This is a genomic window from Nonomuraea sp. NPDC048826, assembly GCF_043198225.1.
Lineage (GTDB): Bacteria > Actinomycetota > Actinomycetes > Streptosporangiales > Streptosporangiaceae > Nonomuraea.
The window spans coordinates 167,708-225,378 of sequence record NZ_JBICUQ010000006.1; the positions used below are offsets into that span (position 1 = coordinate 167,708).

The 57,671-nt window shown below is 68.7% G+C and carries 45 protein-coding genes, 5 tRNA genes and 2 pseudogenes (2 of these 52 running past the window's edge); 29 read left to right on the forward strand and 23 right to left on the reverse strand.

The genetic code is table 11. The annotated features are described in order from the left end of the window. Both ACGFI7_RS22560 and ACGFI7_RS22565 read right to left on the reverse strand, forming a co-directional pair. On the reverse strand, positions 1 to 886 hold the start of the coding sequence (locus tag ACGFI7_RS22560) for an FtsX-like permease family protein (protein WP_393408587.1). The gene continues 1,451 nt to the left of window position 1, outside the view; only the first 886 of its 2,337 coding nucleotides appear in the window; it begins with the start codon at positions 884 to 886; the stop codon falls past the left edge of the window. After that, positions 886 to 1,617 (reverse strand): ABC transporter ATP-binding protein, encoded by a 732-nt coding sequence (locus ACGFI7_RS22565; RefSeq protein WP_393407520.1) that lies wholly within the window; start codon positions 1,615 to 1,617, stop codon positions 886 to 888. Before ACGFI7_RS22565 ends, ACGFI7_RS22560 begins: the two co-directional genes overlap by 1 nt. Before the next feature lie 100 nt (positions 1,618 to 1,717). On the opposite strand from ACGFI7_RS22565, the gene ACGFI7_RS22570 reads away from it, so the two are divergent. Next, entirely contained in the window at positions 1,718 to 2,326 is a 609-nt protein-coding gene (locus tag ACGFI7_RS22570; RefSeq protein WP_393407522.1) for a DNA-binding response regulator, read from the forward strand. On the opposite strand, the gene ACGFI7_RS22575 is transcribed toward ACGFI7_RS22570, so the two are convergent. After that, the gene (locus ACGFI7_RS22575; RefSeq protein ID WP_393407524.1) at positions 2,323 to 4,314 is read right to left on the reverse strand and encodes a histidine kinase; all 1,992 of its coding nucleotides are present in this window, start codon (positions 4,312 to 4,314) and stop codon (positions 2,323 to 2,325) included. The genes ACGFI7_RS22570 and ACGFI7_RS22575 overlap by 4 nt on opposite strands. A 281-nt stretch (positions 4,315 to 4,595) precedes the next feature. Here ACGFI7_RS22575 and ACGFI7_RS22580 point away from each other — a divergent pair, with 281 nt between their 5' ends. The 9 genes from ACGFI7_RS22580 to ACGFI7_RS22620 all read left to right on the forward strand — a co-directional run bounded on the left by ACGFI7_RS22580 (position 4,596) and on the right by ACGFI7_RS22620 (position 14,226). Beyond that, positions 4,596 to 5,822 carry a riboflavin synthase gene (locus tag ACGFI7_RS22580; RefSeq protein WP_393407528.1) on the forward strand — a complete coding sequence of 409 codons (1,227 nt, stop codon included), beginning with the start codon at positions 4,596 to 4,598 and terminating at the stop codon, positions 5,820 to 5,822. Positions 5,823 to 6,009: 187 nt separating this feature from the next. Continuing rightward, positions 6,010 to 7,035: a hypothetical protein gene (locus tag ACGFI7_RS22585; RefSeq protein ID WP_393407531.1), complete on the forward strand. Its 1,026-nt coding sequence runs from the start codon at positions 6,010 to 6,012 to the stop codon at positions 7,033 to 7,035. Between the two features lie 27 nt (positions 7,036 to 7,062). Beyond that, complete coding sequence (locus tag ACGFI7_RS22590; RefSeq protein ID WP_393407534.1) at positions 7,063 to 7,788, forward strand: FadR/GntR family transcriptional regulator; 726 nt, start codon at positions 7,063 to 7,065, stop codon at positions 7,786 to 7,788. A 71-nt stretch (positions 7,789 to 7,859) separates the two neighbouring features. Continuing rightward, complete coding sequence (locus tag ACGFI7_RS22595; protein ID WP_393407537.1) at positions 7,860 to 8,978, forward strand: PotD/PotF family extracellular solute-binding protein; 1,119 nt, start codon at positions 7,860 to 7,862, stop codon at positions 8,976 to 8,978. Between the two features lie 6 nt (positions 8,979 to 8,984). Further along, the gene (locus ACGFI7_RS22600) at positions 8,985 to 10,055 is read left to right on the forward strand and encodes an ABC transporter ATP-binding protein (RefSeq protein WP_393407540.1); all 1,071 of its coding nucleotides are present in this window, start codon (positions 8,985 to 8,987) and stop codon (positions 10,053 to 10,055) included. Then, a complete protein-coding gene (locus ACGFI7_RS22605) occupies positions 10,052 to 10,948 on the forward strand; it encodes an ABC transporter permease subunit (RefSeq protein ID WP_393407543.1) in 897 nt (298 codons plus the stop codon). Before ACGFI7_RS22600 ends, ACGFI7_RS22605 begins: the two co-directional genes overlap by 4 nt. Further along, positions 10,948 to 11,772, forward strand: coding sequence for an ABC transporter permease (locus tag ACGFI7_RS22610; protein WP_393407545.1), 825 nt, complete (start codon positions 10,948 to 10,950; stop codon positions 11,770 to 11,772). The genes ACGFI7_RS22605 and ACGFI7_RS22610 overlap by 1 nt, the downstream gene beginning before the upstream one ends. Positions 11,773 to 11,779: 7 nt before the next feature. Further along, the gene (locus ACGFI7_RS22615; RefSeq protein WP_393407548.1) at positions 11,780 to 13,009 is read left to right on the forward strand and encodes an amidohydrolase family protein; all 1,230 of its coding nucleotides are present in this window, start codon (positions 11,780 to 11,782) and stop codon (positions 13,007 to 13,009) included. Continuing rightward, positions 13,006 to 14,226, forward strand: coding sequence for an amidohydrolase family protein (locus tag ACGFI7_RS22620; protein ID WP_393407550.1), 1,221 nt, complete (start codon positions 13,006 to 13,008; stop codon positions 14,224 to 14,226). The genes ACGFI7_RS22615 and ACGFI7_RS22620 overlap by 4 nt, the downstream gene beginning before the upstream one ends. Before the next feature lie 337 nt (positions 14,227 to 14,563). Here the strand turns inward: ACGFI7_RS22620 and ACGFI7_RS22625 are convergent, their stop codons facing one another. From ACGFI7_RS22625 to ACGFI7_RS22650, 6 genes are all read right to left on the reverse strand, one after another. Next, positions 14,564 to 15,199, reverse strand: coding sequence for a bifunctional 4-hydroxy-2-oxoglutarate aldolase/2-dehydro-3-deoxy-phosphogluconate aldolase (locus tag ACGFI7_RS22625; protein WP_393407552.1), 636 nt, complete (start codon positions 15,197 to 15,199; stop codon positions 14,564 to 14,566). Beyond that, entirely contained in the window at positions 15,196 to 15,738 is a 543-nt protein-coding gene (locus ACGFI7_RS22630; protein ID WP_393407555.1) for a beta-galactosidase, read from the reverse strand. The genes ACGFI7_RS22625 and ACGFI7_RS22630 overlap by 4 nt, the downstream gene beginning before the upstream one ends. A gap of 26 nt (positions 15,739 to 15,764) precedes the next feature. Continuing rightward, positions 15,765 to 16,061, reverse strand: coding sequence for a hypothetical protein (locus ACGFI7_RS22635; RefSeq protein WP_393407557.1), 297 nt, complete (start codon positions 16,059 to 16,061; stop codon positions 15,765 to 15,767). Between the two features lie 377 nt (positions 16,062 to 16,438). Continuing rightward, the gene (locus tag ACGFI7_RS22640) at positions 16,439 to 16,864 is read right to left on the reverse strand and encodes a S26 family signal peptidase (protein WP_393407560.1); all 426 of its coding nucleotides are present in this window, start codon (positions 16,862 to 16,864) and stop codon (positions 16,439 to 16,441) included. 8 nt (positions 16,865 to 16,872) lie between these two features. Further along, positions 16,873 to 18,693, reverse strand: coding sequence for an ABC transporter ATP-binding protein (locus ACGFI7_RS22645; protein WP_393407563.1), 1,821 nt, complete (start codon positions 18,691 to 18,693; stop codon positions 16,873 to 16,875). After that, positions 18,690 to 19,223: a TlpA family protein disulfide reductase gene (locus tag ACGFI7_RS22650; protein WP_393407565.1), complete on the reverse strand. Its 534-nt coding sequence runs from the start codon at positions 19,221 to 19,223 to the stop codon at positions 18,690 to 18,692. The genes ACGFI7_RS22645 and ACGFI7_RS22650 overlap by 4 nt, the downstream gene beginning before the upstream one ends. 467 nt (positions 19,224 to 19,690) lie before the next feature. Here ACGFI7_RS22650 and ACGFI7_RS22655 point away from each other — a divergent pair, with 467 nt between their 5' ends. The 4 genes from ACGFI7_RS22655 to ACGFI7_RS22670 all read left to right on the forward strand — a co-directional run bounded on the left by ACGFI7_RS22655 (position 19,691) and on the right by ACGFI7_RS22670 (position 26,000). Beyond that, positions 19,691 to 22,729, forward strand: coding sequence for a tetratricopeptide repeat protein (locus ACGFI7_RS22655; RefSeq protein ID WP_393407567.1), 3,039 nt, complete (start codon positions 19,691 to 19,693; stop codon positions 22,727 to 22,729). A gap of 78 nt (positions 22,730 to 22,807) precedes the next feature. Further along, positions 22,808 to 23,446: a nucleotidyltransferase domain-containing protein gene (locus ACGFI7_RS22660; RefSeq protein WP_393407569.1), complete on the forward strand. Its 639-nt coding sequence runs from the start codon at positions 22,808 to 22,810 to the stop codon at positions 23,444 to 23,446. A 734-nt stretch (positions 23,447 to 24,180) separates the two neighbouring features. Next, complete coding sequence (locus ACGFI7_RS22665; protein ID WP_393407571.1) at positions 24,181 to 25,593, forward strand: hypothetical protein; 1,413 nt, start codon at positions 24,181 to 24,183, stop codon at positions 25,591 to 25,593. A gap of 8 nt (positions 25,594 to 25,601) precedes the next feature. Continuing rightward, positions 25,602 to 26,000, forward strand: a complete 399-nt coding sequence (locus ACGFI7_RS22670) for a hypothetical protein (protein ID WP_184879913.1) — start codon at positions 25,602 to 25,604, stop codon at positions 25,998 to 26,000. 179 nt (positions 26,001 to 26,179) lie between these two features. On the opposite strand, the gene ACGFI7_RS22675 is transcribed toward ACGFI7_RS22670, so the two are convergent. The 3 genes from ACGFI7_RS22675 to ACGFI7_RS22685 all read right to left on the reverse strand — a co-directional run bounded on the left by ACGFI7_RS22675 (position 26,180) and on the right by ACGFI7_RS22685 (position 32,293). Then, positions 26,180 to 27,538 carry a hypothetical protein gene (locus ACGFI7_RS22675; protein WP_393407575.1) on the reverse strand — a complete coding sequence of 453 codons (1,359 nt, stop codon included), beginning with the start codon at positions 27,536 to 27,538 and terminating at the stop codon, positions 26,180 to 26,182. A gap of 97 nt (positions 27,539 to 27,635) precedes the next feature. Next, complete coding sequence (locus ACGFI7_RS22680; protein ID WP_393407578.1) at positions 27,636 to 30,758, reverse strand: class I SAM-dependent DNA methyltransferase; 3,123 nt, start codon at positions 30,756 to 30,758, stop codon at positions 27,636 to 27,638. A 332-nt stretch (positions 30,759 to 31,090) separates the two neighbouring features. Continuing rightward, the gene (locus ACGFI7_RS22685; protein ID WP_393407581.1) at positions 31,091 to 32,293 is read right to left on the reverse strand and encodes a hypothetical protein; all 1,203 of its coding nucleotides are present in this window, start codon (positions 32,291 to 32,293) and stop codon (positions 31,091 to 31,093) included. A gap of 301 nt (positions 32,294 to 32,594) precedes the next feature. Here ACGFI7_RS22685 and ACGFI7_RS22690 point away from each other — a divergent pair, with 301 nt between their 5' ends. Beyond that, positions 32,595 to 36,767 (forward strand): hypothetical protein, encoded by a 4,173-nt coding sequence (locus tag ACGFI7_RS22690; protein WP_393407583.1) that lies wholly within the window; start codon positions 32,595 to 32,597, stop codon positions 36,765 to 36,767. Between the two features lie 126 nt (positions 36,768 to 36,893). Beyond that, on the forward strand, positions 36,894 to 38,189 hold the full coding sequence (xerC, locus tag ACGFI7_RS22695) for a tyrosine recombinase XerC (protein WP_393407585.1): 1,296 nt from the start codon (positions 36,894 to 36,896) through the stop codon (positions 38,187 to 38,189). 81 nt (positions 38,190 to 38,270) lie between these two features. Here xerC and ACGFI7_RS22700 read toward each other — a convergent pair. Together ACGFI7_RS22700 and ACGFI7_RS22705 are read right to left on the reverse strand one after the other, a co-directional pair. Continuing rightward, positions 38,271 to 38,346: transfer RNA gene (locus ACGFI7_RS22700), tRNA-Lys, on the reverse strand. Positions 38,347 to 38,393: 47 nt separating this feature from the next. Beyond that, a complete protein-coding gene (locus tag ACGFI7_RS22705; protein ID WP_393407588.1) occupies positions 38,394 to 39,548 on the reverse strand; it encodes an acyl-CoA dehydrogenase family protein in 1,155 nt (384 codons plus the stop codon). A gap of 91 nt (positions 39,549 to 39,639) precedes the next feature. On the opposite strand from ACGFI7_RS22705, the gene ACGFI7_RS22710 reads away from it, so the two are divergent. Then, the gene (locus tag ACGFI7_RS22710; protein WP_393407591.1) at positions 39,640 to 39,936 is read left to right on the forward strand and encodes a PspC domain-containing protein; all 297 of its coding nucleotides are present in this window, start codon (positions 39,640 to 39,642) and stop codon (positions 39,934 to 39,936) included. Here the strand turns inward: ACGFI7_RS22710 and ACGFI7_RS22715 are convergent, their stop codons facing one another. Both ACGFI7_RS22715 and ACGFI7_RS22720 read right to left on the reverse strand, forming a co-directional pair. Continuing rightward, on the reverse strand, positions 39,937 to 41,211 hold the full coding sequence (locus ACGFI7_RS22715) for an MFS transporter (protein ID WP_393407593.1): 1,275 nt from the start codon (positions 41,209 to 41,211) through the stop codon (positions 39,937 to 39,939). A gap of 109 nt (positions 41,212 to 41,320) precedes the next feature. Next, positions 41,321 to 41,671 (reverse strand): metallopeptidase family protein, encoded by a 351-nt coding sequence (locus tag ACGFI7_RS22720; protein ID WP_393407596.1) that lies wholly within the window; start codon positions 41,669 to 41,671, stop codon positions 41,321 to 41,323. A 33-nt stretch (positions 41,672 to 41,704) separates the two neighbouring features. Here ACGFI7_RS22720 and ACGFI7_RS22725 point away from each other — a divergent pair, with 33 nt between their 5' ends. From ACGFI7_RS22725 to ACGFI7_RS22745, 5 genes are all read left to right on the forward strand, one after another. Further along, positions 41,705 to 43,264, forward strand: a complete 1,560-nt coding sequence (locus ACGFI7_RS22725) for a metallophosphoesterase (protein ID WP_393407598.1) — start codon at positions 41,705 to 41,707, stop codon at positions 43,262 to 43,264. Continuing rightward, positions 43,265 to 43,337, forward strand: a tRNA-Glu gene (locus tag ACGFI7_RS22730). An 88-nt stretch (positions 43,338 to 43,425) separates the two neighbouring features. Beyond that, a tRNA-Asp gene (locus ACGFI7_RS22735) sits at positions 43,426 to 43,500 on the forward strand. A 5-nt stretch (positions 43,501 to 43,505) separates the two neighbouring features. Beyond that, a tRNA-Phe gene (locus ACGFI7_RS22740) sits at positions 43,506 to 43,579 on the forward strand. Positions 43,580 to 43,733: 154 nt separating this feature from the next. Then, the gene (locus ACGFI7_RS22745) at positions 43,734 to 44,096 is read left to right on the forward strand and encodes a hypothetical protein (RefSeq protein WP_393407601.1); all 363 of its coding nucleotides are present in this window, start codon (positions 43,734 to 43,736) and stop codon (positions 44,094 to 44,096) included. A gap of 81 nt (positions 44,097 to 44,177) precedes the next feature. Here ACGFI7_RS22745 and ACGFI7_RS22750 read toward each other — a convergent pair whose 3' ends face one another. The 4 genes and pseudogenes from ACGFI7_RS22750 to ACGFI7_RS22765 all read right to left on the reverse strand — a co-directional run bounded on the left by ACGFI7_RS22750 (position 44,178) and on the right by ACGFI7_RS22765 (position 48,357). Next, entirely contained in the window at positions 44,178 to 44,906 is a 729-nt protein-coding gene (locus tag ACGFI7_RS22750; protein WP_393408589.1) for a tyrosine-type recombinase/integrase, read from the reverse strand. 168 nt (positions 44,907 to 45,074) lie between these two features. Further along, a pseudogene (locus ACGFI7_RS22755) lies at positions 45,075 to 45,281 on the reverse strand (site-specific integrase); the annotation flags it as partial. Positions 45,282 to 45,321: 40 nt separating this feature from the next. Continuing rightward, positions 45,322 to 46,317, reverse strand: a pseudogene (locus ACGFI7_RS22760) (IS481 family transposase); the annotation flags it as partial. 198 nt (positions 46,318 to 46,515) lie between these two features. Next, positions 46,516 to 48,357 (reverse strand): IS481 family transposase, encoded by a 1,842-nt coding sequence (locus ACGFI7_RS22765; protein WP_393408591.1) that lies wholly within the window; start codon positions 48,355 to 48,357, stop codon positions 46,516 to 46,518. Between the two features lie 553 nt (positions 48,358 to 48,910). Here ACGFI7_RS22765 and ACGFI7_RS22770 point away from each other — a divergent pair. Continuing rightward, complete coding sequence (locus tag ACGFI7_RS22770) at positions 48,911 to 50,272, forward strand: IS1380 family transposase (RefSeq protein ID WP_393407603.1); 1,362 nt, start codon at positions 48,911 to 48,913, stop codon at positions 50,270 to 50,272. A 302-nt stretch (positions 50,273 to 50,574) separates the two neighbouring features. After that, a tRNA-Phe gene (locus tag ACGFI7_RS22775) sits at positions 50,575 to 50,641 on the forward strand. 141 nt (positions 50,642 to 50,782) lie between these two features. On the opposite strand, the gene ACGFI7_RS22780 is transcribed toward ACGFI7_RS22775, so the two are convergent. Beyond that, positions 50,783 to 51,226 (reverse strand): MerR family transcriptional regulator, encoded by a 444-nt coding sequence (locus tag ACGFI7_RS22780; RefSeq protein ID WP_393407606.1) that lies wholly within the window; start codon positions 51,224 to 51,226, stop codon positions 50,783 to 50,785. Positions 51,227 to 51,273: 47 nt separating this feature from the next. Between ACGFI7_RS22780 and ACGFI7_RS22785 the strand changes: the two genes are divergently transcribed. Together ACGFI7_RS22785 and ACGFI7_RS22790 are read left to right on the forward strand one after the other, a co-directional pair. After that, the gene (locus ACGFI7_RS22785) at positions 51,274 to 52,104 is read left to right on the forward strand and encodes an MBL fold metallo-hydrolase (protein WP_393407608.1); all 831 of its coding nucleotides are present in this window, start codon (positions 51,274 to 51,276) and stop codon (positions 52,102 to 52,104) included. A gap of 509 nt (positions 52,105 to 52,613) precedes the next feature. Then, the gene (locus tag ACGFI7_RS22790) at positions 52,614 to 52,919 is read left to right on the forward strand and encodes a hypothetical protein (RefSeq protein WP_393407611.1); all 306 of its coding nucleotides are present in this window, start codon (positions 52,614 to 52,616) and stop codon (positions 52,917 to 52,919) included. 169 nt (positions 52,920 to 53,088) lie between these two features. Here ACGFI7_RS22790 and ACGFI7_RS22795 read toward each other — a convergent pair whose 3' ends face one another. Beyond that, positions 53,089 to 53,517 carry a calmodulin-binding protein gene (locus tag ACGFI7_RS22795; protein ID WP_393407614.1) on the reverse strand — a complete coding sequence of 143 codons (429 nt, stop codon included), beginning with the start codon at positions 53,515 to 53,517 and terminating at the stop codon, positions 53,089 to 53,091. Between the two features lie 219 nt (positions 53,518 to 53,736). Between ACGFI7_RS22795 and ACGFI7_RS22800 the strand changes: the two genes are divergently transcribed. Beyond that, on the forward strand, positions 53,737 to 53,988 hold the full coding sequence (locus ACGFI7_RS22800) for a type II toxin-antitoxin system Phd/YefM family antitoxin (RefSeq protein ID WP_393408594.1): 252 nt from the start codon (positions 53,737 to 53,739) through the stop codon (positions 53,986 to 53,988). After that, entirely contained in the window at positions 53,973 to 54,380 is a 408-nt protein-coding gene (locus tag ACGFI7_RS22805; protein ID WP_393407617.1) for a PIN domain-containing protein, read from the forward strand. Before ACGFI7_RS22800 ends, ACGFI7_RS22805 begins: the two co-directional genes overlap by 16 nt. A 181-nt stretch (positions 54,381 to 54,561) precedes the next feature. Here the strand turns inward: ACGFI7_RS22805 and ACGFI7_RS22810 are convergent, their stop codons facing one another. Continuing rightward, positions 54,562 to 55,335, reverse strand: a complete 774-nt coding sequence (locus tag ACGFI7_RS22810; protein ID WP_393407620.1) for a DUF6000 family protein — start codon at positions 55,333 to 55,335, stop codon at positions 54,562 to 54,564. A gap of 187 nt (positions 55,336 to 55,522) precedes the next feature. On the opposite strand from ACGFI7_RS22810, the gene ACGFI7_RS22815 reads away from it, so the two are divergent. After that, a protein-coding gene (locus tag ACGFI7_RS22815; protein ID WP_393407623.1) for a BTAD domain-containing putative transcriptional regulator crosses the window boundary here: on the forward strand, positions 55,523 to 57,671 show its 5' portion. The gene runs 857 nt beyond the window's last position; the window shows 2,149 of its 3,006 coding nt (coding positions 1-2,149); its start codon is at positions 55,523 to 55,525; its stop codon lies beyond the right edge, outside the window.

A 57,671-nucleotide genomic window follows, 5' to 3' on the forward strand; every position in this document is an offset into this window, starting at 1 on the left:
GGATCCCGCCACCGGCGCCGAGCACTCCGGCGACCACGCTGACCAGCAGCGCCTCACCGCCGATGAGCTTCCTGACCTGTCTGGGCGTGGCGGCGACGGCGCGCAGCATGGCCAGCTCGCGCCGACGCTGCTGGATCGACAGCGCGAACGTGCCGACCACCACCAGGATCGCGACGAGCAGCGAGGTGCCGCCGAGTGCGCCCCCGAGACTGATCAGCTTGACTCTGGCGTTCTCCGCGCCGGGGAACTCCACCGTGCCGCGCCCGTCGCCGGTGTAGGCGAGCGCGCCCTCGACCTCGACGTCCACCCCGGGGAAGACGCCGATCGCGGTGACCAGGCCGTCGCGCCCGGCCAGCCGGCGGGCCTCCGCGGTGCTGAAGAAGATCGTGTCCTGGCTGGGCAACGCCTGCGCGGTGACGCCGACGACCCGGTAGCCGGGGATCTTCGCCGTACGGTTCCTGGCGTCCACCACCACCTCGTCGGCGGCCCGCGGCGGCCGGCCGCTCGCCAGCGTGAACGGAGTGAGCGCGGCCGACTCCCAGCCGTGCGCGGTGCGGCCGGCGAACGGGAACGTCACCTCCGTGACGACCTTCGTGACGCCGGGCGCCCGCCCGACCTCGCCGGCGATCTTCTCGGGGATCCACCGGCGCTCGGCGAGCGGCTTGGCCTTGATCTTGCCGTTCGCCTTGGTGTGCCTGACGAACGGGTCGCCGGCGAGCACGAGCGGCGTGCCCGCGTAGCGCTCCGGCCGCACCGTGCCCCGCAGGCCGGTCTCCAGCAGCATGCCGCAGGCGGTCACCAGCGCCGCCGCGCACAGCAGCGCCACGAACGCGCCCGCGAACCCCGCCCTGCGGTGCCCGATCGTCCGCCACGCGAGTGAGATCATCACGTCCACGCCCCCAGCCTGGTCATCCGCTCGGCGACCTTCTCGGCGGACGGCGCGCTCATCGAGTCCACGATCCGGCCGTCCGCCAGGAACAGCACGGTGTCGGCGTACGAGGCGGCCACCGGGTCATGGGTGACCATCACCACGGTCTGGCCGAGCCCGGTGACGACCTCGCGCAGCAGGACCAGCACGTCACGCGCGGTCATGGTGTCGAGCGCGCCCGTCGGCTCGTCGCCGAACACCACCTCGGGCCTGGTGACCAGCGCCCTGGCGATCGCCACGCGCTGCTGCTGGCCGCCGGAGAGCTGGGCGGGCCGGTGTCCGGTGCGCCCGTCCAGCCCCACCCGGCGCACGATCTCCGACAGCCAAGCCCGGTCCGCCGCGACGCCGGCGAGGCGGAGCGGCAGGGTGATGTTCTCGGTCACGGTGAGGGAGGGGACCAGGTTGAACGCCTGGAAGACGAAGCCGACCCGTCGCCTGCGCAGTTCGGTCAGCGCGGTCTCGCCCATGCCGGCCAGTTCTGTGCCGCCGAGCCGTACCGATCCCGAGGTCGGCAGGTCGAGACCGGCGGCGCAGTGCAGGAACGTGCTCTTGCCCGAGCCGGACGGGCCCATGACCGCGGTGAAGGTCCCCGCCGGGATGCCCACCGACACCTCGCGCAGGGCGGCGACCGCGCCCTGCCCCTTGCCGAATACCTTGCTCACGGCGTTCAGCCGCACCACTTCTGTCATGCGTGCAAGCCTGCTGATCTGCGGTTTCCGGGACCAGAGAGGCGATCACCAGCCGGGCATGACCTCATCATGAATCGGACATCCTGGTAGACATACCTTCGTGATCCGCATACTCCTGGCCGAGGACCAGCACGTCATCCGGGAAGCCCTCGTGACTCTGCTGAGACTGGAGGCCGACATCGACGTCGTCGCGGCCGTCGAGTCCGGCGAGGCGGCCGTCGCCGCCGCCGTCGAGCACCGGCCCGACGTGGCCGTCCTGGACATCGACATGCCGGGAGGGCTGGACGGCCTCGACGCGGCCGGCGAACTGCGCACCCGGGTGCCGGGATGCCGCACGCTCATGCTCACCGCGCACGGCAAGCCGGGCCACCTGCGCCGGGCGCTCGCCTCGCAGGTCGACGGGTTCGTGCTGAAGACCGCGCCGCCCGAGGAGCTGACCGACGCGATCAGGAAGGTGACGCGGGGAGAGCGCGTCCTGGATCCGTCGCTGGCCGTCACCGCGTGGAACCTGGCCGACAACCCGCTCACCCCGCGCGAGGCCGACGTGTTGCGGCTCGCCGCCGGGGGCGCCGAGGCCCCGGAGATCGCCGCCGAGCTCTTCCTGACCGCGGGGACGGTGCGCAACTACCTCACCGCGATCGTCGCCAAGCTCAACGCCCGCAACCGCACCGACGCGGTCCGCATCGCCGCCGAGGCGGGCTGGATCTAGCGAGCGGGCGCGAGGGCCGCGCCCGGGACCGTCGCGACCAGCTCGAACCAGCCGTCCTCGGCGGAGACGGCCAGCCGCCCGTCCAGTTCGGCGAGGCGGGTGGTGAGGTTGCCGATCCCGGCCGAGCCGCGGCGCCCTCCCGGCGCGTGTGCCCCGTCGTTGCGCACGCTCAGCCGTACGACGCCGTTGCGGCAGTCGGTGACGATCGAGCAGCGGCCGGCGACGCTGTGCCGCAGGACGTTGGTGACGGCCTCGCGCAGCACGGCGCCGAGCGTGTGCTCCACCTCCGGGTCGAGACCGGGATGGCCGAGGTCGAGCGTGACAGCGATGCCCGCGGCGGCCAGCACGGAGCGTGCGGACTCCGCCTCGGCGGTGAGCGAGAGCCGCCCGCCCCCGCCCGAGACCGTCCCGAGGTCCGCCGCCGCCCGCTCGGTCATCGTGACCACGTCGGCGAGTTCCGCAGCGGCGCAGTCGGGGTCGAGGCGGCGGGCGAGCTCGCACTTCAGCAGGATCGCGGCCAGCGTATGCCCCAGCAGGTCGTGCAGGTCGCGCGCGGCGCGCAGCCGTTCCTCGACCACGGCCGCGCGGGCCAGGCCGTCCCTCGACTCCCGCAGCTCCCTGGTCAGCCGGGCCAGCGTGAGCAGCCCGTACATGACCAGGCCCGTCACGACGGTGCTGATGGCGTAGTTCACGGTCAGCGGGACCGGCAGACCGAGCAGAACGCCGGCGGTCGTGACGATCGCGACGATCGCGGCGGTCAGGGGCAGCGCCACCGCCCACCGGAAGGCCAGCAGCACCGGCCCGGCCAGGAATCCGGCCACCCCCAGCCAGGCCTGCCCGAACAGCGGGATCGGCGCGAACGTCAGCACCGCCATGATCGACAGGGCCACCGGGTGGCGTCCTTCGACGGAGCGGAGCTGCATGACGATGATGGCCAGCAGCAGCGGCGCGGGCGAGAACGAACCCGCGAGCAACAGCGCCTTGGCCGAGAAGCCCACCATGACGGCCACCAGCAGCGCCGTCGCCAGCGGCGCGTCGGCGACGGGTGGGGCGGCCTCCCCGGTGACGGGCGGGGCGGGCGCCCGGGTGGCGGGCAGCGTGGCCTCCACGACCAGCTTGGCGTCGGGCGTGAGGCCGACCGTGAGCGTGCCTCCGGCTGACTCCACCTGGGCCGGCAGCTCGCCGAGCCACTCGGCCCCCGCGGTGCGCGCGCCGTCGTCGGTGACCCGCAACCGTACCGAGACGGTGTCCGCGACGGTCTCGATCAGGCAGGTCGTGGCCGATCGCCGCCGCACCACGTCGGTCACCGCCTCCCTTAGCACCGCCGCCAGCAGCGCGCCGGCGGGACCAAGCGGCTCGGCGTGCCCCATGCGCACCTCGGGGGTGACGCCGGCGGCGGTCAGCATGGATGTGGCCGTGGTGACCTCCGGGGTCAGCGACATGGCGCGGTAGCCGGCCGCCGCGACCCGCGCGTCGGCCAGCGCGCGGCGGGCCGTCTCCACGTCCGGGGTGCCGGCCGCGGCGCCGGCGGCGATCGTGGCCAGCGCCTCCCCCAGCCCGCGGTTGAGCTCGGCGGCGATGCGCAGCCGCTCCTCCGCGACCGCGCTCATGGCCAGCGAAAGACGGACGGCGTACACCTCGTCGATGCGGTCGACCATGATGGTGAGGCCGCGGACGAGCAGGGAGATCAGCACCATGCTGATCACCGGGTCGGCGGGGCCGATCAGGGCCGCGCCGGCCGCCACCGCCGGGGCGAGCGGCCACAACCTGGTCAAGAGCAGCGACCCGCCGACGAACCCGAGCACCCCGACCGACGTGTCGAAGATCAGAACCGACCCGCACGTCACCACGGCCTGGAGCGCGAGCAGCCACCACGAGCGGTTCCTGACGAAGGCGACCTGCAGGCCGAACGTGAGCACCGCCAGCGGCGACCCGGCCACCGCGTAGACGCTCGCGAAGCCCGCGAACACCAGGGCGACAATGATCATTGCCCGCTTCTGCACCCAGGCAGCCTACGAGACCCGCTTCCCCCGGCCCGAGCCCGCCCGCCGTCGGACGCTGTTCCCTTCGGCGGGCTCCCCGGTTATCGTCGGAGGCGGTGCGATTCCAGGTGCGGGGGTGACAGCCCTCCGGTTCCTCCTCAGGGACGAACGATCCGGTGCGACCCCGGAGCCACGCGGTGACACCCCGCCCCCTCTCGGACCCATGACGGTCCCTGACGCCACCGGCCGCGACGGACGCGGCCGACGCCGGCACGGAGGGAATGGGCATGTTCACCGGAAGAATCCACGAGATCGGCGTGATCGAGCACGTCGGCGCGACGGGCCTGGGGATCCGGGCGGCCAAGTGCGCGGGGCGGCTGGCCCCCGGCGGCTCGCTCGACGTGGCCGGGGTCTGCGTGACCGCGGAACGCGTGCAAGACGACCTGATCAGCGTGTCGATCAGCGCCGAGACCAGGCGGCGGACGACGTTCGACCAGTTCCCGGCGCCCGGACGGCGGGTGAACCTGGAGACGCCCCTGGTGGTCGGCGACCCTCTCGACGGCCATCTGGTGCAGGGTCACGTCGACGGCGTCGGGAAGGTCGTCCGCGTCGACGACGAGCTCGGCCGGGGGCGGCGGCTGTGGATCCGCCCGCCGGACCGGTTCCTGGACAGGATCGCGGCCAAGGGGTCGGTCGCGGTCGAGGGCGTGAGCCTGACGGTGGCCGAGATCGTCAAGGACCGGTTCTCGGTGGCGCTGATCCCGGCCACACTGGCCGGGACGACCCTGGCCGAGCTGGCCGAGGGCGACCGCGTCAACCTTGAGTCGGACGTGGTGAGCCGGCTGGCCGCGGCCGGGCCCGCGTCCGCCGGCGCGCACGTCGCCCGCGCGGTCGCGGCGCTGGGCTGGGCCGGGCACCTCTCGGGCCGGACCGGCGTCGAGAAGGCGGTGCAGCAGCTCGCCGCCGGGGGCGCGGTCATGGTCTGGGACCCGGACCGCGAGGTCGAGGGCGACGTCATCTTCGCCGGGGCGAACCTGCGCCCGGCCGCCTTCACCTTCCTGCTGACCGAGGTGTACGGCTACCCGTGCGTGCCGTGCGCGCCGGAGGTCCTGGACCAGCTGGAGATCCCGGCCCTGGCCGGCGGTGGCGACCGTCAGGGCACGGCTTTCCACACGCCGGTGGACCTGGCCGCCGGCACGGGCACCGGGGTCAGCGCGGCCGAACGCGCCGCGACCGTACGGCGGCTCGCCCACTCTGAGGCGCGGCCCGCCGACTTCACCGCGCCCGGCCATGTCGTCCCGATCGCCGCCCGGCCCGGCCTGCTGGGCGAACGCGCCGGGCACACCGAGTCGACGGTCGCCCTGTGCCTGGCCGCCGGTCTGCCGCCGGTGGGCGTGTGCTGCGAGGTGATGAGGCGCGACGGCGTCATGGCGGGCGCGGCCGACCTGGAGGCGTCCGCCCTGCGCTGGGGGCTGCCGCTGGTCGACATCGACGCCCTCCGCACCTGGCTGTGAGACGTGGTCTGACCACCGCTGACTCCCTGGTGGACGCCGTGCCGCCAGGGAGTCAGTAACGCAATCGTTACAACGATTAATAAAGGGACAAAGTTTATCTCGTTTATGGTTCTCCTACGCCAACCGGGACGACTCGGGACAAGCGACGCATCCTGTCCTGCCGTCCGGATGTACGAAGGAGCAATCCGTGCAGTTCAAGACCCACGCAGCACTGATCGAGGACACACTGCGGCGTTGCAATGTCAGGCCGGACGAGAAGGTGGTCTTCCTGACCTCCAACCTGCACGACCCCGCGTCCGTCCTCGCCTACGAGGAAGCCTGCCGCCGCGTGTCCGACCACGTCGTCTCGGTCCGCTACTTCCCCCGGGAGATCAGCGACGCCCACCACATGAACGACATGCTGCGGGCCACCCTGAGCGGCGCGGACTTCGTCCTCGACTACCGGGGTGGAACGTTCCCGACCCCCTTCGCCCAGCTCACCGCGCACTCCGGCGGCCTGGAGGAGGTGCTCAGGAGCGGCACCCGGTGGCTCGACATCTGCCTGAACGAGGCCAACCAGTTCCGCCTCTACCCGAGCGAGGAGCTCGTCGCCGAGACCATCGCCGGCGCCGCCATCCTGGCCGAGGCCGACGAGATCCGGCTGACCAGCGAGCACGGGACCGACCTGACCCTGCGGAAGGACGGCCGCAAGGGACACCGCCAGACCGGATTCGCCGAGTCGCCGGGCATCTGGGACAATTTCGGCTTCGCCATGGTCGCCTGCGCTCCTCTTGAGGACTCCGCCAACGGCACGGTGGTCCTGCAGGCCGGTGACGGGCTGCTGCAGATGGGCCGCGCCATCCGCGAGCAGGTCGTGCTCAAGCTGGAGGGAGGCAGGATCGTCGCGATCGAGGGCGGAGAGAGCGCCATGGCGATCCAGCAGTGGATGGACGCGTGGCAGGACCCCGAGTCCTTCGGCGTCTCCCACATCGGCTGGGGCCTGCACCCCGACGCCGTCTGGACCGGACACCCGCGCTTCACCCCGGCCGACGGCGAGTCCCTGCGGGGCAGCATCCTGCTCGCCTTCGGGTCGAGCACGACCGACACCCCGGTCTTCAACTCCGGCATCGGCGGCAAGCGTCACGCCAGGTCGCACCTGGACGTGCCGATGCTGAACCACAGCTTCCACCTCGACGGCAAGACGATCGTCGACAACGGCACCCTCGCGTACTGATCACTCCCCGGCGACGCTGGAGCAAGCATGACCCCCCCGATGCACCTGAGCGCCGTGGCGGCGCTGGACACGGCCGGCCGAGCGGTCCTCGAACTCGCCGACGCGATCCGACGCGCCGACATGCAGCCCGGTGACCAGTTCGCCGCGCTGCCGGAGCTGGCGGCGTCGCTCGGCATCGCCCGCGGCAACGTGCGCCGCGCTCTCGCGGTGCTCGCCGACGCCGGCGTCGTGGAGATCAGGGTGGGTCGTGGAGGCGGTACGTGGATGCGGGACAGGAAAGGGATCGTCGCGGCGCTGTCAGCCGTGCTGGAAGCCCCGGTCCCGGGCGAGACCCTCACCGATCTCCTGGAGTTCAGGGAGGTCCTGCAGACGACCGCCGCGCTGCGCATCGCCCGCAAGGCCGACCCTGACGTCATCCGCCGGCTCCGCGAAGGGGCGGACCTGATCGCGTCGGCCTTGGAGAACGGTGACCGGGCGACGGCCCGGCACGAAGCCACCGAGCTCCACTGCGCGATCGCACTCAACTGCGGCAACCGCGGACTGGGCGACGCCCTGCTGCGAGTGATCGACCAGATGTCGGTGATCGGCTACCGAGCCGGCGGCGACACCCAGCAGGACGCCCTGCTCGTCCTCTGCGACGAGCTCGTCAGGGCCATCGAGGCCCAGGACGAAGAGGCGATCCGCGCAACGGTGGCCCAGCAGATGCGTATCTCGTTCGAGATCGGCATCCGCTTCTCCACCGACTCCCCATAGAGGCGACTCTCCGGCGGAGCTGTCCCCTGAGCCCTCCTTGGAGCGTTCCAACCTCCCGAAAGGCGTTGACCATGACCCTCATCGATCCCCCCAGCCCCAGACCCTTCTCCCGGCGTGGTTTCCTCGGGCTCACCGGCGGCCTCGCGGGCCTGGCGGCCCTGGCCGCGTGCGGAAGCTCGGAGACCGGAGGCGGCGGCGCGTCGTCCACGGTCCTGACCGTCCAGTACTTCGAGGGCGCCGGACAGGACCCCGTCCCCAAGCGCATCCTCCAGGAGATGCCGGCCGCGGACCAGAACCTGAAGATCGAGGAGATCATCGGCGGCTCCCGCTGGCCCGAGATCCTGGCCGCCTACAAGGCCAGCAAGAAGGCCCTCGCGAACGTCGGCCTGTTCACCGGTGAGCGCATCGCGCAGGGCAACGCCCTCTCGATGTTCCGGGCCGTCACGCAGCAGGAGGTCCCGCGCCTGTCCGCCGCCGTGCCCGCGTACGACATGTTCCAGGGCACCGGCGTGCCGTTCAACACCACGCTCATCGGCCTCATCTACCGCGACGACCTGGTCGAGAAGCCGCCCACCTCGTGGATGGACCTGCTGGACCCGAAGTACAAGGGCAAGGTCGGCCTCTTCGACGCCCCGCAGGGCATCACCATGAGCGGCCTCTGGGCGATCAACCAGGCCCTGGGCGGCGACCCCGTGACTCTGGACAAGGGCTTCGAGGCGTTCGCCAAGGCGGCACGCGACGGCCAGTTCGGCACCGTCTACAACTCCAACCAGACGCAGTTCGACGCCTTCTCCCGGGGAGACGTCGTCATCGGCGCCAGCATGCTCTCCACCCAGGTCAACTGGACCGCGCAGGGCGCGAAGATCGGCTACGCGGTGCCGCGCGAAGGGCAGCTGGCCAACCCGCTCTACCTCGGCATCGTCGAGAGCAGCAGCGAGGCCCAGGTCGCCGCCGCGCTGAAGTTCGTCAACGCGATGCTGGAACCGGCCAACGTCGCCGAGTACAACGAGCTGACCGCCAGCGGCTCGGTCTACAGCGACCAGCCGGCGGGCGACAAGTTCAAGGACCACCCGGCGTTCGCCCAGGAGGCGCTGACCCAGGCGCTCCAGGTCGACTGGAAGGTCCAGGGCGAGGCGCTGGCCGCCCAGTCGGAGCGGTGGAACCGCGACGTCAAGGGCAGTCTGGGCTAGCGCGCCATGACACTCAGCAGCTCACGTCACCCTGACGCGCGGTCCGGCCCGTCCGGCGTCGTGGAACTCCTCGGCGTCTCGAAGACGTACGGCAGCACGACGGCCGTGGAGTCGGTCGACCTGACCTTCGAGTCCGGAGAGTTCATCGCGATCCTCGGCCCCAGCGGATGCGGCAAGTCCACGCTGCTGGGCATCCTGGGCGGCTTCATCGCGCCGTCGGCGGGAGACGTCCGCATCGGCGGGCGGTCGTTGCTCGGGGTCGCTCCCGAGCGACGGCCGACCGCCATGGTCTTCCAGTCCCTGGCCCTGTTCCCCCACCTCAGCGTGGCCGGGAACATCGCCTACGGGCTGAAGGCCAGAGGCGTGCCCAGGAACCAGGTCAAGCAGGAGATCCAGCGCCTCCTGGAGCTGGTGCGGATGCCGGGGTACGGCGCCCGCCGGGTCGCCGAGCTCAGCGGCGGGCAGCGCCAGCGGGTGGCGATCGCCCGCGCGCTGGCGGTCGAGCCGCAGGTGCTGCTGCTCGACGAGCCGCTGAGTGCCCTGGACGCGCAGATGCGCAAGGCCATGCAGCTGGAGCTGCGGGCCATCCAGTCCAGCCTCGGGATGACCTTCGTCTACGTCACCCACGACCAGCACGAAGCCATGTCGATGGCCGACCGCATCGTGGTGATGGGACACGGCAAGGTCGTCCAGCAGGGCACGCCGCACGAGATGTACCTGAAGCCGAGGAGCGTCTACGTGGCCGAGTTCCTCGGCGACGCCAACACCCTCAGCCGGGACGAGATCGCCCGCAGCGAGCTCGGCTCCCTCAGAGACATCGTCGGCTCCTTCCCTGACGTGAACACGTTCGCGTTGCGGCCGGAGCACCTCGACCTGAAGCCGGCCGGGCCGGACACCGGGGCGGTCGTCAGGCACGCGACCTTCTTCGGGGCTCATGTCCGGTACGAGCTCGACGCCGGGATCGGTGAGCCTCTGGTCGTGATCAGGCCGGGCGGCGAGACCGCCTTCGCCCCCGGTGAGCGGGTCGAGGTGAGCGTGAGTCCCGCGCACGTGATTCCCCTCAGTGAGGAACCATGACGCCGGGCCGAGGCGTGCGGCGTCCCCCGGCCCGGCGCAGGGTCCGGATCGTCACCTGGCTGCTGCTCTCCCCCGCGCTGCTGCTGATCGGCTTCCTGCTGGTTACGATCGCCGTGTTCGCCTGGCGCTCCGCCTTCCCCGAGCCGGGTGGTCAGCTGGGCGCCCTCGGGGTCATCGAGAACGGCGCGGTCGACGGGTTCTTCTGGACGGCGATGCTCCGTACGGTGCTCATGGCTTTCTCGTCGGCCGTCGTGAGCTGCCTGATCTCGCTCGCCGTCGCGGCCGCGCTGGTCGCGGTCGACCGGCCGCTGATCACCACCGTGACCAGCATCGCCCTCTTCTCGCCGCTCGTGGTGAGCCTGCCGGTACGCGGCTACGGGTGGTTCCTCATCCTGGACCAGAAGCCGGTCCAGGATTCCCTGAACGGGATCGCCTGGCTCTTCGACACCTTCGGATACACCTACGCCATGGTCGCCACCGTCATCGTGATGGCGCACGCCATGATGCCGCTGACGTCCTTCCCGGTGATCGCGCGGCTGCGTGAGATCCACCACCTGCGGCTGGAGCCGGCCGCCCGGGACATGGGCGCCGGCGCGGTCCGCGCGTTCCGCACGGTCACCCTGCCCCTGGCCCTGCCCACGCTGGCCCGGGTGCTCGCACTCGGCACGGCCATGGCCATGGGGGCGTACGGCATCCCCGCCATCATCGGCAGGGGACGGGTCCAGGTGGTCGCGGAGCTCATCTACCAGAACCTGCTGGCCGCCGACTGGTCCTCGGCGCTCGTCCGCCTGCTGGCCCTGCTCGCCGTGACCGGCGTCATCGTCGCCCCGCTGTACTGGGGCGCCGACCGTCTCGGCCGGCGGATGGCCGTGAACCACGGAGGAGCGGGCTGATGAGACGTGTCCCCTGGCTCGGCCTGATCGTCGTGGCGATGACCGTGCTCTTCCTGGCCGCCCCGGTCGTCTTCGTCGTGATCAACAGCTTCAACGCCTCGCAGGTCTCGCAGTTCCCGCCGCAGTCGTGGTCGCTGCGCTGGTACGAGGAGGCGCTGACCGACGAGACGCTCATCGACGCGCTCGTGCTCAGCCTCCGCATCGCCGTCGTCGCCGCGAGCCTGTCGACGGTGGGGGGCCTGTGCGCCGCCTACGCCCTGACGCGCCGGTCCTTCCCCGGCCGGCAGCTCGTGCACTCCCTGATCAACCTGCCGGTCAGCCTCCCGCGCATCGCCGTCGGCCTGGCGGGCCTCATCTCCTACCTCACCCTCGCCGGGTCGTTCGCCTCGATGGGCGTCGTCGACGGGCAGGGCTGGCTGATCCTCATGCACGCCGCCATCACGCTGCCGATCGTGGTGGGCCTCGGGGTGTCGGCGCTGGAGGCCCAGAACCAGCAGCTGGAGTCGGCCTCGCGGGACCTCGGCGTCGGCCCGGTGCGGACCTTCCTCAAGGTGGTGCTCCCGCTCATCCTGCCGACGGTGCTGGTGACGTTCGCGTTCACGTTCATGATCTCGTTCGACGAGCTCGAGTCGTCGCTGTTCATGGCCTCCGAATCCGGCAACACGCTGCCCGTGATCATGTTCATCATCCTGGAGACCCGCCTCGACCCGGCCCTGGCCGCGCTGTCGTCGGCCATGCTGGCCGCCATCGTGGTGGCCGTGGTCATCGGCTGGTCGTTCCTGAGGTTCCTCTCCCGGACCCGCCTTCCCGAACAGGAGAGCTGATCCTGCCATGCCACGTCTGACCCCTCCCGCTCCACGGAGCGAGCTGCTCCTCCGGCCGAAGGAGGTGTTCGGCCCCGACGGCGTGCTCTCCGGCGTGGTGGTGCTCGTCCTCCCGGACGGGACCATCGGGCATGTGGGGCCCGAGGCCGGGCTGCCTCCCGCCGGCGACGACCGCGTCACCGTGGACGCCCCCGGCTCGGTGCTCCTGCCGGGCCTGATCGACCTGCACTACCTGCTGCTGCACGCCCACAGCCTCCACCATCGGGTCTCACCCACCGCCGGTGTCCTGGAAGCCGCCGACACGCTCGAACGACTCGTACGCGCCGGAGTCACCGGCCTGCGCGACACGTCCAGCGACGGCACGGTGATGCTGGACCTGCGTCAGCTGGTGCGCGACGGCAGCCTCGCCGGGCCGGACCTCTTCGTCTCCGGCAGCCCCATCGGGGCCGGCGGGCGCGGCGGCGCCGTCTACGGGTCGACGGAGGTCGACGGACCGTACGAGGCGCGCAAGTGCGCCCGGCGGGCCATCCGCACCCGCATCGACTTCCTGTCCGTCGCCGTCACCAACGGCGTCGCCGGCGGCGGCATCGCCGGGCCGGGCTGGCTCGAACTGCGCGACGACGAGATCGAGGCGGCCGTGGCCGAGGCCAGAGCCGCCGGGCGGCCCGTCTCGGCCAACGCCATCGGCGTCGACGGGATCTCCGCCGCCATCCGGGCCGGGGTCGACACCATCGAGCACGCGACCATGCTCACCCCCGAGCAGGCCGATCTGATGGCCGAGCGCGGCATCGCCATGGTCCCGACGCTGACCATCATGCACACCTTCGCCGAACGCCCGGACGAGGTCGGCCTGCCGCCGCACCTGCTGGACCGGGTGCGCCGGCTGCTGGACGCCGGATACGCCGCCGTGGAGCACGCGCTGCGCGCGGGGGTGACGATCGGCGCCGGGACCGACAGCCACGGCCACGAGACCGTGGTCGACGAGATCGGTCACCTGGCCGACGCCGGGCTGAGCGTCAGTCAAGCGGTGGGGGCCGCGACCGCCGTCGCCGGAGGCCTGCTGGGGCCCGACGCCCGCCGCGGCCGGCTGGAGCCGGGTCAGGTGGCCGACCTGCTGCTCGTCCGCGGTCCGGTGGACGCTCTCCCCCGGACGCTGCGTACCCCCGAACTCGTCATCCGCAACGGCCGGCCCGTCCGGGCCGGCGACGCCGTCCTGAAAGAAAGCCTGATCCCATGAGCATCCTCATCCACTGCGGGCAACTGATCGACGGGCTGGGAGGCACGCACGCCGACACGGCGGTCGTCGTCGAGGACGGCCGCATCGTGTCCACCCAGGCGTGGCGCGCCGACCTGGCCTCGGCCGGCAGCCATGACCGGGTACTCGACTACTCGGCGGCGACCGTGATGCCCGGCCTGATCGAGGCGCACGGGCACATGGGCCTGATCGGGGACGCCCTCCAGCTGTCGGCGGCGGAGATCGCCGCGCACATCTTCGGCAACGTCACGACCGCCCTGGACGAGGGGTTCACCACCGTCCGCGACGCCGGCGGCATCGACGGCGGCGTGGCCGCCTGCGTGACCACCGGCCTGATCAAGGGCCCCCGAATCCTGCCCTCCGGCCCCTTCATGTCGCAGACCGGCGGGCACGGGGACACCTGGAACAAGTGGCACGGGGGCGGGAACCCGAGCGTCCCGGGTCTCGTCCGGACCGCCATCGTGGCCGACGGCCCGGACGCCGTCCGCAAGGCGGCGCGTGACGTGTTCCGCCGCGGCGCCACGCAGATCAAGGTCTGCGTGAGCGGCGGCGTGTCGAGCGGCGGGAACCTGGACGTCTGCGAGTTCACCGTGGCGGAGTTGGCGGCGCTGGTGGAGGAGGCGCAGACCAAGAAGACGTACGTGCACGCGCACGCCCACACCGCGGCGAGCATCCGGCACGGGCTGGCCGCCGGGATCCGCCACTTCGAGCACGGCAGCATGCTGGACGAGGAGACCGCCGCGCTGATGCGGGAGCAGGGCGCCTTCCTCGTGCCGACCCTGCTCGTGCTCAAGCGGCTGATCGCCGTGGAGACCTCGCCCGCGCGGCGATCGATGCTGGAGGACCTCGCCGCCTCGGTGAACGTGTCGGTCCGGCGCGCGGTGTCCGCCGACGTCCCCGTCGGCAGCGGCTCCGACCTGCTGGGCACCGACCAGCGCGGCCGGGCCGAGGAGATCGTGCTCAAGGCCGACCTGATCGGCCCGATGGCCGCGATCGTCTCCGCGACCTCGACCAACGCCAGGATCATCGGTCTGGAGGGGCACGTCGGTTCCGTGGTCCCCGGCGCGCGGGCGGACCTCCTGGTGATCGACGGCGACCCCGTCGAGGACCCCGCGGTGCTCATGGACCGGAGCAGGATCCTGGCGGTCCTGCGCGACGGCGCCGTCGTGGCCGGCCTCCAGCACGAAACGGCCGCCTGACCACGGCCTGACCCCGTGCCGGCCGTCACCACTCGGCGAAGGAGCCGTCGGCGTGCCGGCACAGCGGGCCGCGCCATCCGCTCCGCCTCGGCCTCGTCGATCTCGATGCCGAGCCCGGGGCGGGTGGTGCGGCTGGAGTACCCGCCGGAGAAGGTCAGCTGCGAGCGCTCGTCGAACGCTCCGTCGCGGACGTCGAGCTGGCCAAGAAAGTGCACGGCGAGCAGGCCCGGCACTGAACTCCGGCAGGATCGTACGAGCGAGGCCGCCGCACCGGGTGACGGGCGTGCCGATGCCGGACACCCGCGTCACCGCCATGACCTCGCCCAGGCCGACCAGCTCAGCCGTCGACGTCCCCCAGGCTCTCGACCAGCCGCCGGGCGCGGGCGGCCAGCCCCGCCAGGTCGCCGCCCGCGCACGCGTCGCCCACCAGCGGCGAGCCCATGCCCACGGCCCGCGCTCCGGCCCGCAGATAGCCGGGCACGTCCTCGACGCGGACGCCTCCGGTCGGCACCAGCGGGATGTGCGGCAAGGGGGCGCGCACGTCCTTGACGTAGCCGGGGCCGCCGGCCGCGTTCGCGGGAAAGAGCTTGACCATGGCGGCCCCCTGCCGCCACGCCTGCACGATCTCCGTCGGGGTGAACGCCCCCGGCAGGACGGGGACGCCGAGCCGCCGCCCTTCCTCGATCACCTCGGGCAGCACCGCGGGAGTGATCAGGTAACCGGCCCCGGCGTCCACGGCGCGGCGCGCCGAGTCCGCGTCGAGCACGGTGCCCGCGCCCACCGCCACTCCCCGAAGCGCGCCGACCGCCCGCCGGATGGCCTCGGCCGCGCCGGGGGTCGTCAACGTGACCTCCATCGCGCGGACGCCGCTGTCGGCCAGGGTCTCCAGCACGGCGTCGAGGTGGCGTGAGCCGGCGGCCCTGATGATGGCGATGACAGGCAGCGCGTCCAGCGCCTCGTCCAGTGTCGTCATCTTCCCTCCTCCAGGATCACCGTACGGGGCACCGGGACGAGGGTGACCGAGCAGCACCTCCTCGTCACCCGTGAAAGCCTCCCGGGGGGACGGTGACCCGGTAGACGGCGGCCTGGTCGAAGTCCGCGTCGGTGAGCGCGGAGGCCCGGCCGGACGCGGGATCGATCACCGGCGGCCGGGCCGGCCCCGATCTGCTCGAACAGCGGCCGGACCAGCGCGAGGTAGCGAGGGTCGTCGGCCCTCGGCACGCAGTCCGCCTCCAGCACCCAGTCGGGGAAGCCGCCGTTGCGCGACTCCCCGTACCCCCACGGCCCGATCCGCATCACCACATCGAGCCCCAGCTCGGCACAGGTGGCCACGAAACGCCGCAGGTCGCGGTCGCCGCTCCAGTCGAAGACGCCGCGCCGCTCCTCGTGCAGGTTCCAGAAGACGTACGTGGCGACGACGGTCACCCCTCCCGCCCGCACCTTCAGCAGCTCTTCCCGCCACTCGTCCGCCAGGTACCGCCCGTAGTGGAACTCCCCATGATCGGGAACCATGGTCGGCCGCGTTGGTTCGGGCCCTGCTACAACCAGGCGGACAACTCCAGCCCCGAAACCGCCCGGACCCCGACGACCGCCGAAGCCAGGCCGAACAGGATGGCGGCCTTCCTCCCGCACAGCAGGGCGAGCACGAACCCGACCGGCGCGGCGCCCAGCCACAGCGACGACACCAGCAGCATCGGCATGCCGGCCACCTCATGCAGATGGAGCAAGCCGGTGTCCGCGTACAAGAAGCCGAACAGATCCACCGCGACGGCGAGCCACATGATCGCCAGCACGGACAGAGCGCTCGATACGGGCCATCCACCTCGGGGGGTCACGGTGGGCATTATCCAGCAGTGCCCACCGGAGAAGGACGACGCCTTCTCCTGAACGATCTTCAGGCGGCTACGTCAGGAGCGTGTAGTCGGTGAGGGCCAGAGGGGATCCTCTCCCGCGCTCATCGTGTCGGGCGAGGAGGTGTGGAGCTCCAGGATCAGGTCGTCGGCGCACCAGGACGAAGCCCTGCCGTGCGCGTGCTTGCCGCACCCGCTCCAGCCGGTCGATCCCGATGTCCGGCCAGGGCAGGCCGACGGATCTGAACGCGCCGTCGAGGTCCCGGGGCAGATCCTGGGGCGAATCCATGCACCATCCACATCCGTCGAGAAGTCGCAACAGTCGGGACAGCTGACGGAGAGCGTGATGAGTTCCGCGACGCTCAGCGCCGATCGCCCGCGGCCGGCGCAGGAGCGGCGGACAGCCGTCCGACCACCAGCCCCAGCACGTCGACGCCGGCCAGGTATCCGACGTGCCGGGAGTCCGTGCTCCGCTCGGCGTTGTCCCCGAGGACCAGCAGCCGGCCGTCAGGCACCACGGCACCCAGGGACGCGCGGAGCGCCGCCGGTACATCGTCTCCCGGGACGGCCGCGGCGCGTTTGATGACCCACGGGACATCCGGTACGCCCAGCGGCATCCGTACGACCACCACGTCGCGGACCCGGATGTGACGCAGCCCGCGACGCCGCACCAGGACCCGGTCACCACGGCGGTACGCGGGCAGCATGCTGTCACCGGACACGGTGACCACCACGAACAGGCGCCGCAGCGCCAGGACGAGCAGCAGGCCGCCCACGAGAACCACCATGACGGCCATCACGTGACGGCCACCTCGTCCGGCCGGCGATAGGCGTCCGCCTGGAGCCGGAACAAGCGGGCATAGGTGCCGTCCGCCGCCATCAAGTCACCGTGACCGCCCTGTTCGATGACCTGTCCCTGGTCCAGCACGACGATGGTGTCGGCGTCACGGGCCGCGCACAGCCGATGGGAGATCAGCACACTCGTCCGCCCGGATCGCAGCTGCGCGAGCCGCTGGTGGATCTGGTGCTCGGCCTCCGCGTCGAGCCCGGCGCTGGGCTCGTCCAGGATCATCAGGTCGGCGTCGGCCCGCAGGAAGGCCCGCGCCAGCGCCAGCCGCTGCCACTGACCGCCGGACAGCAGGCCCGAGGCGCCGTCCAGGTCGTCGGGCTCGTACACCCGGCTCAGCAGCGTGTCGTAACCGCCCGGCAGAGCGGCCAACGCCGCGTCGATGCCCGCCGACCCGGCGGCCGCCCGGATCGCCGCGCGGTCGTCGCGCAGGGCCAACCGGCCGAGCCCGATGTTCTCGGCCGCCGTCAGGTCATAGGTCATGAAATCCTGGAAGACGGCGCCGATGCGGGCCCGCAGCTCATCGACCGGCATGCTGCGCAGATCCACGCCGTCCCAGAAGATGGCGCCGATCGTGGGCTCGTAGAACCGGCAGAGGAGTTTGACGAGCGTGCTCTTGCCCGCTCCGTTGCGGCCCACGAGCGCGACGGCTGCTCCGTACGGAATGACCAGGTCGACCCCGCGCAGCACCCACGCCTGGTCGTCCCCGTAGCGGAACCACACGTCGCGGAGTTCGATGCCGCGCCGCAGCGGGAGCACGCCGGCCTCGGGCCGTTCCGGCTCCGGCTCGGGCTCGTCGACGAGGTCCTGGTAGTGGGAGAAGAGCAGGAGGCCCCGGTATGCGGCGGCGGACGCGTCGGCCGCGCTGCCGATGGCGGTGTGGACGCCGCCGACGGCCGCCAGGAAGACGGAGACGTCGCCGATGGAGATGCGTCCGCTGATCGCGAGATAGGCGGCGGCCACGGCCCCACCGGCGGCGACCGCCGCGCCCATCACTTCGAGGAGCAGTTCCGTACGGAGTTCCCGCCGATCCAGGCGGGCCTCGGCCGCATGGGCACGGCGCAGCTCGCCCAGCGTCCTGCCGTGCAGGTGCGACTGGAGACCGAACAGCCGCACCTCCTTCGCCGCCCGCGCGTCGGTGAGCAGCGTCTGGAAGAACCAGAGCCGGCGCATCAGCGGGGTGACGCGTTCGTCGAGCTGCGCCCGCCGACGCCCCTGCAGCAGTCGCAGGAAGATCGTCGGTACGGCCGCCGCGAGGAGCAGGGCGACGACGGGCGGCCAGACGATCAGCAGCGCGGTCACGAACCCGGCCGCCATGACCACGCCGCGCAGGGTCGCCATGATGGCCCCCGGCAGCTCTTCCGGGATCTGTTCGCCGGACTGCTCGGCCAGCTTGAGCCGGTTGAGCCGGTCCGGATCCTCGAACGGCGCGATCCCCGGGTAGGCGTTGACCCGGCGGAGCAGCCGGTCGCGGGCCAGGAGACCGACTGCGCGGCGGAGGCGGGAGGTGACCAAGCTGTTGACGCTGCCGCGCACACCGAGCAGCAGTCCGCACAGCACGATCATCGTCGTCGCCGTCACCACCCGCTCGGCCGAAGCCCCGGTGCCGAGAGCCACCTCGTCGAGGAGCAGCTTGACGCCCCAGGCGGCGATCGCGGGCAGCACCCCCTCGACCAGGGTCAGCACCAGCAGGAGGATCGAGCAGCCCGGCGCGGCGGCGACGATGAGCCGGATCGCCCCGCCGGCCCGCCTCGCCAGGCCGGGGATCACGCGGGCACCTGTCTCGGGACGGACGAGAGACGGTGCGACGCGCTGCGGATCACCCCGCCGCCGGCCACCAGCACCGCGGGGAAGCCGTGCACGCCGAAGTCGCCGGCCAGCCGTTCGCCGTCCGGCAGGTTGATCACCCGGGCCACGGGTTCCAGTTCCGCGACCAGCCGGTCTCGCTCCGGTCCGTCGCCCACGAGCACGGCGATCGGCGACGGACCCTCACGCACGGGCCGTTCGCGCAGCCCCGCGACCACGCTGCCGCAGGCCGGGCAGGACTCCATCAGGAACAGCACGACGACGTCGGGCCCGTCCAGATCGGCCCGCGTGACCCGGCCACCGGAGGTCGTGGTCGCGTCGAACGCGGGCACCGCCCTGCCCGGCTCGGGCAGATCAGGCCCGAGCGGCATCCCGCTGGTGTCCAGCATCTCCCTGAGCTGCCGCAACCGGCGCCCCAGCAGGAGAACGAGGCCCAGAGCCACCGCGGCCGCAACCGCCGTGACCGTCACGGCCACCCACAGATATCCGATCATGCCTTTTCCTTCCGTACGGCTCAGCGCCGGACCAAGGCGGCGACGTCCTCGCGCCGGCGCCGCCGAGGTCACGCGACGCCCTCTCTCAGCAGCAGCTGCAGAGCTTCTGCCACGAACCGCACGACCTGACGCCGAGGTCGATGCAGCAACGCCTCCTGTAGCTGCCGCCCGAGGTGCATCGGTACTCCCAGAGGCAGTAGACAGCGCCGGCCGTGACCTGCGGGAACGCCCCGGGAAGGACACGTGCGACGAGGCCACCGAGTCGATCGACGAGAGCAGTCATGGGGGTCCTTTCTGTTCGGATCGCCTGACTGGACGCACACCTGCGAGACAGGTCGACCATGTCCGCCACGGTGACACCCGCCTCTTGATTCCTTCTCACCCCGGCCTGTTTTCCTTCTTGCAATCACCGGGTGCTTTGGTTTGATCTGAATGGCGGGGAAGCCCGGTGTCCGAAGGGGATCAGCGTGGAGATCCTGCTCCTTGGACAAGTGCAGATCAGGATGGACGGCCGGCCGATCGGCCTCGGGGTTCGGAAACAGCAGTTCGTGCTGGCGATGCTCGCGCTGGAGGCCAACAGACCGATCTCCACCGATCGGCTCATCGAGCTGGCCTGGCCGCGCGACCCGCCGCGCACCGCCCGAGGCATGATCCACACCTGCGTCTGCAGGCTGCGCCGGGTGCTGGCCGCCGTCCACGCCCACGACCACGGCGTCAGCCTGGACACCGAGGACGCGGGATATGTCCTTCGGTGCGACCCTGCACGGATCGATGTCCACCGCTTCCGCACCCTGCTCGCCGGCGCGTACCGATGCCTCGACGACGAGCACCGGCTGACGCTGCTCGACCAGGCGTTGAGCCTGTGGAGAGGGCCGCCGCTGGCCGGCGCCGCGACCGAGGCGGTCCGTTCGCCGATAGGCAGGAGCCTGGAAGAACTGCGGCTGACCGCGATCGAGGACCGCATCGAGACGAGGCTGCGGCTGGGCACACTCGGCGGGCTGCTCGCCGAACTGATGACCCTCACCGGCGAACATCCGCACCGGCCACGCCTGACCTCGGCGCTGATGCGCGAGCTCCACCGCGCCGGGCGCACGCCCGAGGCGTTGGAGACCTATCGGAAAGCCCGCGCGTGGATGCGTGAGGAACTCGGGCTGGACCCTCCCGAGCAGTTGCGGCGACTCCACCAGGACCTGCTCCGTGACGGCCCCGCCCCGATGACCTCCGCCGAACGGAACACGCCGCCCGTACCGGCGGTGCCGTCTGTCCAGCCTGTGCCGTCTGTCCCGCCTGTCCCTCGGGAACTGCCCGGCGACCTGCCGACCTTCACCGGCCGGCTGGCCGAGCTGGAGCAGCTGATCTCACCGGAGAACGCGCCGATCGTCGCGATCGACGGGATGGCCGGGATCGGCAAGACCACGCTGGCCGTCCACGCCGGTCATCGGCTGGCCGGCCGGTTCCCCGACGGTCAGGTCTTCATCGACCTGCACGGTTTCACCCGCGGCGTCCGGCAGGTCGAACCCGATCACGCGCTCGACCGCATGCTGCGCGCGCTCGGCCTGCCAGGCGCGCAGATCCCGCGTGACCTGGACGCCAGAGCCGCGTGCTTCCGCACCCGGCTCGCGGACAAGCGCATGCTCCTCGTCCTGGACAACGCACTCGACGAGGACCAGGTCCAGCCGCTGTTGCCCGGCGCCCCCGGCTGCCTGGTGCTCATCACCAGCCGGCGAACGCTGAGCGGCATCGACGGCGGCCGGCAGTTGTCGCTGGACATCCTGCCCACCTCCGACGCCTCGGCCCTGTTCACCCGCATAGCCGGCAGGGACGGCCCGCCCGAGGTGGTCGAGGAGATCGTCGAGCTGTGCGGGCGCATGCCGCTCGCGATCCGCATCGCGGCCGCCCGCCTGCGCGCGAGGCCGAGCTGGACCGCCCGCTACCTCGCCACGCGACTGCACGACGGGCGCCGCCGCCTGGCCGAGCTCAACACCGGCAGCCGCAGCTTCTCCAGCGCCGTCGACCTGTCCTACGACCATCTCCGGCCCGACCAGCAGCGCCTCTACCGGCTCCTCGGCCTGCACCCCGGCCCGGACTTCGGCACCCAGGCCGCCGCCGCCCTCATCCAGGCGTCCGAACCCGAGGTCGAGCGGCTGCTCGACGACCTGACCGGATGCCACCTGCTGCACGAGCCGAGCCCGGGCCGGTTCCGGTTCCACGACCTGATCCGTGCGCACGCCGCCGACACGGCACAACGCGTCGAGACCCAGGAGAGCCGGCGGATCGCGCTGAAATCGCTGTACGACCACTACACCGAAGCCGCGGCGGCCGTCGCTTCCGCCTCGTCGCCCCCGGAGCCGCGACAGGCCGCCGCATGGCTGGCCGACGAGATCGCCAACCTCCTGGCCGTGGCCCACGACGCCGCCGAGAACGCCTCGCCGGAGCACACGATGCGGCTTTCGGCGATCCTGTACGACTATCTCCACACCCACGCGCGCTACGCCGAAGCGCACGCCCTGCACACCCAAGCCCTGCACGCCGCCCGCTCGCTGGGCCACCGCGCCCACGAGGCCATCGCCCTGCACCACCTAGCCGACACCGACTACGGCCGGACCGACTACGAGCCCGCCCTCGCCCACTTCACCGAGGCCCTCCACATCGCCAGGGACATCGGTCACCATGCGATCCAGGCCAAGGCCCTGATCGGCATCGGCCACATCCGCCGACGCCAGTGCCGGCACCGAGCCGCCGCCGACAGCTACGGCGAGGCCCTGCGGATCGCCCGGCGCATCGGCGACCGCCCCGGGGAATTCACCGCCGTACGCGGCCTGGGCAACATCCACTACATGGAAGGCGAGTACGAGCCGGCAGCCGAACGGTTCAGGCAGGTCCTGCGACTCGCCCGCCAGGCCGGCAACCGCACCGGCGAACTCGCCGCCCTGAACAGCCTCGCCCACGCCTACCGCCGCCAGCGCCGCTACGAGTTCGCCACCGACCACTTCCACCAGGCCATCGACCTCGCCCGCGCCATCGGCGAACCCGCCGGCGAACTCAACGCCCTGCACGGCCTCGGCCACACCGACCTGGCCCAGGGCCTCCACCGCCAGGCGATCGACCATCTCCAGCACGCCCTGCGCGTCGCGAAGCTCATCGGCGACCGCAACGGCGAACTCGAAGCCCTCCACGGCCTCGCCGACACGGTCAGAGCCACCGGCCACCTGCACCTGGCACTCTCACGCCACCTGGCCGCCCTCGACCTGGCCACCACCCTCGGCCAACCCGGCGACCAGGCCCGCGCCCACGACGGCCTCGCCCACGTGTACCGCGGCCTCCTCTCGTACGAGAAGGCTCGCGAGCATTGGCGCCAGGCGCTGGCGATCCTCCACGACCTCGACGTCACCCAGATCGACGACATCAGCGCGAACCAGATCACCTGCCGGCTGGCCGAACTGGACAGCTTGCCGAGCGGAGCTGAGACAAGCCGTCCTCCTCGCGACGTCGAAGATCAACGCTGACGCGCGACCCAACGGGTGGGCGCCCGGTCCGGGAAAGCCGACCAGGCTCCGCATGCCGCAAGCTCGTAGGCTTCACCGATGACCGATCCCATCCCGCCCGGTGGCGTTGTGCTCGATGCGGACGCGCTGGAAGCCCGCTGGGCGGACGCCTGGCGTCCGGTACAAGTCGCGGAGCGGTTGCACGGGACCAACACGCCCTGGTGCGTCGCGGCAGGGTGGGCGCTAGATCTCTTCCGTGGAGGACAGTCCCGGCCACACCACGACCTGGAGATCGCGATCCCCGCATCAGCCTTCTCGGACATTCGTCACCGCTTCCCCGAGTTGGCCTTCGACGCGGTGGGTTCGGGTTGGGTCTGGCCGGACGCGGACGCCGAGGCGCTGGCGGTCACACACCAGACCTGGGTGCGGGATCCGGCGAGCGGCCAGTTCCTGTTCGACGTCTTCCGGGAGCCGCACGAGGACGGGACGTGGATCTATCGGCGGGACGAGCGTCTTCGCCTGCCGTACGACGCGATCATGGAACGAACGGCGGACGGGATCCCCTACCTGATACCGGAGCTGGCACTGCTGTTCAAAGCCAAGGCGCCACGGCCCCAGGATCAGGCGGATTTCGACGGGGTGCTGCCGCTCCTGGGGCCGACGCGGCGGGATGCCCTCCGTGGGTGGTTGGAGCTCTTCCACCCCGGGCATCCGTGGTCGGCGACGTTGGCGGGGTGAGACCTTCGGATGATCTCCAGCACGCCGAAGAGCCGGACTCCCCGCGGGACTCCGGCCCTCTTGGCTGTGGAAAGTGGCTGTACGACCTGGTAGGGCGCCCGGGGCTCGAACCCGGAACCTACGGATTAAAAGTCGGCAGATATTATGCCAGCCCATGCCGAAATGCGTCTCAATGTATCACGCTGTCCCGCAAATGCCGTCACTAAAAATGTCCAAGAATGTCATCCCGTGGCATGCCGTATCAGATACCGAAGAGCATCCGGCGAGCAACCGTGGGGCGGGTAGCATTCCTAGACCGTGCTATTTTACGTTCGATTTGCGCTGACGCCTTGGAGGGCAGAAAGGTGGGCGAGCCGGTGGTGTACGAGCGGTGTGGTTGCATCTGGCTCGCTGGCTCATGAGCGGGAGGGAAGGTTCCCAATCCTCGCGAGCTGGTGCGAAGCGGGTCAGGGCGGGCGCGGTCTAAAGCATGGCGATCACCCCACTGGCCACTGAGCAGGGGCCCTTGACGGGCAGCGTCGAAACGAGTGGTGTCCATACGGGTCGGGACGCCGTGCACGACGTTGTCATCCAGCAGGACTGCCTGCTGATTGATACTCCAGTTGTAGATCAGCGTTGGAGGTCCCGCTGCGCCGCCGCGTGCAGCGGCGGAAGACCGGGGGTTGGCTCACCGGAAAATGTCGGGGCTCTCCGTTAGCGTAGCCTCGCAGCGAAGTGGTGAAAGGTTGAGAGACATGGCAGCGGTCGGCGACAAGGTTGATCCCGCCGTTGGTATCTTCAACCCGCGCCTTAGCGACGTCTTCGGCCTAGTGATCCGGCAAGACGAGGTGGACTTCGTCGTCCCCCATCTACGCGAAGACCTCCCGCTCTACCTCGACCCATTCCTGCTCTGGAAGTCTGACGACCCGGAGTACCGACGGCTTCACACCCACCTGCTCGGCTTCGTAGACGAAGTCCGCAAGCACGCCGTCGACGGACAGGCCGTCCGAGCAAGCATGCTTCTCTCAGAGGTCAGCGAGCCGGCCGAACTCGGATTGGGCTATGCCGCCGGTTCTAAGCGAGGCTCAGCACTCGGTTCCGGCACCATCGACGGCATTATCCGCACGTTCCGACAGGTCCCGCAGCTCCAAGCCGCTGGCCTGGACCACCTGGAGGTCCTCTCGCTGCTCGTGCCCGGCATCGCTGAGGATCGCATTAGCGATTTGACTGCCTCAGTCATCAAACGCTGGCTCAGCGAGTTCACTGAGCGCCGCTGCGATGATTGGGGCATCCCGACGACCCGCCGCCGTCTCTTGGGTTGGGACGCCGCAGCGCTCGACTGGCGGCCGTTCGATGCTCACCTTCCACGCAACCCTGCAGACGGCTCACCTGTCCTACTTGCGCCCCTGAATCTCCTGCGCAGGCTACCTTGGATCAACTACGGCGACTACTACCACACCGCCTACGCGCCACTTGTACTGCCGCCAGGCCGCGCGAGCAGAGTCGTCGCCAAACAGGACGTACTCACCTACAATCGCGCGCACTTCGACACTATCCGCAACTACGTCGCAGAGCGCGAGGCCGCAGCCGACATTTGCACCCCAGACCCTCTCTTCACGCCGCTCAGACTTGCGACTGTCAAGAAGAAGGTCTCCGAGATTAAAGCGTTGCCGACCGGCCGCGACGAAGGAGCGGACAAGAAATTCGAGGAGCTCGTGTTCGACGTCCTGTCCTCCGTGCTCTATCCCGAGCTTGATCTTGCCGGCCAGCAGGAACGAACGATCAGCGGTGCCCACATCCGAGACGTCATCTTCCACAACGACGGCAAGACGCCGTTCTTGACCGACCTTCGGGACCAGTACGGCGCGCGCCAGCTCGTCTTCGAGCTCAAGAACGTTGCCGCGCTCGACACGGAGCACGTCAATCAGCTCTACCGCTACCTCGACGAGGAGGATATGGGCCGCTTCGGTGTGATCGTTGCGCGCAATCCACCCAAGGCCAGCGTCCTGCGCAACATCGTCGACTTGCACTCGTCCAAGCGCCGCGCGGTCCTGTGCCTGGACGACTCGGATCTCGACCTCATGGTCGCCCTACTCGACTCCGGGCGGCGCGCCATCGAGGTATTGCGCAAGAAGCACGTCGAGTTCACCCGCCGTCTCCCGAAGTAGGAGAACACATGCCCCGCCGCGTCAAACAGAAAGATAGTACCTCGCCGTCACCGACGGACGAGCAGGCAGCAACCTATGACCGGCTCGTCCCAATGCTAGAGGCCGCTCACCGCGAGATGACCGAACTGTCCAAGAAAAAGCAGGACGGTATCGTCAACACCCTCAAGATCAAGATGCTCAACCGTCTCCTCAGCGAGCTAAGCAAGGTCATCGAAAATGACCCCAGCTATACCTTTGTCGATATGCTTGATGAGGAAACTCTTCCGCAAAATAGCGACGTGGTTCTCGTCCTCAGTCAATGGCAGGCAGCCCTCAGGCAGTACAAGGGCCGCCACCACGGTTACGACTCGTCAGAGCATGCCGAGCGGTGGTTCACTGTGGAGAACCCCGAAAGCAGCTACCGCTGATACTGCGCCTGACGGAAATGTCAACCGGCCAGCTCACGGCCTTATAAGTGCTTCGAGTGTGCACCTTGCGCTTGCTGATAATCACATCCGATCGCATGGGGATCGGTGCTGAAGCCGGCCATCAACGCTGGCGGTGGAATACTGACTGTTGTCGGCACATCGACGCACTGACCCGCTGATCAAGGACTCATCGCGGCTTCTAGTTCCGTGTAGTGGTACATGCTTTGCTCTGGTTCCAGCGCGCGCACGTCTGTAAGGAAGGCTTCCCACACCTCCTGATCGACCGAGCGTAGGTGCGCGGTCACACGATAGAGCTCCACCGCCAGGTTACGCATCCCGCCCGCAGTGCGACAGTCAACATCAGCCGACCACGCGGTCAGTGCCGCTTGCAGATCCTCGACGGTCATTAGCGGACCGTAGGGGACGACAGCCGTGCGGGTGATTTCTTCCGCCCCCCGCCATCCCGGAGCTTGCGCCAACAGCTCTGGCACGTAGGAAACGAAATAGGGAGCCACGTGACGGGCCATCACCTGAGCTCGGTTCACTGCGGACAAGGCGCCAAAGGTGATCTCCAGCCGAGGCAGTACAGCACGCGCCTGAGTCACACGCACCACCGACAGCGCCTCGGCATTGTCTGGTGTCAACAGCTCCCATGGAGAGGAAGGAGCCAAGCCAGCGATCAGCTCATCGAGCCGGGCGGTGAGCGGCGCGTCCAGCAGGTCCCAGAAGGCGTCCAGCTCGGCCAAGCGCGCGGCGGCCCGTAGTTGCTGCTGCCCATCGACCTTGCTTAGCCGGTCCAGGGACTTCTTCAGCGAGGCCGCCACTATGGCTGAGTCGCCGGTACTGAAGGCGTGCAGGCATTCCGCCGTGCGATCGGCCAACAGGATGGGGGAGATCTCGGGCGGTCCGGGAAGCTCGGCTAGGGCGTGCTTGGCTGCTAGATCAACGATCTTGCGTCGGGCGGTGGGTCGGACGCGAGCGAAGAAGGCCCCCAGAAGATAGGCCGGGCTGGTCGAAAACTGCGGCTCGGTCACGTGGGCCATGAAGTCGTCGATAACCTTGCGGCCTTGGGTGGGAGGGTGGATGAGGAGGGAGTCCAGAGCGGTTGCCATGTGCGCGCGGGCGCTTTCCGGCAGCGGCTGATACGCCTCGCCCAGTCGACGTAGAGAGGGGTGCACGCACAGGTGTCGGTCCTGGCGTAGCCGCTCGAGCTCGCGAGCGGCGATGGTGTCGATCAGCTCCATCTTTGCCGCGATATCTAGAATGCTGCGCTCGATGGCCTGCATGTTCGTGACGCCGTCGGTCGCAAGGCCTGCCGCTTGTGCGCTCTCCAATTGGGTGCGGAAGTCGTTGGCGTCGCCGTCTCCTTCGTCGGCCAGGCGGACGATCTTCTCGGTCAGGTCAGCTACGACGGCGATCCAGGTCTGTCCGATGGCAGCGCGAAGGGCGCCGGCGTGGTAACACCGCAACGCCTCCTCCATCAATGGGCGGACATCGGTGTTCCAGATGCGGTGGACCTGTCCTTCCAGATCGAGCACAGCGTCTTCCTTCGGGTGCGTCGGGGGGAGTAGCGGCAAAGTGATCAGCGCCCGTTCGCCTCAACATGCCAGGCGGCCGTGGCGTTCGTCGCTCCGTTTACGATAGGTCGTGCAATACTTCGTGGTCCTTATCGCTGCGCAGCGTCAGTTGCGCCACCCGGCCGCCGGACACCTTTGCCTTATTGATCAAGAAGAGCTCCCTCTGGTTGCACACATCGCAGATGCTGACAGAAGCGACTGGTGTCAGGTCGATAGAGGTGGCCAGTAGCGGACCACGCAGGTAGATGCGATGGGGGGCGAGTTGCTGGTGGTATTCCTCGTCGAGAGGTTCCCATTCGGGGTGGCTTCCGCGCAGGCGGCGCCCTTGGAGTATGTACCCTGGCCCGATATAGCCGCAGTGTTCAATCAGGTCCCAGTGAAAGCGAGCCAGCCACGGCAGAGATTCCAAGGCGGCGACGACGACTGGCTCGAGGGATCTAACCTCGGCATCCCGTTCATGCGCAGGGCGGACACCGAACGCATGCCCGGAGGCATTCCGTTGATTCTTGATCTTCTGCAGTATGGACAGTGCTCCATGAGGACCGCGCATACTCTCGAATACAGGGAGCTCGGGAACGTCACCACTGCGGAGGAAGTTCGATAGGAGCGTCGTCCATGTCCCGAAGGTTGCTCCAGCACCTCGAGTGAACGGATTCGCCAGGATCGGGCTGAATTCCTCACCGCGTTGGATCATGATTGCCAGCGCTATAACGCCCAGAGAGCGAGCGAGGCTTTCACCGAGCTTGAGAAGCGCTTCTTTGCGGACGTCGACCTGGTGCGCAGTTCGGTATTGCCGGGAGAGTCCAGCAACATGAAACGGGTAGCTGAGCTCCGCCCGCCACACTGGGTCACTCAAGGGCTGCACGAGCTCACCGAGCAGATGGGCTTCGGCGGCTTTCGACTGCATGACCCGTTGGAGCCCAGCGAGGTCCTCGGTAGGTCTCTTGAAAATGTTGGGGAACTCAGGGAAGAGGGAGCTAATCAGCCGTATCAGTTCCGCGCGGCTGGAATCTGACTCTTCGATCAGGCTGGCGAAGCCGGGGCTTTTGATGGCTTCGACAGGTACTGGGGTGTCCATCGACAGCGACGGGGGGCCGGTCCTGTCACGGCCCATTGCGTTAAGCCATTCGCACAGCGTGCGGCCTCCGACATAGGGCCGAAGGACATTGAGCGTAGTCAACGCCTCACCGAAACCTGATGGGAGGAGCCGCCATCGGCCGGGGTATCCCACGATGTCGCCGTCCGCGCACAGGCTCAGGGGTCGGTCGGCTTCCGCCGCGTCCGGAAGATCAGCGGCTTTCTCGGCTGACAGCCCACTGGCCGTCAGCAACGGCCGGCCATGTCTGCTGTCCAGGGGCAACGTTCTCTTTGTAACCAATCGCGCCACGCGGGACAGCGGACCAAGCTCGCCGTGCCACCGAGTTTGCATAAGCAGGTGGCGCGGAAGCTCATAGCCGATCTTCACTGTCGCGGCATCGATCCATGCCAACGGCGAACCGTAGAGGACTTCACGGCGAAGGAAGGCAGCGACGTCCTCGCCCAGCGGGACACGGTCGTAGGACCGTAGATCAGGGTCGGCGATAACGCTGCCGGAGATGTCCCGCTGAACCTCGCCACCAGGGTCGCCTTCCGACGCGGCTTTCACTACAGCCGACCACACCCGCTCCGGCGGCTGTTCGCAGCCGGCAGCGAGGAGCCCGGCTGCCACATAGTCCTGGAATGCGGCTTTGGTCGTCCATGCCCGGCCTACGAACCCGCCAAAAGCGGACAGAAGGTCCTCACCCGCAGGGTACCGCTGCAGCACACTGCTCTCCCGGAGCTGTGCCACCGCCTGAGACGTGACCCGGAACCGGAGCCGCAACGGCCGGTCGATCTGAACCCGTTGGTAGCCAAATTCCGACGCCTTTAGCCGTCTGACCGTCAGTCCCTCGATGGGATCACGAGCATCGTCGTCGCCCAGGCAAGCGCGACGGTAACAATCGGCGATTTCAGTGACTTCGCCGTCGGTGAAGTACTGGCGCTTGTCCCCAACCGGCTTACGCAGCGTTGTACCACGGCCACGCGCGTCGAGGAAGACCACCTCTCCGCGGTCGCTCGGCGATTGGGTTGACAGCACTAGCAAGAAGAACGGCAGGGCGGTGTGGGTGAACAATCCGCCGGGCAGCGCGATGATACCTTCCAGCAGTCCGCTCTCCACGATCCACCGGCGGACCTGTGACTCGCCCGACCCTGCGGCGCCGTTAACCAGCGTTGATCCATTGACGACGATCACAGCTCGCGATCCGCCCGCCTCACGGGGCTTCATGTGGGCGACTAGATGCTGAACAAACAGCAGCGACGAATCCGACACGCGCGGCAGCCCAGCCCCGAAACGCCCCGCGAAGCCCCGCTCCGTGGCTTCTTTCTGGAGCGCGTCGGAGATGCGCTTCCACTCGACTCCGGCCGGCGGGTGTGCCGTCAGAAAGTCGAACGTCTCCGCTGAATACCGATCGTCGCTCAGGCAGTTGCCCGATGCTATCGCAGCGGGATCAAGGCCAGCCATCAGCAGTGAAGCCGAGCACATTGCACGGGCTTTCGTGTTGATCTCCTGGCCGTACAGGCGTACGGATTGGCCGGTGAGCCGGGCGCGCACCGCCGCCAGCGTTCCACCCATCCCACAAACGGGGTCGTAGATACGAATCGGTCCAGGCGGTTCGCCCGCGTCCGAGCCCAGCAGCACGAGCTCTGCGATGAGTGAGTTGATGTCTGCTGGCGTGAACCACTCTCCGGCACTATCGTGCTGGGCAGCGCGGAACCGGTCGATAAGCTCGGCGAAAGTCTCGCCCATCAGGTCGTCGGCCACCCGAGCGGGGTGCAGGTCCAGATCTCGGAATTGGCCGAGGATGGGATACAACAGTCTGACGGTGCCCAACCGCCTCAGAATCCCACCAAGATCGAAGCCATCGAAGACGCGCCCGATCTCCTCGGGGAGCTGCCGCACCCAGTCCAGGAGCGTTTCTGCAGCGGTATGCGAATCCTGCAACGCCCGATCGAAGACATCGGCCTCCATCTGGCAGTCAAGGCGTCGCAGGACCACGAGCGGTAGCAGGACGCCTCCATACTCAGATGCTCGGAACTCTGCCCTCAGCAGGGAGGCAATAGACCAGAGCGAACCGGCCAGCTGGCCTTCTCCCTCGGACACCAGTTCCGCTCTCCTTCACTCCGTGACCTGGCTTGCGGAGGTCATCCTCGCACCGCTCTTCCACCGAGATCGTATGTCCCGCCGAATCCACCTATCAGACCGAACGTCGTGCCCCGGCAACAGCTTGGCTGATTCCGACACATGCGCTGAAAGTGTGGCAATTCGGGGCGCGACCGCGAGTTCAGCCTCACCGGGCGGCGGCCTCATCAACGAAAACCGGATCGCCAGCTGATTAGCGATACCACTCGAGAACCAGCAGGTCAGGCACCGAATCCTCTATCGAGCCCCCGCAGCATGCATGTCAGCACGGGCTGGGACGCGAGCCTGACCTTCTAGGATCGGCCCTTCCTCGGGAAGGGCTTCCCGATCGGCCACGGGTTCGTAAGGCCGAACCACTCCGCCGACGTGCGCGCAGGATCGACGAAATGGAATGCGCCGTGGGCGTCGACCGTCGATCGCCGCCACATCGGCAGCGGGGGTATGGGCCACTTAGGGTCGGGGTGCTCCCAGATGGTGTGCTGCTGGGTGCCCACGAAGGCGGGGTGCAGCTGCTTGACGACGAGCACAGCCGACACGTGGCGGTGGCCCCAATGGTCACCCTTGCACCAGTAACCGTCGGAATTGCGGACGAGGGCGTCCGCGCGGGTCTCGCCGCCAGGGCCGGTGCCGATCAGCAGGGCCTCGGTGCCGTACAGGGCGTTCTTCACATCATGGTCATCGGTGGTGATGCTGCTCGACGCCACCGCGACGACGTACGGAGCACCAAGCGGCCCGTATGCGGAGCCCTTGTCGCTCAGCGCGTCCTTGATCTCCTCCTCATCCTGCGCCCAGAAGGCCTGCCCGCCACCGAAGATCCCAAGCGGTCTCACGCCCTCCTTTCCGCGCGTCTCGGGAGACTTCGGGAGCGCATGGAACTGAATCCGCCACCCGTCCGCCTCGTAGGGCATGCCCGGGAAGTCACGACGGCCGTTCCCACGGTCGCTGTAGGCGTCGGGGTTCAGCTCTTTCAACCACTTCTCCAGTGAGGAGCGCAGCGGGCGAGTCCGGAGCGGGCCGCCCCCCTGCCTCTCCACGTCGATCCACAGGATGAAGTTCGGGCTGTCGATCTTGTCGAGTGACTCGTACACCGTGTTAACCCTTGCGGCCGCGCCCACCGCAACGTTGCTGGACGACGCTGATCGAGCTTCGACGTAGACCACTCTGCCGTCCTTCTCTGCGCGGAAGTCCGGGCGGCGGCTGGTCCCGTCGACTTCCGGGTGGCAAGTCACGGTGTAGCCCATCCGGAGAAGGCACTCGTGCAGGTACAACTCGAAGAAGGCCCCCCTGGACTGCCGATCGTCCCTGGAGCGCAACCGTCCTCGGACGTCCGCTTGGGCGTCCGAGCAGAGCCGAGAGAACCAATCCTCGATCAGATCCCGGACCTGGTCCCAGAAGGGGCCTGCCACACGGTCGATGAACTCGGCGTGGCTGTCCCCATGCCCGGCCGGGGACGGGTCTGTACGCTCGACCGCAGAGAAGATGTTCACACCGATCATCACACCCGGTCCACCCGCGCCGGGGCAAGGCGGATTTCCGCCCGGTAGGACCTTGCGAACCCTATCCAAGGCCGCGCCGATCACGAGCGTGATCAGTTCGATCCGAAATACAACGCCCTGAGGGGTTTGTGCGCAGATCTTGCGTCCAAGTTCCCGGTCGCTGTTATGAGAGTGCGCTCGACGTCATACCGCAGCTGGCGTAGAGGGGTCCGGGTCGCGGCAGCATCCGGCCGCGAGTTCCGAGGCGGACCGGTAGCGTTCCTCCCGGAACCCAACCGCAGCATCCCCGAAGGGCACCCTCGTGAACATCCCAGATATCGACTTCACGCGGATTCGGTCACTCGGCCCTGGGGGGCAACGCGACGGGTACGAGCAGTTCATCTGCCAACAGGTGGCACAGGAGCCGCCCACGGCCGACGCCCAGTTCGTCTCACTGCATGGAGCCGGCGGCGACGGCGGCGTCGAGTGCTACTGGACGCTGCCCGGCGGCACCGAGCACGGGTGGCAGGCCAAGTACTGGACCAGCCACACCGACGTCGACAAGGCTCAGCTCGACAGGTCCGTCGAGGCCGCACTGGACCAGCATCCGAACCTGACCAAGTACGCGATTGCTATCCCTGCTGACCCGACCGGTCCCACCGGAGGCCGCGGTAAGTCGCTCCTGGAGAAGATCACCGACCCGGGAGGCTGGCTCGAGAACTGGAAATCCGCGGCCACCGCGCGTGGCATGACGGTGGAGTTTGAGTTCGAGTGGGCGACGAACATTGTCACCCGTCTCGAACGCCTTGACACCACCGGCATCCAGCGCCGGTACTGGTTCGACGCCGACGTCCTCGCCGCCCAGTGGTGGGAAGATCGGCTGCAGGAAGCGGTTGACGCCGCCCGACCCCGGTACATGCCCGAGTTGAACGTTGAGGTGCCCGCCGCCAGGTCCATCGCAGCGCTCTGCTCCGACGACGAGTGGTGGGCGGTCGTCAGCGGCCAGATAGATAAGGTCAACGACTCCGCTAGCCGCATGCGCAGCGCCAAGGACGAAGTACTCGCCGCAGACCTGAGCACAGCCCTCGACGCCACCACCAAGGTCACGGACGCGCTGGCCGCCTGGCACACCTCGCACACGATCACGGCACTCGACGATCTCGCTCAAGCGCTCGCCGAGGCCTCGAAAATCGTCAGCGATCAAGAAGCTGTCGAAGTAGCAGCGATGAACGCCAAGTACCCCGACGAGAACTGGGACACCCAGAGCTGGCGGCAGTTCCAGGCCGGGTACCAGGTGTCGTTCCCCGCGCGGGCCGTCGACGCCCTGCGCGAACTCGGCGAAAAGCTCACTGACGCCACCGGACTCCTCATCAGCCCGGTCGGTCGGCTCGCGGCCGGCCAGATCGCACTCATGACTGGTGCCGCCGGCATCGGGAAGACCTACCTCGCCATCGATGCGGTCGTCCGACGGCTCGGCCAGGCCCGCCCCAGCGTCATGATGCACGGTCGCTGGTTCACCGACCACGATCCGCTGACCCACCTGCGCGACGTGCTCAAGATGCCCTCCGACCTCACCAGCGAGGAAGCCATCGCACTCCTCGACCAGAGCGCCCGCGTCGCAGGCGTCCACACCCTCCTCGTCATCGATGCGCTCAACGACACCCGCCCACGGTCCACGTGGCGCGACAACCTCGAACGGCTCATCACCGCCGTCGGCCGGTACCCGAACGTCCGGCTCCTCCTCACCGCCCGCACGCACTACGTCGGCCAAGTCCTCCCACCCGGGCTCACCCTGCTGCGGTTCGAGCACACCGGGTTCGAAGGGGTTGAGTTCGAAGCGGTCAGCGAGTACGCGGCGTTCTACGGCCTCGAACCGCCGACGTCGCCGCCCATCCACGGCGAGTTCGACAACCCGCTGTACCTGCGTCTGGTCTGCGAAGCGCTCAAGAACAACGCCCGGCTGTCTCTCGATCAGGCCACCATGGGCCTCGATGAGTTGACCCGGATGGTCCTCGACAATGCGAACAATGTCGTCAGCGACCGGATCGACGCCTCACCGTCCGACCGCCTCGTTCACCAGGCCATGCACGCCCTCGCCGCCGCCATCGCCGATGGCGGCGACCCGTTGCTGACTCGTGCCCAGGCTCAAGCCCTGCTGGCACCGATCTGGTCCGACCGGAGCGCCGAGAAGTCACTCCTCGACGCGCTCATCGCCCAAGGGCTCGTCGAAGAGGACGTCATCCCCGACGGCAGCCCCTACGGCGCAGACATCATCACCATCACGTTCGAACGAATCGGACACCACCTCATCATCTCCGACGCCCTTTCTAACGTCACCGACGCCGCCGGCATCACGGCTGAGCTCGGCGGTCGTCTCGGAAGGGGCATCGGCCTCGACAGCACGATCGACCTCGGCCTTCTCGAGGCCACGTCTGTCGTGGTCGCGGAACGGTTCGGGTTCGAACTCACCGAGTTCCGCACTGAAATCGGTGACGACGATGCCATCGCTGCAGCCGTCGTGGCCGGAATCGGATGGCGCAGCAACAGCTCAATCACCGACGCCACCCGTGACGTCGTCGTTGACGCGCTTCGCCGGGCCGATGTGTGCTCCGACGCGTTGACGATGCTGTTCCGTCTCGCCGCCCGGCCCGATCACCCTCTGAACGCCGACTGGCTTCATGAGTTCCTCGCCAGCCTGAACATGGGTGCCCGCGATTCGTTTCTGCCCGGCTGGTTCCACATCACCCACGACACCAGCGGAGCAGTCGACCGGCTCACCCGATGGGCCAGGGACAAGCCGCTGCACCAGGTCGGTGAACAAACCGCCCGCCTGTGGGTGACCGCGCTCCTATGGGCTACCAGCGCCAGCGACCGGCGCGTCCGCGAACCGGCAACCATCGCCGCCGTCCGCCTCCTGACCCGCCACTCGGGCCAGGCGGCCGGGCTGCTGGACCGGTTCACCGTGGTCGACGACGAGTGGGTCGTCGAACGAGCCTGCGAGGCCGCGTACGCGGCCCTCCTTGCCAACGGCACTCAAGACGACTGGGCTGCCGCGGCGGAGGTGGTGTGGAAGAACATCTTCTCCGTGCCGTCGGCCGTCACCCCGAACGCCGCCGTGCGTGATGCCGCCCGCAGCATCCTCGAAGCCGCCAACAATCGCGGAACTCTCCCCGCTGGCGTCACCGTTGACCAGTTCCGGCCGCCCTACACCAGCGACTGGCCCCTCACCTGGCCTACCGACACAGACATCGCCGCGTACGACACCAGCAGCTACCCGAAGCTGGTCCACTCGGCTACCGGCGACGACTTCTTCATCTACCAGCTCAGCCCCGAACTACGAGACCGCCCCGGCATCGACCTCCCCTCCGCCGGGCGGTGGGTCGTCACCGAAGTCATCCGCCTTGGGTACCAGCCCGAACTCCACGCGTCCTTCGACGGGTACGTCGTCGGCAAGTTCGGCATTTTCCGGTCCAAGCCAGCATGGATCGAGCGCATCGGCAAGAAGTACCAGTGGATAGCCCTCAACCGCCTCATCGGCATTGTCTCCGACCACGCCCCCAAGACCCCCGACAGTTGGGACCCGCCGGCGCCCGCCGTCCCTGGCCCGCATACCGACATCTCTCGGCAGGTCGACCCGACCATCGTCGAGTTCGCACCCACCGACCAAACCCCCCGTCCATGGGTACCCGCCTACGACTGGGCGCGCACCGTCGCGAAGACCGACGCTGAGTGGATAGCCGACGGCACTGACCTTCCAGACATTGCAGTCCACGAAGCCGTCTTCGAAGGCCGCCCCCATATCGTCCTGTCTGGCACCTACGACTGGAACAACGGTTCCGACATCACAAAGCGCGCCCGGGGCATTTGGACCCACATCTATACCCATCTGGTCGCGACCCAAGACCTTGCTTCCGCCATCAGTGAACTCGAAGGACGCGATCTCCTCGGCAAGCGCATCGCCAGCAACCCCGAGATGCACTACGGGTACGTCGGTGAATTCCCCTACGGCCACCACCACGGACTGGGCATCCACGTGATGCGTCATGAACGGACCGAGCCACTCATCGTCCCCACCCAGCCCGCCGTCTGGCGTCTCCTCGGCGAGTACGAGTACGCCCCCGGGGACCAGAACACCATCTCCCTCTACATGCCCGCCCCCGAGTTCTTCGGACTCGCTCCCGGCGAGCTCCACTGGAACGGATGCAACGGCTGGACCGACCACACGGGCCGGCTCGTCGTGACCCTTCGGCACACGGGCAACGTTGGCCAGAACGAACTCCTCGTCGACGCAGAGTGGCTCGAACGGTGGCTCACCGCCGAGCAGAAGTCACTCTTCTGGGTCGAGAACACCGGCAAGGATGTATACAGAGGCTTCGGTGGTGGAGGCGGCCACCCGGGAAGGCTGGCCCGCTCCCAGGTGAGGTCCTGGACACCGGGCGGAAGCATGCAGATCGCCGCACCAGGCTGGTACCGCGTCGCTGCCAGCACTCCCTGAAATGCGACCGGCGCGAACTCCCCGGAGACCGGTGGTCCCGTCTTTGCTCTCGCCCTGTTGTCCGCCGATGGTGTCAGGTGTTGCCTGGCCCTTGACGGCAACCCCGATCAAGGAGGGGCAGGACACATGAGGCACCTTCAAAATCGCATCCTGGTGTACAAGCGGTGCGGATGTGTCGATGCGACCACCGACAGGCAACTCGGCCGGCGCTGCGTGCGCTTGGACGAGGACGAGCACGGCAGTTGGTACTTCGCGGTGCAGGTGCGCGGCCCGGCCGGACGTCGCGAGCGGTTCCGGCGTGGTGGGTTCGCCACCGCTGAGCAGGCCCACCACGCGGGTGGTGAGGCGATCGTCGCCGATCAGGACAGTGGGCCGGGTACGGGATACACGGTGGCGAGATGGCTGCGCTGCTGGCTGCAGACGCAGCAGGGGCTGCGGCCCAGTACCCGCGAAGGCTACGCCGATCACGTACGGCTGCATCTGATCCCGTACCTGGGCCGGATCGAGCTGGCCCAGCTGACCACCCGGGACATCAGCCGCATGTTCGCCGCTCTCGCCGAGCGGCGCACCCGCTACGGCAAGCCGATCGCACCCTCCACCCTGCACCGCATCCGCGCCACGCTGCGCGCGGCACTGAACGCCGCCGTGCGTGAGGGCCTGATCGCCGCCAACCCAGCACGCATGATCCGGCTGCCCACATCCTCTCGACCGTATCCGCAGGTGTGGACCGACCGACGAGTGGCGGCCTGGCGGCGAGAGGGCGAACACCCGACGGTGGCGGTGTGGACTGCCGACCACCTGGCCGAGTTCCTCGCCTTCACCCGACACGATCGGCTGTACCTGCTGTGGCAGTTGATCGCGCTGCGCGGGCTACGCCGCGGAGAGGCAGCCGGACTACGCTGGATCGACCTGGACCTGGACCGGCGAGAACTGGCCATCAGCCGCCAACTGGTGCATACCGACGACGGAATGATCGCCTGCCCGCCGAAAAGCGCCGCCAGCCGGCGGATCATCGCCCTGGACCCGGAAACCGTCCGCCTGCTGCGCCGCCACGAGCAGACCGAACGGCGACGGCTGGGCGACGCCTGGCGGGAAACCGGCCCGATCTTCACGCAGGTGGACGGATCTCCACTGCGGCCGGACTATCTCACCGTCCGGTTCCGCAACCTCGTCCACGCCAGCGGCCTGCCCCCGATCCGGCTGCACGACCTGCGCCACGGCACCGCCAGCCTCGCCTTGGCCTGCGGCTCTGACCTGCGGGTCGTGCAGGGCACGCTCGGACACGGCAGCATCGTGGTGACCTCCGACATCTACACCTCGGTCTTGCCCGAGGTGTACCACCGCTCGGCCCAGGCGATCGCGCGGCTGGTCCTGGGCAAGACGCGCAGAACCGCCCGCAACCTCCGGAAGGCGGCAGCCTGACGAAGTGACCCAGGTGTGACCCACACGTGTCTCACGATCAGCAAGAAACCTTTCCATAAGGAAAGAAACCGCAGGTGGAGGTGGTAGGGCGCCCGGGGCTCGAACCCGGAACCTACGGATTAAAAGTCCGCAGCTCTGCCAATTGAGCTAACGCCCCCAGCACCAGCCAAGCGTACCGAGATTACCGCCACCCACGCGACGCCCTTACCGGTATGCCGCCAGCCCCGTCAGCGCCTCGCCCAGCACCAGGGTGTGGATCTCCTGCGTTCCCTCGTACGTGAGCACGCTCTCCAGGTTGTTCATGTGCCTGATCACAGGGTACTCCAGCGTGATCCCGTTGCCGCCGAGGATGGAGCGGGCCTGGCGGGCGATGTCCAGGGCGGCGCGGACGTTGGCCATCTTGCCGAAGCTGATCTGGCGGGGTTCGAGGGTGCCGGCGTCCTTCAGGGCACCGAGGTGCAGCGCCGTCAGCCCGGCCTGGGCCAGCCCGACGTACATCCACGCCAGCTTCTCCTGGGTCAGCTGGAAGGCGCCGATCGGCTTGCCGAACTGGACGCGGGTCTGGGCGTACTCGACGGCCGCCTCGACGCAGGCGCGGGCGGCGCCGACGACGCCCCACAGGATCCCGAAGCGCGCCTCGGACAGGCACGACAGCGGGCCCTTGAGCCCGCGCACCCCGGGCAGGACGGCGGACTCGGGCAGGCGTACGTCGTCGAAATAGAGCGAAGAGGTCACCGATGCCCTAAGGGACAGCTTCTTGTGGATCTCAGGGGCGGAGAAGCCGGGGGTGTCGGTGGGGACGACGAAGCCGCGGACGCCGTCATCGGTCTGCGCCCACACCACCGCGACGTCGGCGACGGATCCGTTCGTGATCCACATCTTGGACCCGTTGAGCACCCAGTCGGAGCCGTCGCGCTTGGCGTACGTGCGCATGCTGGAGGGGTCGGAGCCGTGGTCGGGTTCGGTCAGGCCGAAGCACCCGATGGCCTCGCCTGCGGACATCCGGGGCAGCCACTCTGATTTCTGCTCCTCCGACCCGTACCGCCAGATCGGGAACATGGCCAGCGAGCCCTGCACCGACACGAACGACCGCAGCCCCGAGTCGCCGGCCTCCAGCTCGCGGCAGGCCACGCCGTACGAGGTCGCGTCCGTCCCGGCGCAGCCGTAGCCCTCCAGGTGCATGCCGAGCAGACCGAGCGAGCCGAGCTCGGGGGCGAGCTCGCGCGCCGGGTAGGTGCCCTCCTCGAACCAGTCGCCGACGTGCGGCAGGACGCGGTCGGTGACGAAGGAGCGCACGGTGTCGCGGATCAGCCGCTGGTCACCGTTGAGCCGGTCGTCCAAGCGCAGCAGATCCTCCATGACGTGCTCCTCTCCTTGTTAGGGGGCTACCAGGGTTCTACCAGGGGCAATCCTGATGTGCGAACGCGGGCCCGAGGGGCAGTCTTGAGTCATGAGCGAATATCACAGCAGCAAGCAGTTGCGCAGGACCCACAAGGGCCGGATGCTCGGCGGCGTCTGCTCCGGCGTCGGCGAGTTCGTCGGCATCGACCCCAACATCATCCGCATCGGCCTGGCGATCGTCACGCTCTTCGGCGGCCTCGGCATCGGCGTCTACGCCATCGGCTGGCTCCTCATCCCCGAAGAGGGCAAGGAGAGCTCGATCGTGCAGGACCTGATGGCCAAGCAGCAGCAGAAGTCCGCCGGCAGCAACCCCTGGGCCGAGGACGACCACAAGCCGCAGCAGTGATCAGGCGGTGGCCTGCGCGCGCACTCTGGCGCCGCGCGCGTCGGCCCACATCATGGCCAGCACGGCGGCGACGGTGAGCCCGCTGATGCCCGACAGGGCGACCACGGGCTCGGGGCCGAGGCGTTCGGCGGCGTAACCGCCGATCAGGATGGCGATCCCCTGCACCGCCATCAGGCCCGACTGCACCAGGCCGAACGCCTGCCCGCGCTGGCCGACGGGCACCCGCTGGACGAATGCCGCGTTCGCGGCGAGCTGGTAGGCACCCCCCACCCCGGACAGGATCCACGCCGCCAGCACCACCTCCAGCGGTGGTCTCATCGCGGTCACGACCAGCGGCGCGCAACTCAGCATGGCCAGCCACCCCATCAGCCGCAGCCGCCCCGGCGGCGAGACGAACCGGCTGAACAGGAACGCGCCGATCACGGTGCCGGTCGGCATGGCCGCCATCAGCAAGCCCGTGATCACCGGGACGGGCAGGTCACCGGTGTAGAGGACGACCGCGTACGGCACCGCTATGCCCTCGGGCAACACGTAGAAGCCGCAGAGCCAGGCGAACAGCACGAGCGTGCGCAGCCCGCGGTCACCGAAGACGAGCCGGGCTCCGGCTCTGGTCATCGCCCACATCGACGGCTCGGCGCCGGGGTCGCGGGGCGCGGCCCGCCGCCGCACGCCGGTGATCAGGATCAGCGCGGACGCCAGGAAGGTGGCCGCGTTCAGGGCGAGCGCGCGGTACGGGCCCATGGCGGCGATCACGGCTCCCCCGGCGGCGAACCCGATCATCTGGACGGCCTGGTTGGTGATGTTCTGCAACGCGGAGCCGACCACGTACCGGTCGCCTTCGAGCACCTCCGGCAGCAGGGCGGCGCGAGCGGCCGAGAACGGCGCGCTGAGCAGCACGACCAGGAACACCAGCGCGCACAGCACCCAGAACGGGATGAACGGCAGCGCCATCACGCACACCAGCCCGGCGCGCAGCAGGTCGCAGGCGAGCATCACGCCCCGGCGCGCGAACCGGTCGGCCAGCCCGGCCAGCAGCGGCCCACCGAGGATCGACGGCAGGTAGGTGAGCGCGTAGACGGCGGCGGTGGCCAGCGGCGACTTGGTGCGATCGTAGACGAGCACGGCCAGCGCCACCTGGGCCAGCTGATCGCCGAGCAGGGACAGACCCTGCGCGTACCACAGCGCCCTGAACTCCTTGACGCCGATGACCTCGCCGTACGTAGCCTGGCGCTCGGTGGATCGCCTGTGCCGCCCCGGCAGCCGTCGCGCCCGCATGGCCCCCACTGCACTCCGGATTGCCTGACTCACAGTGCTGAATATGTCACCTAAGGTGCCCGATCAATCGGCAACGTGCAACCCAAAGCAGTGGCGCCTGTGCAAAGAGTTACCAGCCCAGCTCGTGCAGGCGAGCGTCATCGATGCCGAAGTGGTGACCGACTTCGTGAACGACCGTGATCCGAACTTCCTCGATCACTTCATCCTCGGTGCGGCAGATCTGACAGATCGGATTGCGGTAGATCTCGATCCGGTCGGGCAGAACTCCTGAGTACCAGTCGCCGCGCTCGGTGAGGGGAATGCCGGTGTACAGGCCGAGCAGGTGGGGTTCGGGCGGATCGTCCACCACGGTGACGACGACGTTGCTCATCACCTTGGTCAGCTCGGGCGGGATCGTGTCCAGCGCCTCGGACACGAGCTCGTCGAACCTCTCAGGCGAAACCTCGATCACAATTGTCATTCTGCCTCTCGCCTCGGGTATCCAAGAAAGCGTATGAACTTCTTGGACGCGTTGAAAAAGGTCATCCGGTCCAGGGTGACCAAGGCAGCGGCGGTGCTCCTGGTGGCGGCCGCCGGCGCCTGGCTGGGCATCTTCCTGAGCGGCACCGTACGGGCCCAGATCGGCCCGGTCGAAACCGGCATGAGCGTCCGGCCGTCGTGGACCGGCGAGACGATCGTGGACGCCAGCCCGCTGGGCACGCTCACGTTCCGCAGCCATGACGCGCCCCTCACGCTCCGCATCACCCTGGAGAACATCGACCAGGAGCGCGCCCGTCTCCTCCTGGAAGACCCCAAACTGACCGACCGGCTGCCGGCCATGATCGAGCGCGACCTGATGGACGGCGTGCGCGAGCTCGCGATCCGCTCGCTGCTCTGCGCGGGCGCCGGAGCGTTGCTCGCCGTCCTGCTGGTCTTCAGGCGCCCGCTGGTGGCCCTGACGGGCCTGCTGGCGGCCGCGGTCGCCCTGGCCGGCACAGGAGTGTTCGCGGTCCGTACGTTCCAGCCGAGCTCGCTCGTCGAGCCCCGCTACTCCGGCCTGATCGCCGCGGCCCCCTCTCTGGTGGGCAGCGCGGAGGCCATCGTGTCCAGGTTCGAGTCGTACCGCGCGCAGCTCACCAAGCTTGTGACGAATGTCTCGAAGTTGTACGACGCGGTCTCGACACTCCCGGTCTACGACGCCGACGACCGGTCCATCCGGGTCCTGCACGTCTCCGACATCCACATCAACCCGATCGCCTGGACCGTGATCCGCTCGCTCAAGGACCAGTTCTCCGTCGACCTGATCATCGACACCGGCGACATCTCCGACCACGGGACGAAAGCGGAGAACAAGTTCGTCGAGGAGATCCGCACCCTGGGCGTCCCGTACGTGTTCGTACGGGGCAACCACGACTCCAAGACCACCCAGCGCGCGGTCGCGGCCCAGAAGAACGCCATCGTCCTCGACGACAAGATGCGCAACGTCGCCGGCCTGGACATCTACGGCCTCGGCGACCCCCGCTTCACGCCCGACAAGACCACCGCCGTCCACCCGGACGTCGCCTCCATGGAGCAGTACGGCCGCGACCACACGGCCAAGGTCGAGGAGGCCGACCTGGTGGCCGTGCACGACGACATCGTCGCCCGCGGCTTCTCCGGCTCCACCCCCCTCGTGCTCACCGGCCACGCCCACGTCCGCTCCACCACCATGCTGCCCACCGGCACCCGCGTCATGGTCCAGGGCTCCACCGGCGGAGCCGGCCTGCGCGCCCTCGAACACGAGGAGCCCACCCCCGTCCAGGCATCCGTCCTGTACTTCGACAAAGAGACCAAACGCCTGCAGGCCTGGGACGACATCACCCTCGGCGGCCTCGGCGAGCAATCGGTGTACGTCCAACGTCACGTGGAACCCGACCCGGCACGTACAATTTCCCCAGAGCCAACGAGCGCCCCGTCGCCATCGGGATCGATCAGCGGCACGACCACGCCGACCAACGGAAAGCCGCTTTGGCATGAGGGGCAATCGTCCCCTATGCTTCAGAGGTCTCCGGCGGAAGGCGACAGGGAATCCTGAGCCCCCATCGTCTAGCGGCCTAGGACACCGCCCTTTCAAGGCGGCGGCACGGGTTCGAATCCCGTTGGGGGCACAGCGAGCGCCTGGCGCACCGCGAAACGGATGGTCTGAGACCACCGAGGAGCTGGTAAGCTAAGCGAGCGCAAAGCAGCAAGAAGCAAGGTCCTGTAGAGCAGTTTGGAGTGCTCGCCACCCTGTCAAGGTGGAGGTCGCGGGTTCAAGTCCCGTCAGGACCGCTCTAGGTCAGGTAGCTCAGTTGGTACGAGCGTCCGCCTGAAAAGCGGAAGGTCGGCGGTTCGACCCCGCCCCTGACCACTTCATCTGACCAGCAAGAATGCCCCGTTCCGATCTCGGACGGGGCGTTTTTTATTAGGCCTGACGACAGCGCTGACGACAACAGCGACGGCCCTCAGCATTCACAGCGGCCGCTGGGCAGACAACGAGAGCCATTCGTATCCAGAATGAGTGGATGACGGTGAATCTGGCGAGGATGAGTGAACGTGAGTACTTCGCTCTCGTGGCCAAGCGGCTGGGGATGTACGTGAGGGGCTCTACGCTCGCCGGTGTTGAAGGGTTCCTGGACGGCTACGACCAGCATGCGAAGCGCCATGGCGGGCCAGGCCTGCAAGGGTGGCGAGAATGGCTGGCGGCTCGGCTGGGCTGGGGCAACAACCTTGCCTGGGATTGGCTGGTGCGTCATATCGCTCTTCCCACCGGCTGGGACGAGCGGGAACTGACGCCAGAGGACGAGTCTCGGGTGATCGAGGTTCTCTTCGAACTGCTCGATGAGTTTCTCGCTGAGCGTGAACGGTTGAAAGCCCAGCCGCAATAGGGCATCCGCCTTCACAGAGGCTCACACCGAGAAGCACCCCACACGCAGGGTGCAGGGTGCAGGGTGCTTCTGCTGGGGTCCTCAGGACAGGGCATCACCAAGCTTGCCCAGGGCTCTGCGCTTCTCGTCGAGGGAGGCGTGGGCATAAATCGTCATAGTGACCTCGATGTCGGAGTGACCGACGATCTCGCGCACGATGTGAGGCGGCACACTCATGTCAAGGAGGAGACTCACGCAGGTGTGTCGTAGGTCGTGGAGCCGGACAGGGCCGAGCCCGACTGTCTTTCGGATCTCCCCCCAGCTACGCCGTAGGTTGTCCGGCTCCATAGGTGTGCCTCGGCGCGAGGGAAAGACGAGCCCGTGGTCCTCCCAATCCGGGTATTGATTGGACTGCTCAATGAACTGGCGCTTGCGGTGCTCCTTGAGAGCATCGAGGCAGACCGACGGAAGTGGCACAGTCCTTGCCGAGTCCTCCGTCTTGGGGCCGACGAACTGGAGACGACCGCCGACCCGTTGGAGGGTCTGGGTGACTTCCAAGGTGCCGGCCTCCAAATCGACGTCTTGCCAGCGGAGCCCGAGGAGTTCGCCACGCCGCAACCCGAGGCAGACGGCCAGGACGTAGAGCGCGCCGAGGCGGTGCCCCTTGGACGCTTTGATGATCGCTTTCGCTTGCGCCACAGTCAGACCCCGATTGACTTTGTACTTGGGCGGCGAGATCTTCACGAGCTTCGCGACGTTGCGTGCGATGGTCTCTTCCCGGACGGCGTTCTCCAGAGCATTCCGTAGGACGGCGTGAATGAACTGGATCATCCGAGGCTCGATCTTGTAGGCACAGCAGGTGCCGCCCTTCCTAGCACAGCACTCGGGCGACTTCCGGGCCTTGTCCCATCCGCGTTGGCAGCACTGACAGCCGGACCGAAGCGACGTCACGAACTGGCGGACGTCGGCCGCGTTGAGCTTGTCGAGCCGCTTCTTGCCGAGGGCCGGGATGAGGTAGCGACGGATGACGCCTTCGTAGCCCTGCACCGTCTTGGGGCGGCGCTCGACCTTGACGACGTTTTCCAGCCAGTACGTCAGGTAGTCGGCCAGCGTCCAACTCTCGGCGGCCACGGGGATGCCCTGATCGGACTGCCGCTTGAGTTCGATGAACTTCGCGTGGCACTCTTCGCGCGTCTTGCCGTACACGCTGCCTGGCCACCGGCATGTCCTCGTCGCTGCTCTTTGGCTTGGGCGCTACAGCAGCAGCGTCGGCAGCAGGAGCCGGATCCGGCGCGGCGGTCAGGATCGCCGGCAGACGCAGCGGCAGCAGCTCCCGCTCCGCAGCACCCACCGGACGGAACCGGTCAGCGGGGACCGCCATGTCCAGGCTCTGATGCGGCCGGGCGGTGTTGTCATGCTCCACCCACGCATCCAGCTCTGCCTGGAAGGCGGCCAGGTCCTCGAACGGGCCGGCGTCCTGCAGCAGCTCACGGCGCAGGCTCTGGTGGAAGCGCTCCACCTTGCCCGCCGTCGTCGGTGAACGCGGCCGGGTCAGCCGATGCACGATGGCGTTGTCCCGGCAGATCCGGTCGAACAACACCTCACCGCCATGACCGAACCGCGCGGTGAACTGCTTGCCGTTGTCCGTCAGCACCTCACCCGGCGCCCCGAACGCCCGCAACGCCTCGGTGAAGGCCAGGCAGACGGCCCGGCCGGTGGCCCGCACCACCGCCTTGGCGATCACACAGAACCGCGAGTGGTCATCCACCCCGGTGACCACCTTGACCTCGCGCCCATCGGCCAAAAGCACCCCGCCGACGATGTCCAGCTGCCATAACTCCATCGGCGCCTCCCGCTGCCAGCGCCGATACACCTTCTTGCGCCGCCCCGCACCGGACTCGATCAGGCCGTGACGCACCAGCGCCCGATACACCCCCATCCGCGACGGCGGCGGATCCACCCCCCGCCGCCCGATCTCGTGCACCAGCCGAACCGGACCCCACCGCGGATGCCGGCGCCGCAGCTCACACACCAGCACCTCCACCTCAGCCGCCATCTGCGACGGAGACGAATGCGGGCGCCGCGACCGGTCCACCAGGCCGCCGAGCCCGGACTCCCGATAACGCGACACCCAGCCCGACAACGTCTGCCGCGCCACCCCAACCTCGCGGGCGACCTCAGTCACCGAACCACCGACCAGCACCGCCAGCACAGCCCGATACCGCTGCTCCACCACGGACATATCCACCAGGGCCAATCCCGGCCTCCTGACGCACGACGCCGCAACGACGCACGCCAGACTGGCCGATAACGGCACCTGTCGCCCATGTCCTGGGACTCACCCGTCAAGCATGTCCCGGGACAGCACACACGGCTACGGGCAGCCTGTCTGGTCTCACTTGATGCTTGACGCTTTGGCATCGGGTGATGCTTGACACTCCTAGCCGATCTTTCGCTTCTTAGTATGCGCCTGGGACTTGATCCGGGTGATCTCCTGGGTGGTGGTTCGGGGCACGACGCGGATGGGTTCGCCGTTGTCGTGGACGGTGATGTGGGTGTCGTCCACGGTCACGTCCAGGATCTTGCGGGCGTGGACGCGTCCGACCTGGATCTTCTGGCCGACGACCTGGAAGTGGCCGCGGCTGCAGACCACGCGCTGGACGGTGACGGGCCCGGCCGGGGAGGTGGGCGGTGGTCCGGCGGGGCGGGCGTTGCGCAACGTGAGGCACTCGGCGAGTGGGAGCGGGCAGGGCACGGCGCGCAGCAGCAGGCGGTCCTCGTCCATGACGCGGGCGGTGATGCCGTCCAGGCGCACGGTGACGCGTCGGCCGGCCAGGTGAGCGCCGATGCACAAGGCTCGACTGGCCAGGCTGATGGTGCCGATGGAGCTGACCTGCCGGTCGACCTCGACGGCGCTGGCCTCGATCGGCGGTTCGGGAACGGAGTCGTCGGCTGCCGGGCGGGCTTGCCCGGAGGCGAGCAGCGCGGCCAGGTCTTTGACGGTCAGCCGGGAGGCCACGCTCTTGAGCCTGCCGCCGCCGGTGGTGAACACGTGCAGCCGCTGCGTGCTGATCCACACGGTGATCGGCAGGCCCGCCCGATCAGGGCCGAGCCAGAGTTGCTGGCCGCCGATCGACAGGTTCCCCGAGGCGGGCACGATCCGATCGACCTCGATGGCCTGGCGCGACAGTGGATCGACCGAGGTCCTCAGGACGGGTTCGGGCCGTTCGGCCTGATCACCGGGGGTGCCGGTCGGGATGGGGAGATTCGCGGGCGCAGGCGCGGCTCCAGGAGCGGGAGAAGGAGGAGTCACTGTGGTCAGGTTGGCGGGCAGGTGCAGCGGCAGTTCCCGCTCGGCCCGGCGCTGGCCGTCGTTCCGCTCGGCGAAGAACCGGTCAGCCGGGAAGGCCATGTTCAGCGCCTGATGCGGACGGGCGGTGTTGTAGTGCTCCACGAACGCGTTCGTCTCGGCCTGGGCGGCTTCGATCGAGGCGAACGGCAGCGCCTCATCCAGCCATTCGCGGCGCACACTCTGATGAAAACGCTCGATCTTCCCCGTCGTGGTCGGGGTCCTGGGAGCGGTGTGACGCAGCTTGATGCCGTTCTCCCGGCACACCCGCTCAAACAGCACCTCACCCGCCTTCGGCCCGCCGAACCTGCCGGTGAACTGCTTACCGTTGTCGGTCAGCACCTCCAGCGGCACCCCATAGCCGCGCATCGCCTCGGCGAACGCGGCGCACACCATCCGGCCGGTCGGCCGGGCCACCACCGAGGCGATCACACAGAACCGGGAGTGATCGTCCACCCCGGTGATCAGTTTGGCCTCGCTGCCGTCGGCCAGCAGCAGCCCGCCCATGATGTCCATCTGCCACAGCTGCATCGGCCCGGGCCGCTCCCACCGTCGGTAATCCTCGCGTTTGCGCCGACGCGCAACAGGGTCGACCAGCCCGTTACGCACCAATGCCCGATAGATGCTCGCCCTCGACGGCAACGGCTCCACCCCACGCCGGCCCAGCTCCCACAACAGGGTGCGCGGCCCCCATCGCGGATGCGCCCGCCGCAACTCACAGATCAACGCCTCGACCGCCGCCGGCGTCTGCATCGGATGCGCTTTGGGCGCATGCGATCGATCGGCCAGCCCTGCCAGGCCACCGTCTTGATACCGGCGCACCCAGGCATGCACCGACTGCCGTGACACCCCATACCGTCCGGCCACGTCGGTGACCTTCGCCCCCGACAACACCTCGATCACCGCGTGATAGCGCTGCTCCACGACGCTCAACTCCACCAATGCCACCTGAGCCTCCCCCGAAGCGCCGATAACGCCACGAGCAGGCACAGATAACGATCAAGGTGTCAAGCATCAAGCGAGGCCAGAGTGTCAACCATCAAGCGAGACAGGACACGGCTACGGGCAGCCCAGAAAGCAACTTATCTGTTCGTCATCAAGGCGCGCCGCCTTCGGCGTCCCGCATGCGTCGGGCGGTCACTGGCCGCGCTGCGGCTCTTCGGCCGGTCGCGGCCAGCGCCGCCCACGCGCTACGCAATCCACCACGGCGAGCAGACCGCAAATCAATGACCCTGTCCAGGGGCGAGCCGGATGATCGGCGTTCGGCAGCATCGGTGAAGGGCAGGGCATACGGCGGCGGCGTTCCGGCCAAGATGCGTTTTGCGGGACGCTGAGGTGGAACGTTTCTGCGATGGCGTTATTAACCTCGGGCTTTCACGGGGAATTTGAGCCAAACTGATCGTTTACATGAGAAAAGTGCCTTTGAGCTGGGAGGATAGGGCTTGTCGAAGGTCCTGTCCGCGCCAGAGCAAGAGGCACTTTTCACGTGCAGACTATCGCGTCCAACCGCAAGATCAGCCTGTCCGCTGACGCAAACGGTCTCCTGTCCCACGCAGGCGGCCTCCTCCTCACCCAGACGCTGGCCATCACCGGCCTGAACCGGGCCCTGTCACACGAACTGGAGCGGTGGCGCCCTTCACGCGCCATGCACGACCCAGGCAAAGTCATCGCTGATCTCGCCCTCACTCTCGCCCTGGGCGGAGACTGCCTGGCCGACATCGCCCTGCTGCGCTCCCAGCCCGAACTGTTCGGCCCCATCGCCTCCGACCCGACCGTCTCACGCCTGATCGACCGGCTCGCCGCCGACGAGACCCGCGCACTGAAAGCCATCCGCGCCGCCCGCGCCACCGCCCGCCAGCGCGCCTGGCACCTGGCCGCCGGTCGCGCCCCCGGAGCCGACGCCCAGCCCGTGATCGTCGACCTCGACGCCACCATCGTCATCTCCCACTCCGACAAGCAGCACGCCGCCCCGACCTGGAAGAAGAACTACGGCTTCCACCCGATGACCGCCTTCGCCGACCACCCCGGCGGTGGCGGAGAACCACTGGCCCTGATGCTGCGGCCCGGCAACGCCGGATCCAACACCGCCGCCGACCACATCCAGACGACCCGCCTGGCCCTCGCTCAGCTGCCCAAACACCGGCGGCGCAACGTCCTGATCCGCACCGACTCCGGCGGCGGCACCCACGAATTCCTCGCCTGGCTCACCCGCCCCGGACGCTGGCTGAAATTCACCATCACCGACGACATCGCTCAAGCGATCGGCAAACTCCCGGCCACCGCCTGGACCCCGGCCTACAACGCCGACCGCCAACCACGCCAGGGTGCCTGGGTCGCCGAACTCACCGGCCTGCTGGAGCTGACCGGCTGGCCCAAGGGCATGCGCGTCATCGTCCGCAAAGAACGCCCGCACCCCGGCGCCCAGCTGCGCTTCACCGATCTGGACGGACACCGCTTCACCTGCTTCGTCACCGGAACCAAGCACGGCCAGCTCGCCGACCTGGAACTACGCCACCGCCGCCGCGCCCGCGCCGAAGACCGCATCCGCGCCGCCAAGGACACCGGCCTGCGCAACCTGCCCCTGCACGACTTCACCCAGAACCAGATCTGGCTCGAGATCGTCGCCTTGGCCTGCGAACTGCTCGCCTGGACGCAGCTGCTCGCCCTGCACGGCACCGACGCCCGCCGCTACGAACCCAAACGCCTGCGGCTACGTCTGTTCGCCGTGGCCGGCCGACTGGTGCGCGGTGGCCGACGCCTGCGCCTGCGCATCGCCACGCGATGGCCCTGGGCCGGCACACTCCTGACCGCCCTGGCACGACTCCAAGCCCTGCCAGCGCCGACCTGACCAGCACGAAACCATCCCAACGAACCAGGAAGGAACCCTCGGGCCCGTGGAACCCCGCCCACCCGGCGCGACAGCCGGGCAGCCACGCTGACCACAGCGAGGAAATCGACCTCCAGCCGAAGACCTCAGCCGACCAACTCAAGGTCGAGAAAGAACGAGGCTAGGCCCCTCCCACGTCGGGACTCGGTACCGGGTGGCCATAGCTGAGGTAGTGCGAGAGCTGACGACAACGGTGACGACAACGTCGACCACGACGAGCACACGACGGCAGCTTCGCACCACCGCTGACCTTGGGCGGCACCACGGATACCAGGGCGTTCGGTCCGCCTGAAAAGCGGAAGGTCGGCGGTTCGACCCCGCCCCTGACCACATCAAACTGACCAGCAAGAATGCCCCGGACGGATCATCGTTCGGGGCATTTTGATTTCTGGTGACAACAACGCCGGCTCTGGCTCTCCGACATGGAGGCCCGTAGTGGTGGAAAGGCGCAATGGCTTCCCGGCTCGGCGATCAGATCTGCTGAAGGTTTCCCGAGCTGCCATCGCCACGGGATGGCGTCAGAATCGCAGAGCTTTTGAATGTGCGCTTGAAGTCAGGGCACTCCACGAGCGGTTCGTGCGTGCACGTCGCGGCATGGTGGAGGCCGTCGCGCATCCGCGTGAGCCGGGCGATGTCTTCCTCCAGTGCTCCCGCCTTCTCCGCCATGTGGGTACGCAGCTCGGTGTCGTCGGGGGTGGCCGCCAGGAACCTGGCGATCTCGGCGATCGTGAATCCGGCGCCGCGGGCGCAGACGATGAGTGCGAGGCGGTCGAGAACGTCGGGGCGGTAGGTGCGGCGCAGGCCGTTGCGACCCGCCGAGGCGATGAGGCCTCTGCGCTCGTAGAACCGCAGCGCCGAAGGCGCCAGCCCGGAGCGCTCGGCCACTTCGGCGATGTCCAGCAGCGACTCGGCCACCACGTCTCCTTGACTTGAACCGCGCTTCAAGTGACAGCTTAACCGCCATGAACATCCATCACCTCAACTGCGGTTCCGTACGGCAGATCGAAGCCACCTACGACGGCCCGGCTCCCGCGCACGCCGTCAATCACTGTCTGCTGGTCGAGACCGACTCCGGCGGCCTCGTCCTCGTCGAGACCGGTCTCGGCCTCGGCGACGTCCGCAACCCAGGTGACACCCTCGGCTCCGAATGGGTCGAGCTGGCTCAGCCCGTGCTGGCCGAGGAGGAGACCGCCATTCGCCAAGTCGCCCGGCTCGGGTTTTCACCCGGCGACGTACGCCACATCATCGTGACCCACCTCGACGTCGACCATTGCGGTGGCCTGCCCGACTTCCCGGACGCCCAGGTCCATGTCCTCGCCGCCGAACTCGAAGCGGCGACCACCGAGGCGCCCAGCTTCCGTTACCGTCCGGCCCACTGGGCGCACGGTCCCAAGTGGGTTCCCTGCACCCCGGAACCGGGCGAGGAATGGTTCGGGTTCACCTCAGTCCAGCCGAAGGGCTTGCCGCCGGAGATCCGGCTGGTCCCACTCGGCGGTCATACCGCCGGCCATACCGGGGTCGCCGTGCGCGAAGGCGATCGCTGGCTGCTGCACTGCGGTGACGCCTACTACTACCACCGGGAACTCGACCGGGATCCGCATCCGCACCCCCTTCTCGACCTCGTGCAGACCAGTTCGGAAGTCCATCGTGACCTCCGGCTCGGCACTCAGGCCCGGCTGCGTGAACTCGTCCGCGACCATGTCGACGAGGTTTCGGTCTTCAGCGCTCACGATCCGTGGGAGTTGGACCGTTACCGTTGGCCTCGGGACGACACGCTGCGGGGGGCTGGGTAGCTCCCGGGTCCGCTCTTCGCCGTGCTGGGCGACTGTCCAGGGCTCCGTTCCTCAGCACTGGCTCACCGGGCAACCAGCCTCCGGGAACGAGCGGTACAGCGCGACCCTCGTACCCGCGTTCCGCGTAATTCGGTGGTTCTGGAGGTCTCGGCGAGTTCGACCTGCAGATAAATTATGGGGACTGCCTGCACGGACCGAGATTTTCTGAAGACCGATAATCTGCATTCGGCCGAGTTGGCCTGAAAGAGCTCGTGCTGTCTGGGGCCTTGTCCGTGGCCGAAGGTGTTGTTCGCCCCCGGCATGGGGCTCCTACGGCTGGTGAAACTTACATCGTCGGGTGTGAAACCCGGCCCGTACCAACAATGAAGGCCAGCCCTTAGCCATGTGCTTCACCATGACGACGACGGCCGCCAGATTCTTGTGACCAAGTGGTCAATACCGCCGCTGGATCGCTATGCGCTAGATCTGTCGCGATCAATCACATGCCCGCCTCTCTCGTAAGGAGAAGCATGCGGAAAGTCACTTGGATGCGCCGGCTCGGCCTCGTCTCAGCGGTGGTGACGGTCGGCCTGGCAACCACGCTCATGGCCGCGCACGCCGACGGCTATGACACCCCCCGCAGCGCCACTGCTCAGGGGGCGGGCAGCACCTACGCGGCCGGGTTGGCGGCGGCCGAACAGCGGGCCCGGCAGAACGTCCTCGCGGTCGGCCACGACTGCACCCCTGGGACCTACAGCACGCTGTTGATCTACTCCTCTCCGGGGGGCGGCACATGGGTCTTCCAGTCCACCCATAACGCGATGTGCGTCGACTGATCAAGGTGCGGCAGATCGGCTTCCGCCGGGGTTCCGGGGCCAGGGCGGCCTGGCGGCCCGCGGCGGAGGCCGTTCCGCGGTAGCAGGACACGGCGTCTACGCCAACGAGCCCGGCAAGCCGACATTCCTTGATGCCGCCGTCGTGACGATTTCCGACGGCGTCAGGGGGCTATGGATTGATTTCGCGTACGAGCCTCGTAGTCCAGCCGCACCAGACGAGGCCCGGCAGGAACGCCCCGCCGGCCTCGTCCAGGTGATCCTCGACGTAGGGGATCGTCGCGTCGCAGACTTCGATGAAGGCGTCGAAGAAGCCGACGGTGTCGGCGTTCAGGTGGTAGCTCCAGCGCGGGTTGTAGTCGGCTTGGCGTTTGAGGATGCGTCCGACGACGTGCGGTTGGTCTGTGGTCTCGCCATTCACCAGGTCGCGAGCGTGTTGGATCTTCGCCGGGTCGGTGAGCTTGACGACGAACTCCTCGCGGGTGATGTCGGTCATCACGAAGTAGGCCGCGTCCGCCGCCTGGGCGGGCGCGGGGGCGGCGGCGCAGAGGGCCGCGACGGCGACGAGCGTGGTGAGGGTCTTGGTCAGGATGCGGCGCATGGAGATCCTTTCGCCTTCACGTAATTACTCAGTGTTGCGATTGATTACTCTAAGTAATCACATGACAGCGAGGCGGGCCCCTTGCGTCGGGGCTACAACACGGTCACCGAGAGTGATATCGATGCGAGGCGGGCTACCCGTGTCCTGCTGCGGAGCGCTTTGGTGTGAGGTTCCGCCGACTCACGCGATGGATCAGATGATCTGATTTCTATGAAGGTGATGACTGCCACTGAGGCTTCACGTAGCTTCGCGACGGTGCTCGACGAGGCCGAGCGCGGGGAAACCATCGTGGTGACTCGCGGTGGGAAGCAGATCGCTGTGATCGGTCCCGCGCCGGCGGCGCCGGGGCGCATGGTCAAGGCGTTTCTGGCAGGCAGTGCGGGGACGCTGGACGCCGGTTTCGAAGCAGACGTAGCGGCGGCCCGTGAGGTGATCGACAGCGAGATGAGGGGCACATGGCCCGACGCCTGATCCTTGACACTGGCGTGCTCATCGCGGCCGAGCGAGGCAAGGCAGCCGTGGACACGGTGATAGGAGACGCCGACGATGTGGCGATCTCGGCGACCACTGTGGCTGAGTTGCTCCTCGGAGTAGAACTGGCCGATGCTGCACGACGGGCCAATCGGCAGGCGTTCGTGGACCAGGTTCTCGCGTTGATCCCTGTCGAGGAGTACACAACCGACGTCGCCAGAGTCCACGCCCGCCTTATGGCGCATGTCAGACGAGAGGGCAAGTCGCGCGGCGCGTATGATCTGCTGATCGCCGCCACGGCCGCGGCCACCGCGAGAACGGTGCTGACGATGGATGCGTCTGCCGCATTCGACGATCTCCCTGGCGTGAGCGCTCAGGTTGTTCCGCGCTGAATGCCCACGACGACCCTGACGGCACCGCATCACCGTTGCCCGTGGCCGGCGGGTCGAGAACGGCCCTGGCCATCACGTCCATCTGAGCAGCCGCGATCCCCGGACGGTGACAGCAAGGTCAGCTGGAGGGGACATGCGGCGGTACGTTCGCGCGTCGGTCGATGACTTTTCCGACCCGCCGTCAATCCCAGGTCTCATCGACGAAGCGCCGGCGCCGGGGTAGCCACTCCTTGAGCCGGCCTGACATGCAGGCGTCCGCGAAAGCGCACAGCTCGTCCATGTACCGCTTCTCGTCGGCGGGGTCCTTGTCGCGCATGACCGACCACTGCCACAGACCACCGGGGACCAGGAACCGAGCGGCCCGGTCGGTGCCGTGTCGCTCGTCGAGATACAGGAGCGCGCCGATCGCGCTGGTCTGGTCGTAGTCGCAGTCCACCTGGGGAAGGTAGCGGTCCAGGTAGCCGGCGAGGATCGCGGCGTCTTCGGCCTCGCCGAACCGGGCGAGCGCGAAGCAGTATCCCGCTCCGGCGTAGACGAACTCGCTGTCCAGAAGTCTCGTACCGAGCTGTTCCCGGAAGCGCGTGCGGCGGTCCAGGCCGATCAGCCAGGCGGCGGTCAGCCGCGACCGCCACTCGCCGTCGAGCATCAGTCGCAGGTCATCGTCGCTGATCCGGCGCGCGTCCCTGGCCAAGGCCTTGCCGAACCGGACGACCTGCCGGTCCGGCATCTGAACCATGAACCCGCCCAGCAGCATCAGGTAGCGACGGCCGGTCGTGACGTGACGGCGCATCACCAGCATCTCCCTGAGGGTGACCGGAAGCCGCGGATGCACGGGTTCAGCCGGGCGGCGTCGTACGGTCCGGCCCGAGACGGCAAGGGCGACCAGCTCGGCCTCCACCGCCTCGACGGACGAGACGATGCGCGGCGTGGCCGCGGTGATCGACCGGCTGACCACGTGATCCGGGCTGTGGCCCGAGGATGCGGATCTCCATGCGCTGCGCTCCTCATCGTCGATCGCTGGACGGCGGTGTCGGTGGTTCCACCATCGCGCAGATGTGGCGACGCCCGCGACCCGCGGTCTGCGAAGATCGGAAATATCACGGGGAGGCTCGCCGCGTACGGTTCGGCGGGTAGGGGGTTCCATGATGGATGACGTCTTACGGCCAGGTTTCCTGGTCCTCGGCCCGGTGCAGGTCCGCCGGGCGGGCCGGCCGGTCCGGCTCAGCGGCAAGCTGCGTGCCGTGCTCAGCACGCTGCTGCTGCATCTCGACGCTCCGATCTCCAAGGAGCAGTTGGTGGCCGCGCTCTGGGACACGCCTCCCGCGTCGGCCGTCGCCAACCTGCAGACCTACGTCTCACAGTTGCGGCGGGCGCTGACAGGCCTGGCCTCGCTGCAGACCCAGGGGTCGGGCTATCTGCTCCTGCTCGACCGCGACGATCTCGATCTGACGGTCTTCGAGGAAGCCGTACGGCGGGGCCGCCGCCAGGCCGCCCGCGGCGACCTCGTCGCCGCGGACCACGATTTCCGGCGGGCCTTCGCGCTCCGGCGCGGCAGGCCGGTCGAGGACACGTGGCTCGGCAGCGCCATGATCCCGCGGATCCACGAGATCGAGGAACGGCTGGCCCAGGCCCAGGCCGACTGGATCGACGTACGCCTCGCCCTCGGCCGCCACGACCAGGTGATCGGCGAGCTGCAGGGCATGGTGGACGCCCATCCGCTGGGCGAACGCGCCTGGGCGCAGCTCATGCTGGCGCTCTACCGGGCCGGACGGCGCGCGGACGCGCTGGACGTCTATCACCGGGTGCGCGCGGCCCTCACGGCGGAGGTGGGCATCGAACCCGGCCCCGACCTGGTCCGGTTGCACACGCGGATCCTGCAGGATGACCCGTCGCTGGACCTGCCCGCGGTGCGCGAGGTCGCCACCTGGACGGCGCTCTGCCAGCTCCCGCCGAACATCGGGGACTTCGTGGGCAGGGACCGCGAGCTGGAGTCGCTGTCCGTGGTGATGCTCGGCGAGCAGTCCGCCGCGCCGGTCATCACCACCGTCCACGGCCCGCCGGGGGTGGGGAAGAGCACGCTCGCCGTCCACCTGGCCCACCGGCTCCGGCCGCGCTTCCCCGACGGCCAGTTGTTCGTCCGGCTCGCGGGGGCCTCGGCCGTCCCGCGGTGTCCGGGCGACGTGCTGGCCGAGCTGCTGCGCGCGTTGCGGGTGGACGGATCGGCGATCCCGGAGTCCTGGGAGGAGCGCGCCGCGCTGTACCGGTCACGGCTGGCCGACCGGGCGGTGCTGCTGCTGTTCGACGACGCGGCCGACGAGGAGCAGGTGCGGCCGCTGCTCCCGGGCACGCCTCGCAGCGCGGTCCTGGTGACCTCCCGGCGCCGTCTCATGCTGGACGGGGTCACCGCGCTCTCTCTCGGTACGCCCACCCCGGCCGAGGCGCGGGACCTGCTCGCCCGGCTGGCGGGAGAGGAACGCCTGCGCAGCGACCCGGAGGCCGCCCAGGCGATCCTTCAGGCGTGCGGACAGCTGCCGCTCGCCATCAGGATCGCGGGCTCGCGGCTGGCGGCCCGGCCCGGCTGGCCGCTCCGCGATCTCGCCGACCGGCTGGAGGACACCGGGAAACTGCTGGATGAGCTCGCGCTCGGCCAGGTGAGCGTGCGGACGAACTTCGCGGTCAGCTACGCGGCGCTCCCGCCGGCCGTCCGCCGCGCCTTCCGGCTGCTGGGCCTGGCCGGGTTCGAGAGCGCGGCCGAGTGGACGGTCGCCGCGCTGCTGGACGAGCCGGGCAGGGACGCGGACGGCGCGATCGAGACCCTGGTCCTGGCCGGCCTGCTCACTCCGAGCGAGACCGACGTGGCCGGCCAGCCGCGCTACCGGATGCACGACCTGTTGCGGGTCTACGCCAGGGACCGGGCCGAGGCCGAGGAGGACGAGCCGCAGCGGCGCGAGGCCGTCCGCGGGCTGATCACCGCGTGTCTGGAACGGGTCCGGGCCGCGGTGCGGGACCTGCCGCACCCGTTCGCGCCCGCGCCGCCCGGGGCGCTCGTCCCGAGGGAGGAGCCGGTCGCCGGGCGGGAGTGGGCGGCCGCGGAACGCGAGAACCTGGTCGCCGCGGTGTCGCTCGCGGTCGGCGCGGGCTACCCGGACGCCGCCGTGGAACTGGCCTACCACCTCACGTCCTACCTGGTGGCCCACAACTTCTACGACGACGTCACCCGGGTCCAGAACGCCGTCATGACGATCGGGGACCCGGGCCTGACCATGCGGGCCCGGCTCGTCCTCGCGGACG

Bases quoted from the DNA above. Each gene is read 5' to 3' on its own strand.
- ACGFI7_RS22785 (WP_393407608.1), top strand. From the start codon at position 51,274: ATGAACATCCATCACCTCAACTGCGGTTCCGTACGGCAGATCGAAGCC.
- ACGFI7_RS22710 (WP_393407591.1), top strand. From the start codon at position 39,640: ATGAGCGAATATCACAGCAGCAAGCAGTTGCGCAGGACCCACAAGGGC.
- ACGFI7_RS22685 (WP_393407581.1), bottom strand. From the start codon at position 32,293: ATGATCGGTGTGAACATCTTCTCTGCGGTCGAGCGTACAGACCCGTCC.
- ACGFI7_RS22705 (WP_393407588.1), bottom strand. From the start codon at position 39,548: ATGGAGGATCTGCTGCGCTTGGACGACCGGCTCAACGGTGACCAGCGG.
- ACGFI7_RS22605 (WP_393407543.1), top strand. From the start codon at position 10,052: ATGACGCCGGGCCGAGGCGTGCGGCGTCCCCCGGCCCGGCGCAGGGTC.
- ACGFI7_RS22615 (WP_393407548.1), top strand. From the start codon at position 11,780: ATGCCACGTCTGACCCCTCCCGCTCCACGGAGCGAGCTGCTCCTCCGG.
- ACGFI7_RS22665 (WP_393407571.1), top strand. From the start codon at position 24,181: ATGGCAGCGGTCGGCGACAAGGTTGATCCCGCCGTTGGTATCTTCAAC.
- ACGFI7_RS22600 (WP_393407540.1), top strand. From the start codon at position 8,985: ATGACACTCAGCAGCTCACGTCACCCTGACGCGCGGTCCGGCCCGTCC.
- ACGFI7_RS22790 (WP_393407611.1), top strand. From the start codon at position 52,614: ATGCGGAAAGTCACTTGGATGCGCCGGCTCGGCCTCGTCTCAGCGGTG.
- ACGFI7_RS22725 (WP_393407598.1), top strand. From the start codon at position 41,705: ATGAACTTCTTGGACGCGTTGAAAAAGGTCATCCGGTCCAGGGTGACC.
- ACGFI7_RS22580 (WP_393407528.1), top strand. From the start codon at position 4,596: ATGTTCACCGGAAGAATCCACGAGATCGGCGTGATCGAGCACGTCGGC.
- ACGFI7_RS22800 (WP_393408594.1), top strand. From the start codon at position 53,737: ATGACTGCCACTGAGGCTTCACGTAGCTTCGCGACGGTGCTCGACGAG.
- xerC (WP_393407585.1), top strand. From the start codon at position 36,894: ATGAGGCACCTTCAAAATCGCATCCTGGTGTACAAGCGGTGCGGATGT.
- ACGFI7_RS22625 (WP_393407552.1), bottom strand. From the start codon at position 15,199: ATGACGACACTGGACGAGGCGCTGGACGCGCTGCCTGTCATCGCCATC.
- ACGFI7_RS22630 (WP_393407555.1), bottom strand. From the start codon at position 15,738: ATGGTTCCCGATCATGGGGAGTTCCACTACGGGCGGTACCTGGCGGAC.
- ACGFI7_RS22595 (WP_393407537.1), top strand. From the start codon at position 7,860: ATGACCCTCATCGATCCCCCCAGCCCCAGACCCTTCTCCCGGCGTGGT.
- ACGFI7_RS22715 (WP_393407593.1), bottom strand. From the start codon at position 41,211: ATGCGGGCGCGACGGCTGCCGGGGCGGCACAGGCGATCCACCGAGCGC.
- ACGFI7_RS22795 (WP_393407614.1), bottom strand. From the start codon at position 53,517: ATGCGCCGCATCCTGACCAAGACCCTCACCACGCTCGTCGCCGTCGCG.
- ACGFI7_RS22650 (WP_393407565.1), bottom strand. From the start codon at position 19,223: ATGATCGGATATCTGTGGGTGGCCGTGACGGTCACGGCGGTTGCGGCC.
- ACGFI7_RS22620 (WP_393407550.1), top strand. From the start codon at position 13,006: ATGAGCATCCTCATCCACTGCGGGCAACTGATCGACGGGCTGGGAGGC.
- ACGFI7_RS22590 (WP_393407534.1), top strand. From the start codon at position 7,063: ATGACCCCCCCGATGCACCTGAGCGCCGTGGCGGCGCTGGACACGGCC.
- ACGFI7_RS22750 (WP_393408589.1), bottom strand. From the start codon at position 44,906: ATGATCCAGTTCATTCACGCCGTCCTACGGAATGCTCTGGAGAACGCC.
- ACGFI7_RS22610 (WP_393407545.1), top strand. From the start codon at position 10,948: ATGAGACGTGTCCCCTGGCTCGGCCTGATCGTCGTGGCGATGACCGTG.
- ACGFI7_RS22670 (WP_184879913.1), top strand. From the start codon at position 25,602: ATGCCCCGCCGCGTCAAACAGAAAGATAGTACCTCGCCGTCACCGACG.
- ACGFI7_RS22720 (WP_393407596.1), bottom strand. From the start codon at position 41,671: ATGACAATTGTGATCGAGGTTTCGCCTGAGAGGTTCGACGAGCTCGTG.
- ACGFI7_RS22565 (WP_393407520.1), bottom strand. From the start codon at position 1,617: ATGACAGAAGTGGTGCGGCTGAACGCCGTGAGCAAGGTATTCGGCAAG.
- ACGFI7_RS22660 (WP_393407569.1), top strand. From the start codon at position 22,808: ATGACCGATCCCATCCCGCCCGGTGGCGTTGTGCTCGATGCGGACGCG.
- ACGFI7_RS22745 (WP_393407601.1), top strand. From the start codon at position 43,734: ATGACGGTGAATCTGGCGAGGATGAGTGAACGTGAGTACTTCGCTCTC.
- ACGFI7_RS22805 (WP_393407617.1), top strand. From the start codon at position 53,973: ATGGCCCGACGCCTGATCCTTGACACTGGCGTGCTCATCGCGGCCGAG.
- ACGFI7_RS22575 (WP_393407524.1), bottom strand. From the start codon at position 4,314: ATGATCATTGTCGCCCTGGTGTTCGCGGGCTTCGCGAGCGTCTACGCG.
- ACGFI7_RS22640 (WP_393407560.1), bottom strand. From the start codon at position 16,864: ATGGTGGTTCTCGTGGGCGGCCTGCTGCTCGTCCTGGCGCTGCGGCGC.